The 57671-nt window shown below is 72.4% G+C and carries 39 protein-coding genes and 1 pseudogene (1 of these 40 running past the window's edge); 15 read left to right on the top strand and 25 right to left on the bottom strand.

What is annotated here, in order from left to right; all coding sequences use genetic code 11:
* On the bottom strand, positions 1–709 hold the 5' end (the start) of the coding sequence (locus tag ACFUJY_RS28025) for a serine/threonine-protein kinase (protein WP_383304775.1). The gene continues 884 nt to the left of window position 1, outside the view; the window shows 709 of its 1593 coding nt (coding positions 1–709); the start codon lies at positions 707–709; its stop codon lies beyond the left edge, outside the window.
* Between the two features lie 173 nt (positions 710–882).
* Positions 883–1401 carry an ATP-binding protein gene (locus ACFUJY_RS28020; RefSeq protein ID WP_383304773.1) on the bottom strand — a complete coding sequence of 173 codons (519 nt, stop codon included), beginning with the start codon at positions 1399–1401 and terminating at the stop codon, positions 883–885.
* Between the two features lie 528 nt (positions 1402–1929).
* On the opposite strand from ACFUJY_RS28020, the gene ACFUJY_RS28015 reads away from it, so the two are divergent.
* Complete coding sequence (locus tag ACFUJY_RS28015; protein ID WP_383304922.1) at positions 1930–2808, top strand: helix-turn-helix domain-containing protein; 879 nt, start codon at positions 1930–1932, stop codon at positions 2806–2808.
* Positions 2805–3005: a DUF397 domain-containing protein gene (locus ACFUJY_RS28010; protein WP_383304771.1), complete on the top strand. Its 201-nt coding sequence runs from the start codon at positions 2805–2807 to the stop codon at positions 3003–3005. The genes ACFUJY_RS28015 and ACFUJY_RS28010 overlap by 4 nt, the downstream gene beginning before the upstream one ends.
* 79 nt (positions 3006–3084) lie before the next feature.
* Here ACFUJY_RS28010 and ACFUJY_RS28005 read toward each other — a convergent pair whose 3' ends face one another.
* The 4 genes from ACFUJY_RS28005 to ACFUJY_RS27990 all read right to left on the bottom strand — a co-directional run bounded on the left by ACFUJY_RS28005 (position 3085) and on the right by ACFUJY_RS27990 (position 11870).
* Positions 3085–6264, bottom strand: coding sequence for a type I restriction endonuclease subunit R (locus tag ACFUJY_RS28005; protein WP_383304769.1), 3180 nt, complete (start codon positions 6262–6264; stop codon positions 3085–3087).
* Positions 6261–7499, bottom strand: a complete 1239-nt coding sequence (locus tag ACFUJY_RS28000; RefSeq protein ID WP_383304767.1) for a restriction endonuclease subunit S — start codon at positions 7497–7499, stop codon at positions 6261–6263. Before ACFUJY_RS28000 ends, ACFUJY_RS28005 begins: the two co-directional genes overlap by 4 nt.
* Positions 7496–9613, bottom strand: a complete 2118-nt coding sequence (locus ACFUJY_RS27995) for an N-6 DNA methylase (RefSeq protein WP_383304765.1) — start codon at positions 9611–9613, stop codon at positions 7496–7498. The genes ACFUJY_RS28000 and ACFUJY_RS27995 overlap by 4 nt, the downstream gene beginning before the upstream one ends.
* Positions 9614–9698: 85 nt before the next feature.
* The gene (locus ACFUJY_RS27990) at positions 9699–11870 is read right to left on the bottom strand and encodes an N-6 DNA methylase (RefSeq protein WP_383304763.1); all 2172 of its coding nucleotides are present in this window, start codon (positions 11868–11870) and stop codon (positions 9699–9701) included.
* Between the two features lie 163 nt (positions 11871–12033).
* Between ACFUJY_RS27990 and ACFUJY_RS27985 the strand changes: the two genes are divergently transcribed.
* Positions 12034–13260 carry a DNA sulfur modification protein DndB gene (locus tag ACFUJY_RS27985; RefSeq protein ID WP_383304761.1) on the top strand — a complete coding sequence of 409 codons (1227 nt, stop codon included), beginning with the start codon at positions 12034–12036 and terminating at the stop codon, positions 13258–13260.
* A gap of 54 nt (positions 13261–13314) precedes the next feature.
* The gene (locus tag ACFUJY_RS27980; RefSeq protein ID WP_383304759.1) at positions 13315–13905 is read left to right on the top strand and encodes a hypothetical protein; all 591 of its coding nucleotides are present in this window, start codon (positions 13315–13317) and stop codon (positions 13903–13905) included.
* A gap of 16 nt (positions 13906–13921) precedes the next feature.
* On the opposite strand, the gene ACFUJY_RS27975 is transcribed toward ACFUJY_RS27980, so the two are convergent.
* The 5 genes from ACFUJY_RS27975 to ACFUJY_RS27955 all read right to left on the bottom strand — a co-directional run bounded on the left by ACFUJY_RS27975 (position 13922) and on the right by ACFUJY_RS27955 (position 19568).
* A complete protein-coding gene (locus ACFUJY_RS27975; RefSeq protein ID WP_383304757.1) occupies positions 13922–14518 on the bottom strand; it encodes a class F sortase in 597 nt (198 codons plus the stop codon).
* Positions 14519–14607: 89 nt separating this feature from the next.
* Positions 14608–14988: a sortase-dependent protein gene (locus ACFUJY_RS27970; protein WP_383304920.1), complete on the bottom strand. Its 381-nt coding sequence runs from the start codon at positions 14986–14988 to the stop codon at positions 14608–14610.
* 103 nt (positions 14989–15091) lie between these two features.
* Positions 15092–17152, bottom strand: a complete 2061-nt coding sequence (locus ACFUJY_RS27965; RefSeq protein WP_383304755.1) for a sensor histidine kinase — start codon at positions 17150–17152, stop codon at positions 15092–15094.
* Positions 17136–17864, bottom strand: coding sequence for a response regulator transcription factor (locus tag ACFUJY_RS27960; protein WP_383304753.1), 729 nt, complete (start codon positions 17862–17864; stop codon positions 17136–17138). Before ACFUJY_RS27960 ends, ACFUJY_RS27965 begins: the two co-directional genes overlap by 17 nt.
* 21 nt (positions 17865–17885) lie before the next feature.
* Positions 17886–19568 (bottom strand): AAA family ATPase, encoded by a 1683-nt coding sequence (locus ACFUJY_RS27955; protein WP_383304752.1) that lies wholly within the window; start codon positions 19566–19568, stop codon positions 17886–17888.
* Between the two features lie 251 nt (positions 19569–19819).
* Here ACFUJY_RS27955 and ACFUJY_RS27950 point away from each other — a divergent pair, with 251 nt between their 5' ends.
* On the top strand, positions 19820–22972 hold the full coding sequence (locus ACFUJY_RS27950) for an Eco57I restriction-modification methylase domain-containing protein (RefSeq protein ID WP_383304750.1): 3153 nt from the start codon (positions 19820–19822) through the stop codon (positions 22970–22972).
* Here the strand turns inward: ACFUJY_RS27950 and ACFUJY_RS27945 are convergent.
* A complete protein-coding gene (locus tag ACFUJY_RS27945) occupies positions 22921–24141 on the bottom strand; it encodes a helix-hairpin-helix domain-containing protein (RefSeq protein ID WP_383304748.1) in 1221 nt (406 codons plus the stop codon). The two genes, ACFUJY_RS27950 and ACFUJY_RS27945, sit on opposite strands and share 52 nt — an antisense overlap.
* Positions 24142–24356: 215 nt before the next feature.
* Between ACFUJY_RS27945 and ACFUJY_RS27940 the strand changes: the two genes are divergently transcribed.
* From ACFUJY_RS27940 to ACFUJY_RS27925, 4 genes and pseudogenes are all read left to right on the top strand, one after another.
* A complete protein-coding gene (locus tag ACFUJY_RS27940) occupies positions 24357–26423 on the top strand; it encodes a phosphocholine-specific phospholipase C (protein WP_383304746.1) in 2067 nt (688 codons plus the stop codon).
* 147 nt (positions 26424–26570) lie between these two features.
* Positions 26571–27866: a cytochrome P450 gene (locus tag ACFUJY_RS27935; RefSeq protein WP_383304744.1), complete on the top strand. Its 1296-nt coding sequence runs from the start codon at positions 26571–26573 to the stop codon at positions 27864–27866.
* On the top strand, positions 27863–29116 hold the full coding sequence (locus ACFUJY_RS27930; RefSeq protein WP_383304742.1) for a cytochrome P450: 1254 nt from the start codon (positions 27863–27865) through the stop codon (positions 29114–29116). Before ACFUJY_RS27935 ends, ACFUJY_RS27930 begins: the two co-directional genes overlap by 4 nt.
* Before the next feature lie 190 nt (positions 29117–29306).
* A pseudogene (locus tag ACFUJY_RS27925) lies at positions 29307–30317 on the top strand (LacI family DNA-binding transcriptional regulator); the annotation flags it as partial.
* Between the two features lie 21 nt (positions 30318–30338).
* Here the strand turns inward: ACFUJY_RS27925 and ACFUJY_RS27920 are convergent.
* The 6 genes from ACFUJY_RS27920 to ACFUJY_RS27895 all read right to left on the bottom strand — a co-directional run bounded on the left by ACFUJY_RS27920 (position 30339) and on the right by ACFUJY_RS27895 (position 40570).
* Positions 30339–32567, bottom strand: coding sequence for a glycoside hydrolase N-terminal domain-containing protein (locus ACFUJY_RS27920; RefSeq protein WP_383304740.1), 2229 nt, complete (start codon positions 32565–32567; stop codon positions 30339–30341).
* Positions 32564–34540, bottom strand: coding sequence for a beta-galactosidase (locus ACFUJY_RS27915; RefSeq protein ID WP_383304738.1), 1977 nt, complete (start codon positions 34538–34540; stop codon positions 32564–32566). Before ACFUJY_RS27915 ends, ACFUJY_RS27920 begins: the two co-directional genes overlap by 4 nt.
* Positions 34541–34555: 15 nt before the next feature.
* The gene (locus ACFUJY_RS27910; RefSeq protein ID WP_383304736.1) at positions 34556–36796 is read right to left on the bottom strand and encodes a WD40/YVTN/BNR-like repeat-containing protein; all 2241 of its coding nucleotides are present in this window, start codon (positions 36794–36796) and stop codon (positions 34556–34558) included.
* Between the two features lie 48 nt (positions 36797–36844).
* Positions 36845–37807, bottom strand: coding sequence for a carbohydrate ABC transporter permease (locus ACFUJY_RS27905; protein WP_383304735.1), 963 nt, complete (start codon positions 37805–37807; stop codon positions 36845–36847).
* On the bottom strand, positions 37804–38880 hold the full coding sequence (locus tag ACFUJY_RS27900; RefSeq protein ID WP_383304733.1) for an ABC transporter permease: 1077 nt from the start codon (positions 38878–38880) through the stop codon (positions 37804–37806). Before ACFUJY_RS27900 ends, ACFUJY_RS27905 begins: the two co-directional genes overlap by 4 nt.
* Before the next feature lie 82 nt (positions 38881–38962).
* Positions 38963–40570 carry an extracellular solute-binding protein gene (locus ACFUJY_RS27895; protein ID WP_383304918.1) on the bottom strand — a complete coding sequence of 536 codons (1608 nt, stop codon included), beginning with the start codon at positions 40568–40570 and terminating at the stop codon, positions 38963–38965.
* Between the two features lie 523 nt (positions 40571–41093).
* On the opposite strand from ACFUJY_RS27895, the gene ACFUJY_RS27890 reads away from it, so the two are divergent.
* The 4 genes from ACFUJY_RS27890 to ACFUJY_RS27875 all read left to right on the top strand — a co-directional run bounded on the left by ACFUJY_RS27890 (position 41094) and on the right by ACFUJY_RS27875 (position 48276).
* On the top strand, positions 41094–43958 hold the full coding sequence (locus ACFUJY_RS27890) for a glycoside hydrolase family 3 C-terminal domain-containing protein (RefSeq protein WP_383304731.1): 2865 nt from the start codon (positions 41094–41096) through the stop codon (positions 43956–43958).
* 52 nt (positions 43959–44010) lie between these two features.
* On the top strand, positions 44011–46290 hold the full coding sequence (gene yicI, locus ACFUJY_RS27885) for an alpha-xylosidase (protein WP_383304729.1): 2280 nt from the start codon (positions 44011–44013) through the stop codon (positions 46288–46290).
* 179 nt (positions 46291–46469) lie between these two features.
* Positions 46470–47048 (top strand): TetR/AcrR family transcriptional regulator, encoded by a 579-nt coding sequence (locus tag ACFUJY_RS27880; RefSeq protein ID WP_383304727.1) that lies wholly within the window; start codon positions 46470–46472, stop codon positions 47046–47048.
* A 40-nt stretch (positions 47049–47088) separates the two neighbouring features.
* Positions 47089–48276: an SGNH/GDSL hydrolase family protein gene (locus ACFUJY_RS27875; protein ID WP_383304725.1), complete on the top strand. Its 1188-nt coding sequence runs from the start codon at positions 47089–47091 to the stop codon at positions 48274–48276.
* Between the two features lie 49 nt (positions 48277–48325).
* Here the strand turns inward: ACFUJY_RS27875 and ACFUJY_RS27870 are convergent, their stop codons facing one another.
* The 3 genes from ACFUJY_RS27870 to xylB form a co-directional block, all read right to left on the bottom strand.
* Complete coding sequence (locus tag ACFUJY_RS27870; protein WP_383304724.1) at positions 48326–49159, bottom strand: hypothetical protein; 834 nt, start codon at positions 49157–49159, stop codon at positions 48326–48328.
* Positions 49159–50430: a VWA domain-containing protein gene (locus tag ACFUJY_RS27865; RefSeq protein ID WP_383304722.1), complete on the bottom strand. Its 1272-nt coding sequence runs from the start codon at positions 50428–50430 to the stop codon at positions 49159–49161. Before ACFUJY_RS27865 ends, ACFUJY_RS27870 begins: the two co-directional genes overlap by 1 nt.
* A 92-nt stretch (positions 50431–50522) precedes the next feature.
* On the bottom strand, positions 50523–52013 hold the full coding sequence (xylB, locus tag ACFUJY_RS27860; protein WP_383304720.1) for a xylulokinase: 1491 nt from the start codon (positions 52011–52013) through the stop codon (positions 50523–50525).
* Positions 52014–52242: 229 nt separating this feature from the next.
* On the opposite strand from xylB, the gene xylA reads away from it, so the two are divergent.
* Complete coding sequence (gene xylA / locus ACFUJY_RS27855; protein WP_383304718.1) at positions 52243–53412, top strand: xylose isomerase; 1170 nt, start codon at positions 52243–52245, stop codon at positions 53410–53412.
* 69 nt (positions 53413–53481) lie between these two features.
* On the opposite strand, the gene ACFUJY_RS27850 is transcribed toward xylA, so the two are convergent.
* The 4 genes from ACFUJY_RS27850 to ACFUJY_RS27835 all read right to left on the bottom strand — a co-directional run bounded on the left by ACFUJY_RS27850 (position 53482) and on the right by ACFUJY_RS27835 (position 56655).
* Positions 53482–54723, bottom strand: a complete 1242-nt coding sequence (locus ACFUJY_RS27850; protein WP_383304716.1) for an ROK family protein — start codon at positions 54721–54723, stop codon at positions 53482–53484.
* An 89-nt stretch (positions 54724–54812) separates the two neighbouring features.
* Entirely contained in the window at positions 54813–55463 is a 651-nt protein-coding gene (locus ACFUJY_RS27845) for a DUF305 domain-containing protein (protein WP_383304714.1), read from the bottom strand.
* Entirely contained in the window at positions 55460–56140 is a 681-nt protein-coding gene (locus tag ACFUJY_RS27840) for a DUF3105 domain-containing protein (protein WP_383304712.1), read from the bottom strand. The genes ACFUJY_RS27845 and ACFUJY_RS27840 overlap by 4 nt, the downstream gene beginning before the upstream one ends.
* Before the next feature lie 95 nt (positions 56141–56235).
* Complete coding sequence (locus tag ACFUJY_RS27835) at positions 56236–56655, bottom strand: hypothetical protein (RefSeq protein ID WP_383304711.1); 420 nt, start codon at positions 56653–56655, stop codon at positions 56236–56238.
* 115 nt (positions 56656–56770) lie between these two features.
* Here ACFUJY_RS27835 and ACFUJY_RS27830 point away from each other — a divergent pair, with 115 nt between their 5' ends.
* Positions 56771–57613 (top strand): phospholipid scramblase-related protein, encoded by an 843-nt coding sequence (locus ACFUJY_RS27830; RefSeq protein WP_383304709.1) that lies wholly within the window; start codon positions 56771–56773, stop codon positions 57611–57613.
* Positions 57614–57671: the final 58 nt, after the last annotated feature.

Below are 57671 nucleotides of genomic sequence, written 5' to 3'. Positions count from 1 at the left end.
TGGGCGCCGCGTTCACGTGCTGGTACATCACCATGTACTCGCTGTCCGCGGCGAACAGCACCCGCCCGCTCAGCAGTTCGTGCAGCACGCACCCCAGCGCGTACAGGTCGGTCTGCGGCGAGATCCGCCCGCCGCGCACCTGCTCGGGGGCCATGTACTGGTACGTGCCGATGGGACTGCCGGTCGCGGTCAGCTTGGTAACGTCGGTGCGCAGGATCGCGGCGATCCCGAAGTCGAGGACCTTCACCGTCCCGTCGCGTGCGACCAGGATGTTGCCCGGCTTCAGGTCGCGGTGGATCACCGGCACCTCGTGTGCGTGCGACAGCACCGTGGCGACCTGCGCCGCCACGGCGACCGCCCAGCCGACGGGCAGCATCCGCTCCGGGTGGATGTACGTGGACAGCGGCGCCCCGTCGACGAGTTCCATCACCAGGAACAGCCGCTCGTAGCTGTCGTCGAGCACCGCGTCGTACACCTGCGGCACACCGGGATGCTGGATGCGTGCCGTGATCCGGGCCTCGCGCCGGAACCGCTTGGCGAACTCCTCCGCCAGCTGCGGCGAGTCGGCGACGGCCTGCGGCCTGATCCGCTTCACCGCGACGGGCCGGTCCAGCACGGTGTCGTAGCCGCGCCACACGTCGCCCATGCCGCCGTTGTCGAGCGGTTCGATGAGGTCGTACCGGCCTGCGACCGACTGCTGCTGCGGCACATTGCCCCCGGGTGTGCGTACGTGCGGGTGCGGGGGCGGGACACCTGTGGCGGGTACGGACGGGCCCCGGCTCCGGCGTCGTCGGGGCCAGTCTCTCCGGAAGGGTGATCTCCGGTCCAGCCGCAGCGAGCCCGGCCGTCGCGGAGGGCCACTTTCCGGTCACGCGCGGCGCGCTACCCGGAAGCCACCTCCATCACGGCCCAGACCGTCTTCCCGGGCCCGTCCGCACAGGGGAACCAGCCCCAGCGATCCGCCAGCGCCGCCACCAGGACCAGCCCCCTGCCCCCCTTTCCCGCCACGCCTGCGTCCCGGCCACCGTCTCCACCGAGTCCGGAATCCGGCGGTTCGACGGGCGGCCGGACGGGCAACCGCTCGCCCCGGGTGTCGGTGACCTCGACGCGCAGGGCGGTGCCTTCGGCGGACAGCCGCAGCCGGAAGTCCCGCCCCGGCACGTGCCCGTGGCGCACGGCGTTCGCGCTCAGCTCGGCGACGACCAGCGTCACCGCGTCGTGCGCGTCACCGCCGTACGGGAGGCCCCAGGCGTCGAGCCGTTCCCCGGCGAGGCGCCGGGCGAGCCGGGCACCGCGCGGCGTCGAACTGAACCGCATCTCGAAGTGGTGCCAGGGGAAGCGGCCTTGGGCGTGCGGGGCTGGGTGGACGGTGCGTACAGGGAGGGGCGGGTTGCTGGTCATGACCCCACGCTCCTGCACCGTCGCGCATGGTGACCATGGGTGACGCGCGGTCACGAGGTGGTTGTACGCGGTGGGCCTCCGGCTTGTACGCGTGGGGGCAGGCCGTACGGCGAGGAGGCCGAAAGCGGTGGGCTCTGAGGGGCGCGGTGACGGGCCAATGGGACGGAATGGGGAGCCCGCGACTTCTGACACCCGACAGCCCACGCGTGCCGTTCGATCCAGCCGACAGGACCCGGTCGAGGGCCCCATCTCACGCAGGGAACGCCGACCGGGTCGCGAAGCCCGCAACGCCGAGTTGTCTAGGCAGGCTGTGCCGGGAAGACCACGACCGCCCCGTCCTGGCCGCGTGCGACAGCCCACGGTCGGCGCTCGGCCTGGCGGCACGAACATCGGAAACACCCTTTGGAGGGAACCGACGGCGAACGTCATACGGGCGGATCGGCGAGTGATTACGGTGCCCGGGTGGGGCGGACCAAGGCGGGCGCTGCGGTGCGAGCGCGTACGGACGTGGGACAGGCGGTGGTGGTGATGGCGCTGGACGAGACGGGGACGGAGCCGGATGCTGAGGTGGGTGGGGCGCCGCAGACGGGGAAGCGGTCGGAGAGCAGGCCGGAGAACGGGGTGGCCGTTGCCTTCGGGCGGCAGTTGAAGTTGCTGCGGATCCGGGCGGGCCTGGACCGGCCGGAGTTCGGGAGGCTTGTGGGGTACGCGGCACAGTCCATCGCCTCGTTCGAGCAGGGGCGGCGCATCCCGCAACCGGAGTTCGTGGACAAGGCGGACCGGCTGCTGGACGCGGGCGGACTGTTGCTGGCGCTGAAGGACGAGTTGGCACGGGCGCAGTATCCGGCGTTCTTCCGGGACATGGCGCGATTGGAGGCGGAGGCCGTTGAGCTGTGCGCGTACGACACGCACATCGTCAATGGTTTGGTGCAGACCGAGGAGTACATGCGTGCTGTGCTTGCGATGCGCCGGCCGCTCCTCGATCAGGAGACGATCGAACTGCGGGTGAGTGCGCGTCTTGCGAGGCAGGAAATCTTCAGCCGTTGGCCGGCCCCCCTTCTGAGCTTCGTGATGGAGGAAGGCGCACTGCGCAAGCAGCTCGGCGGCAAGGCTGTGATGCGCGGACAACTTGAGCAGCTTCTTCTCTTCGGTGCCATGCGCAACGTGGAGTTGCAGCTGATGCCGCTCGACCGCGAAGACAACGCAGGAGTGGACGGGCCGTTCACCGTGATCACTAAGCAAGGCGGAGAGCAGTTCGTCTACATGGAAGTCCAAGGGCGCAGCAACTTGCTAACCGATCGGGACGAGACACGATTGGCCGCTGCGCGCTATGGGATCATCCGGAGCCAGGCTCTCACTCCGCGAGAGACGCTGAGATTCATCGAGAAGTTGCTGGGAGATCTATGAACACCACCGACGCTCAAGCCGCGCTGGAGCTGGCTTGGTTCAAGAGCAGCTACAGCGGCGCCGAGGGCGGGCAGTGCCTGGAGATCGCTGCCGCGTCCACCCGTGTGCACATCCGCGACTCGAAGCTGACCGGCGGTCCCGTGTTGACCGTCGGGACCAGCGCGTGGCTGGGCTTCGTGGGGCTCGTCGCGGGCTGAGACGTGCCTACGGCAGGAAAAAGGGCCCCGTCGCGGGCTGTTCGGTGTGCGACGGGGCCCTTCCGGTATGGGGCCGGCCCTACTCGTCCACACCCTCATCGCGGCGGATCATCCGCCACGCCGCCCGGCGGGCGCTGCGGTCCAGGCTGGAGCGGAAGCTCTTGTCGGGACCGAAGTACTGACGCCCTATGCCGGCGGTCGTCTCGATGTGATCGGCCATGTTGTCGGCGAAGGCGCGGTCGAAGACCTTGCCGAAGTTCGCCTCGTCGTTGACGACGGCGGCGGCCCGGACCTTCGGGTCCTCGGTCGTCTTCTTGAACGGCTTACGGACGTCGTCCTCGGTGAACTCCGTACCGAACTTGGCGTTGAACGCCTCGATCAGTTCCGACAGCAGGGACTTCTCCGCCTCCGCCGCACCGCCCGCTCCCTCGCCGAAGCCGGGGAGTTCGGCCGGACCCTCGGGCGAGAGCGACACGTCGTACTCGCCGGTCTTCTCCACCCGCAGGTGACTGAGGTCGATCTCGCCTATGTCGACGCCGCCGTCCGCCCGGCGGGGGAGCCGGTTGAGGAGGTAGCGGCCGTAGAGGTGCAGGCGCTCCAACTCCGGGTCGCGGTACGGGACGATCTGCGCGAGGAACCCGTACTTCCGCACGTAGTCGTTGAGGTTCGCGCGGAAGTTCTCGGCCGTCTCCACGTCGTCGTCCTCCTCGCTCTCCAGGAGGGGAGTGAAGCGGGCGACGGCGGGGGAGAGGAGCCGGTACAACTCGGCGTGCAGCTTCTCCCACTTGGCCTGCGAACCGGCCGCCTTCTCCTTCGCCGCGAAGTACGCGGTGGCGAACTCGTCCATCTCCGACTCGGAGATGATCGGCGCCGACATGACCCGGCTCTGCGCGGTGTAGAGCAGGTTGGGGTCGGAGGGGAGGGTGTTGGCCTCCTCGAAGTACGGACGGAACGCGTCCTGGATGTCCTCGGCGTCGTTCGCGAAGTCCAGCACCGCCAGGTCTGCCTGTGTCTTGCGGTCGGCGGTGCGGTTGAGGCGGGAGAGCGTCTGGACGGCCGAGATACCGGTCAGCTTCTTGTTGACGTACATGGTCGTCAGCAGCGGCTGGTCGAAGCCCGTCTGGTACTTCTCCGCGACTACCAGGATCTTGTACTCCTGATGCCCGCGGCCGCCCGCGCCGACCGCCTTGTCGTCTGCGCGCGTGTACGCGAACGCCTTCGGCAGTGCGCTCTCCGTGATGCCGCCGTTCTCCTTCGTCTCGCTGGTCTCGTGGCCATCGATCGTGAGGGGGCCCGAGAACGCCACCAGCACACCCAGGTCCGGGTACTTGGTGTCGTACTCCCGGTCCGCGATGTAGCTCTTGATCGCCCGTGCCATTTCCACGGCGGACTGGCGCCCGGCCGTGACCACCATGGACTTCGCCCGTCCGCCGAGCCGGCCCCGGGAGTGCGCCAGGAAGTGCTCGACGATCACCTGGGCGTGCTGGGAGACGGTGTACTCGTGGGTGAGTGCGTACCGGGCGAGCAGGGTGTTGGCCTTGGAGGGGTCCACCTCGCGCTCGTCCGGGTTCTCGTTCACCAGCCTCCAGTACGTGTTGTACGTGACGTAGTTCCGCAGCGGGTCGAGGATGAACCCTTCCTCGATGGCCTGGCGCATGGAGTACGTGTGGAAGGGACGGTAGGCCGCCTTCCCGTCCACGGTGTCCGCTGTGCCGAAGAGTTCGAGCGTCTTGGCCTTCGGGGTGGCGGTGAAGGCGAAGTAGGAGAGGTTCGCCGCCTGCGAGCGCTCCGCGGCCTTCTTCTTCAGCTTCTCGTTGAGCGTGACGGCCGTCGCGCCCTGGTCGTCCGAATCGGAGTCCAGGCCGAGGTCACGGAGCGCGGCCCGCACGGCGGTGGCGGCGTCGCCGGACTGGGAGGAGTGCGCCTCGTCCACGATGATCGCGAAGCTGGTGCCGCTGATCTCGGTCGGGTTGCGCTGGATGTAGTCCAGCAGCGCCGGGAACGAGTGCAGCGTGACGGTCACGATCTTGCCCGTGTCGCGGGACAGCGCGCGGGCGAGCTGCTCGCTCTTCGAACCGTGCCTCTCGTCGACCTTCACGACCAGGCCCTCGGTCTGCGAGAAGCTGCCGACCGTTTCGCGGAGTTGGGCGTCGAGGTTGCGCCGGTCCGTGATCACGATGACCTTGTCGAACACGGGGGTGCCGGGCTTGATCCGGCCGGCTGCGAGTGCTTCCGGGTCGATCGTGCGGGGATCGGTGTCGGCGTGCAGGTCGCTGAGCCGGTGGGCGAGCCAGCCGATGGTGTTCGACTTGCCGGAACCGGCCGACGCCATCACGAGGTAGTTGTGGCCCACCCCGAAGGTCGCGGCGTGGGCGGTCAGCTTCTTGACGACGTCCCACTGGTGGAAGCGCGGGAAGATCGTCGACTTGGTGGTCCCGCCGCCGGGGGTCTTCGTCTTCTGCTGGTGCACGTAACGCTGGAGCAGGTCCAGCCAGTTGTCCCGCGCCCAGACCTGCTCCCACAGGTAGGAGGTGGCGTAGGTGCCGTACGCGGTCGGGGCCGGGTTTCCGGCGCCACCGGGCAGGCCGGCGCCGTTGGAGCCGGTGTTGAAGGGCAGGAAGCGGGTGTTCTTGCCCCGGAGCTGGGTGGCGACGAAGACGAGGTCCGGGTCCACGGCGAAGTTCGCGATGACCCGCCGGGTGAAGATCAGCTCGGTGGGGTCCCGGTCGGTGCGGTACTGCTCCTTGGCGTGCTCGACGCCCTGCCGGGTGAGCGGGTTCTTCAGCTCGGCGGTGGCGACGGGGATGCCGTTCAGGAAAAGCGTCAGGTCGAGCTTGTTGCCCCAGTCGGCCTGCTTGGTCGCGTAGACGAGTTCGCGTACGACGGTGAGACGGTTGGCGCGGTAGCCATCGAGAACGGAGTCGTCGGCGACGAGGTTCGGCTTGAAATAGGCCACGCGGAGACGGACGCCCCGGTCCTTGACGCCGTTGCGGAGGACGTTGAGGAGACCGTCCTCGCTGATGGCCTTGTCCAGGCGCTGGGCGAAGCCGCGCTGGGCGGCGTTGGGGTCGTTGCCGTAGACGGCGAGGAGTTCGTCCCACTCGCGGGGCTGGCTCTCGCCGAGGAAGGTGTACAGCTCGTTGGTGTCCAGGCCGAGGTCGGCCTGGTAGTCCTCGGGCCGCGCTTCGCGCCAGCCGCGCTCGGTCATGGCCGCGACGATGGCGTCCCCGAAGGCGGACTCGCTGTGTATGGGGCTCATGTCGTCGGCACTCCGTCCGTTACGTTGCGGCCGCTGGCGGTGGAGACGTCGAACTGGCCGGTTACTGCGGCGGTGATGAGGGCCTGGCGGCGTTCGGCCAGGAGGTCCAGCATCCGGCCTGCGTCCCGCCGCAGTGTGCGCGACTTCGTCACTATGCGGTCGAGTGCCGTGAGGGTAGGGACCTGCCGGTCTCGGCTGATCATGGGGATCAGGAGGTTGCCGTACTTCTCAGCGTTGACGTTCTGGATCGTCGCCTGGAGGGTCCCCTCACTGACTTGCTGCCAATAGTTCCGGGTCTGGCAGAAGTACCAGATGAGGCGTGAGTGCATGAGAGAGCTATCCACCCGGGCCCGGATCAGGTAGCCGGCGTGGGCGGCCGGTCCGAACCGCGCCTCGTAGACGAAGCTCTTTCCGACGGTTGCTCCGCTGCGTACGAACAGGAGGTCTCCGTCGTCCATCATGTACTTACGGGCTGCCTCCGGCGGAAGCGATGCAAAGGTCGACTCACGGAGGCTGCCGTCCTCGGCGATGTCCGTGGTTCGAATGTAGCGCGGCCAGTCGCGCCGGTCGTGCTCCGCCGACTCGTTCGCCCCGTACGACGGAGGGGCCAGCAGCACGTTCTTCAGCCGGACCTGGTGCGAGGACGCCTGGGACAGATGGTGTTCGACCGCCAGGGCCTCTCGTTCCCGCAGCTTCGCCGCGAGGCGACGCTGCGCGGCGGCCAGGCGGTCGATGTGGGCGGTCTCGGCGTTGAGAAAGTCGGCGATGCAGCGCTGCTCCGGCAACGACGGCAGCCGTACGCGAAGATCGCGCAGGAAGCTGTCCGGCACGCGCTGCTGGCCGGCCACGCCGTACATCTCCGAGGCCCCGAGCCTCAAGAACGTGTGCGTGTTCACGGTGTAGAGCAGGAACTGCGGGTCGATGTCCGGTCCGGGGCGTACGACATGCAGCTCGGTTGTCCCCGCGCCCACCCCGCCCAGCAGCCCCTGGATGAGGACCGAGCGGCTGGCCTCGAAGGTCGGCGTAATTTTCGGGACCAGCACATCACCGTCCTGGAACCGGGTGTACCCGGTCGCGACGGCGGATTTCGTGCGACGCCGGGTCAGATCCAGACGGCTATCCGGCCACACGGCCTCCATGGGGACGAACGTCAGTTCGTCGTTGTCCGCCAGGCGGTCGAAGGCAGGCGTGAGCGGATTGATCCGGGCCAGGTGGCGCAGGCGGACGTCGCTCATTCCGTCACCTCGCCCAACAGCGCCTGGATCTCCGCCTCAAGCGCCTTCAGCTCCGCGTCGATCTCCGCCAACGGCCTCGGCGGCTCGTACACGTAGAAGTGGCGCGTGAACGGGATCTCGTACCCCACCTTCGTCTTCGCATGGTCGATCCACGCGTCCGGGACGTGCGGGTGCACCTCCCGCTTCAGGTACTCCTCCACGTCCTCGCCCAGCGGCACGTTCTCGTAGTCCCGCAGCTCCGTATCCGGCTCCGTCGCGCCGCCCTTGAGGAGCTGCACCTCGCCCTCCGCATCGCGGACCCCCACCGCATCCCGCAGCGCCTTCGTGAACGGCGCCCCCGTCGGTCCCGGTACGCCGGCCGCCGCCATCGCGTCGCGCACCGCCACCTGCGCCTCCGACTTGGTCGCCCACTCCGAGCCCAGCAGCGGGCTCAACGCGTCGCCGAGCACCGACACCTCCGCATCGGCCAGCTTCCGGAACCGCGCCTCCTCCTCGTCCGTCAGCTTCCGCCGGGCCTTCGCCTTCGCGGCCAGCTCCGGCTCACGCGGCAGGAAGCGCTCCTCCGCCCACTTCTGCACCGGCTTCGACGCGAGCAGCGCGGCCAGGGTCTCCTCCGTCAGCTCGAACCGCAGCTTCAGCGGGCGTTCCACCGTGATCCGCTGGTAGCCGAACGCCGTGTTGTCGAAGACCTTCACCTTGGCGTGCATCGCGTGCTCCGGATTGGCGGCCGCGGCCACCGCCTCCCCGTACAGGCGGGTGATGTCGCCGATGTGGTTCGGCCTGCCGTTCGTCCCGTCGCTCAGTTCCTTGCGCTTGTCGCCGAGCGACTTCCGCATCTTCGTCCACTGGTCGCGCGCGTCCAGCAGCACGACCTTGCCCTTGTGCTGGGCGTCCTTGCGATTGGTCAGAATCCAGAAGTACGTGGAGATGCCGGTGTTGTAGAAGAGCTGGTCCGGAAGAGCGACGATCGCCTCCAGCCAGTCGTTCTCCAGGATCCAGCGGCGGATCTCCGACTCGCCGGAGCCGGCCGCGCCCGTGAACAGCGGGGAGCCGTTGAAGACGATGGCGATGCGTGAACCGCCCTTGCCCTTCACGTCCACGGGCTTCATCTTCGAGATCATGTGCTGGAGGAAGAGGAGCGAGCCGTCGTTGATGCGGGGGAGGCCCGCGCCGAAGCGGCCGGAGTCGCCGAGGTTCGCGTGCTCGTACTCGACGTCGTCCTTGACCTTCTTCCAGTCCACGCCGAACGGCGGGTTGGCCAGCAGGTAGTCGAACTTCTCCCGCTTGTGGCCGTCGTTCGAGAAGGAGTTGCCGTAGGCGATGTTCTCCGGGTCCTGGTCCTTGATCATCAGGTCGGACCGGCAGATCGCCCAGGACTCCGGGTTGAGCTCCTGGCCGTAGACCTCCACCGTCGCGTCGGGGTTGTACGACTTGATGTGGTCCTCGGCCGCGCTGAGCATCCCGCCGGTGCCGCAGGCCGGGTCCATCACCGTGCGCACGGCGCCCGGCATGGTGAGCGCGTCACCGTCGGGGGCGATCAGCAGGTTGACCATCAGCCTGATGACTTCGCGCGGGGTGAAGTGCTCGCCCGCGGTCTCGTTGGACTGCTCGGAGAAGCGGCGGATCAGCTCCTCGAAGATGTAGCCCATGTTGTGGTTGGGCACGGTCTCCGGGCGCAGGTCCAGGTCCGTGAACCTGCCGATGACCTGGTAGAGCAGGTTCGCGCTGTCGAGCTTGCGGATCTGCTGGGCGAAGTCGTACTTCTCCAGCACCTCCCGGGCGTTCGGCGAGAAGGCGCCCACGTACGCCTGAAGGTTGGCGGCCGCGTTCCCCGGGTCACCGGCGATCGACTTCAGTGTCAGGCTGCTCGTGTTGTAGAACGAGTGGCCCGCGGCACGCGGCAGGAAGTAGTCCGGGTCGAGCTCCTGCTCCTTGCACCGGACGACCGTTTCGGCGACCTTGTCCCGCGTCGGCTCCAGTACGCACTCCAGGCGGCGCAGCACCGTGAACGGAAGGATCACCTTTCCGTAGTCGGACTGCTTGTAGTCACCGCGCAGGAGGTCGGCGACGGACCAGGCGTGGTTCGCCAGCTCCGTGTGCTTGCTGCTGTTCAAGTCGTTCCCCGGTTCCCTGTCGATCCCGCTCTGCCGGAGCGGGTACGGGCAAGTGTGGTGGTTGCGTGACGGGCGTGGTGCTGGTTCAGGCCGATCCGGCGCCCGATGTCCTGTCGTTCCCGGTCGAAGGCGCCGACGGGACCAGGCCGCCGCCCGTGAGGCCGCCCGCCAGCAACCGGGCCGTCTCGTCGGCCAGGTCCATGGCGCGGGCCGCCCCCGCGCGCAGCGTGTGCACGCGGCGGAACGCATCGCCGTACCGTCGCTGCTCCTCCAGCGGCAGCAGTGGCACCCGGAGCCGGCCCGGGCTGACGTGCACGATGGTGCTGCCGGTCGAGGCGGCGGCAATGTTCTCCGCCGAGCCCAGGAATCCGGCCAGGAACCACGCGTCGAGCCTGGCCGGGTCCGGGCGGAACAAGTGGACCTGAGGACCGAGCAGCGCCCCCGCGTCCGTCTCGTCCGCCACGCGGGCCATCGCACCGTCGCCCCCCGCGACTGCCCGGACGAGGACATCACCGGTCGCGATCACCGGTGGCGAGCCTGTCAGGAGGCTGCGCGGCCTGCCGGACGGGGCCGTGCCCCGGGCGATGTCCTGGCCGGTGAGCACCGGCCGCGTGCCCGAGGGAGCCTCGCCCGTGGCGTCCCGCCCCTCCGGGGCCGTACGCAGCAACGTGAGCGCGCCGCCGCGTGCCAGGTCCGCCGCGGTGGCCGTGCGCCACTCGCGAGGGGCCGGGCCGGCCGCGCTCCAGCCGGTGTAACGCGCCGCCCTGCCGAGTGCGGAGGCGCCGGAGACGAGGCGGCGGCGTACCTCCTCCGTCTCCCGGGCCAGCTCCGCCGGGGCGATGTCCGTACGGGAGGCGCGGACATGGCGGGCCGGCGTGAGGTCGACGACGTCGTCCAGGAGGTCGACCACCGGGACCGCGCGCGCCGTCCCCGGCACGTCCGCGAACACGTCCGGGTCCTCCGCGAACGCCGCCCACCGGGTCAGCGCGGTCTCCGACAGCGTGGCCCAGTCCGGGGCGGGCCGGGAGGAGCCGCGTGTCCCGGTCGCGGTCGCCGAGGCCGCCGAGGTGCGGTCACCCGCGCTCCCCGCCTCCGCCGTGTCGACGAACAGGACGGTCTTCCGCTCGGGGCCCGCCGGATCCGGGCGTTGCAGCACCCAGATCTGGAGCCCCACATGGAGGGGCGTCGCCGCGCCCGGCGGCAGCGCGACGACCGCGCGTACGGCTCCGCTGCGTACGAGATCCATTCGTACGCGACGGCCCGAAGCGCGGGACGCGGTCGCGGGAGGAAGAAGCATCACGGCGTGGCCCCCCGGCACGAGATGGGCCAGCGCGTGCTGGGCCCAGGCCAGTTCGGACTCGGCGCGCGGCGGGACTCCGTACGCCCAGCGGGAGTCGTACGCCAGCTCGTCATGGCCCCAGTCGCGGTCACCGTAAGGCGGGTTGCACAGGACGGCGTCGACGGTGAGGTCCGCGAAGGCGTCGGCGCGGAGGCTGTCGCCGACCCGCACCTCGACATCCGCGTTGGGCGCGGCCAGCAGCAGGCTTACCGCGCTGCGCTGCGCCTGCACCGTAACGGCGTCCTGGCCGTACAGCGATCCCGCACCGAGCCGTGCCGCCGCAGCGAGCAGCGATCCGCTTCCGCACGCTGGGTCGAGCACCCGCTCGCACGAACCCGGGACGAGTCGGGCCATGAGGTCCGCGAGGGGAGCCGGCGTTCGGTACGTACCCCCGATCGCACTGTCCTCCAGCTCGCGTTCCGCCAGTACTGCCAGCGCCGCTTCGCCGGTGCCGTCGTCCTGCACGCAGCGCAGTAGCGCCCGGAGCGCACCGATGTCCTCGCCGGCGAATCGCACGGCCTCCGCGCCGGGCACGAGGTCGGCGACATCGGCCGACGCCCCCTCCGCGCGCACGATCAGGCTCGGGTCGGACAGGTCGGCGAGTGCGGTGCGCTCCTCGGGAGTGCACTGGGCCGCGGCCAGAACCAGCGGGAGCAGGCTACTGGTCAAGCCGCCGCCCTGCTGGTGGAGACGCAGCGCGGTACGCAGTTCCTCCGCCGGGTCGGCCGTTTCCGTGTAGCCACGGGCGCCGAGCCAGGAGCGTACGTCGACGAGGTCGTACAGCGGGCTGGAGTCGGTGCCCCCCGAGGGGGCCGGGAAGTCGTCGTGCCTGCGGCGCCAGTTGCTGACCGTGGCGCGTGTGACTCCTGCGATGCGTGAGATCTCGGCGGCGGTCACCTGAGCGGATGGCTGTGGCATGGCGGGAGTCCTGGGCCTCTCGGTAGTGAACAGCACACAAGCTACACCAGTCGTCAAATCGATGGGAGTGATTGACAGCGCTTTCACTGTTCTGCTTCTCTGGGTTTGCTTCCGGGTGAAAGTGCTCGGTAGGCGTTCCGTATCCCATGGGGGAAGCATCGCCATGACCATCACCATGCCGACCGCAGTCATCGAGGGGACCCAGCTCACCGTCATGCCGTTCCGGCCGGACGCGGTGATCGGGACCATGTCCGTCGCCACGCTCGTCCAACTCGTCCCGTCACCCCGTCGCGAAGAGGACACCAAGACACTGAAGGCGGCCTCGGGCGCTGTGCGGCGCCACGCCGAACTGCGGGCGCTCGTGCAGCGGGCGCTGAAGTCGACGCAGAAGGGGAAGAACGTCGGCTCCTACGCGGAGTACATCGCCGACGGGGTCAAGGGGGAACTCGGCTCCGGCTGGTCCACACCGCCGGTGACCTTCTGGCACGCCGGTCCGCTCGCCGCGCTCAGCGACGAACTGCTCCCCGGTACCGGACTGCGCACCCTGACCATCGCACCGGGCACCTCAGTCGTCGCCATTGACGGCGAGACGCAGACGACGGCGTGGCACGAGCTCTACGACGACCCCGAGCGCTATGGGCTGACGTACGGCGAACTCGCCCAGGTGCGCGTGCCGTTCGAGTTGTACGTGGACCTGAGTGTCGCCGATGCCCGTCAGATCTTCTACGACCGCAATGTGCAGGGTGTGGCCGTCGCCAAGAACCTGGCGATGTCCATGGACCAGCGCGACTTCGCCACCCGCCTCGCCCACCGCGTCGCGGAGGCGGTGAAGGTGGACATCGACGGCCGGCTCGTCCCCTTCACCAAGTTCGTCAACGCGACCAAGCGGCAGGTCGGCAAGACCGATCCCGAGGTGGTCACCTTGTCCGCGCTCCGGGCTCTGGTCATCACGGCGGTTTACGGCAAGGGCGGTCTTTCCCGGTCGGCCGAGACCGTGCACGAGGAAGAACTGCCCACGGGGACGACCGCCGAGCAGGTGGAGCAGTACGTGGTGCCGGTGCTGGCCCGCCTGATCGTCGGGCATACGGCCCATCTGCTCTCCCGCAGCGCACTCACCGCACCCGCCGTACTGGCCGGCCTCGGCATTGCCGTACACCACACCGCCCCGTGGGCCGACCCCGCGCACGCGATGAGCGGCGACGCGCTGGACCGGCTTCTCAGCGGTATCCGCTGGGAGCGCGAGGCGCGCTACTGGGACGGCGTGGCTGCGAAGGCCGGGGCTTCCGGGCGCCTCAACTTCAGCGGCGGGGTGAAGGACTCCGGAGGCCGCGTCGCGGACGCGCTGCTCTACCCGGGCACCGAGGCGGGGCGTCGTATCCGGGGGCAGTGACCCCTTCGCTTCTCCGCTCCCTTCCCAACGACCCACCAGCAACCGGAGTACGCCATGAACACACCCGACCAGCAGAGCCACGGCCCGCGCTGGGCTTCCGACCCGCAGCCCGGCGGCTGGTACGGCACAGCTGTTCCGCCTGGCCCGACTTCCCGTAGACCCTCACCCGCCAAGGCGTGGCTGACCCACGGGGCGGCCGCCTTCGTGGCGTTGCTCCTCGGGCTCGGCATCGGCGCGAGCGGCGGATCGGATCCCGGGAAGACCGACGCGAAGGCGGACGGCGCGGCGCATCCGGGACCGACCGTGACCGTGACCGGCGCGGCGAAGGCCCGTCCCGCGCCGACCGTCACCAAGACGGTGACGGCCAAGCCCAAGCCGCCGAAGAAGACCAAGGCCCCCGGGCCGGCCACGAGCTTTAGCGGTGACGGCGAGTACCTGGTCGGCGAGGACATCGCCGCCGGGACGTACAAGACGGCCGGGGCGGACGGCTCGTTCGGCTGCTACTGGCAGCGGGCCAAGGACGCGAGCGGAGAGTTCGATTCCATCATCGCCAACAACAACCTCACCGGCCCCGGCCGGGTGACGCTCAACAAGGGCGAGTACTTCAAGACGAACCGGTGCGCGGAGTGGAAGCTGACCGGCTGAAAGACGACCAGGCCCGTCACTTCCGCTTCGCGTACACGATCAGGTTGTCCACCGGGTGTCCGGCGGCGTCGAACGCGCCGTCGCAGGTGATCAGGCGCAGGGCCCGTTCCGTGGTGCGGCCGTAGACGCGGGCCGTCGGGAAGGCGTTCTTGCGTACCGTCTCGCGGGCGGTCACCTCGAAGCGGACGTCCTTGCCCCGGGCGTCCCGGACCACGATCTCCGCACCCTTGGCGATCTTCCTCAGGTCGTGGAAGACGGCCCGGCCGTATCGGGTGTCGTTGTGGCCGATCAGGACCGCCGCGCCGGGCTCGCCGGGCACGGCGCTCCCGGTGTACCAGCCGGTCATCATGCCCTGGTCGGCCGGCGGCACCTCGACCGTGCGGTCCGGGTTGAGGCCGAGCCGCATGATGTCGCTGTCCACGCCCAGGGACGGGATCGAGACGTGGGCGGGCGGCCGGGCCGTGGCGGTGGCCGTGGGGGCGGGGGCCTTGCGGGCCGCCGCCGACGTGGCGGCCTTCGAGGGCTGCGGGGCGGGGTCGCCGGAGCAGCCGGTCAGCGCCGCGAGCGCGGCGAGGGTCAGGGCGGCGGCGACGGGGAGGGTGGTGCGGCGCATGGGACGGGGCTCCAGGTGTCGTACGTACGGCAGTGGCGCCGCCCGGGACGAGAAGGCGGCGCCACTGCGGTTCATCGGCTGCGGACGGGTCAGCTGTCGCGGCGTGCGGTGCGGCGGCGGACGACGACCGTGCCGACGCCGCCCAGCAGCAGCGCGGCGGCCGCGGAGCCCGCGAGGGCGGTCGTGCCGCCGGCCGGGGAGTCGGCGGGCCGCTCACCGGCCGCGACGCCGCCGCGCGGCGCCTCGGAGGGCACCGCGGTGGGCGGCTCCGTCGCTCCGTCCGACGGCACGACGGTCGGTTCGGCCGACGGCGCCACGGTCGGCTCGGCGGACTGCTCCGCCGGGGGACGGGTCGGCTCGGCCGACGGCTTGGCCGAGGAGTCGGCGAAGGCCGCGGTGGCCGGTACGCAGACCGCGCCGGCCGCGACGGCGGCCAGGAGGGCGGTACGCAGGGTGGTGCGCAGGGGCATGGGCAGGGCTCCGTTCCGGATGGCCTCAGGGGCGGCCGCGGTGCGGATGCGCACCGCGGCGCGAGGCATGCGGACAGGCTCGCGCCACGTTGTGAGGAAGCTGTCAGATCGTTGTGTTCATCGCATCAGGGTCGGGGACGGCGCCGGAGGGCGAGGGCTTCCCGGTCGGAAAGCGGAGCGTGAACACCGAGCCCTCGCCGGGGCTGCTCACCGCCGTGGCCGTACCGCCGTGCGCCTCCGCCAGCTTCCGCACGATCGCCAGGCCGAGACCGCTGCCCCCGGTGCGCCTGGACCGGGACTTCTCGCCGCGCCAGAACCGGTCGAAGACGCGGACCAGGTCGTCGGCCGGGATGCCGCTGCCGGTGTCCGCGACGTCCACGAGCACCGCGTCCCCGTCCTCGGAGCCGTACGCCCGCAGCGTGACCTCCCCGCCCTCGGGGGTGTGACGCACCGCGTTCGACACCAGGTTGCCCACCGCCTGCCGCAGCCGGACCGGGTCGGCCGTCAGCGGCGGCAGCGGGCGCTCCGGCGGCCGGACGCCCAGCGCGACGCCCGCCGCGTCGGCCCGGGCCTGGTGCGCGGCGGCGACCTGCCCCAGCAACTCCGCCACGTCCACCGGTTCGGGGTGCAGCCGCAGCGCACCCGCGTCCGCCTGGGCCAGGTCCTGGAGGTCGTCGATGATGTGCTGGAGCTGGACCGCCTCGGTGTGCAGGAAGGCGATGAACTCCGGGTCCGGGTCCGCCACCCCGTCCTGCGCCGCCTCCAGCCAGCCCCGGATGTTGCTGAGCGGGGTGCGCAGTTCGTGGGCCACGTCGCTGACCATGGCCTTGCGCTGCGCCTCCAGACGGGCGCGGTGGGCGGACATGTCGTTGAACGTGGCGGCGAGCCGCCCGATCTCGTTGTCCGCGGCGACCACCACCGGCGCGGTGGCCTCCCCGTCCCGCATCCGCTGGGCGGCCCCGGTCAGCGCCCGCAGCGGGCGTACGAGACGGGCGCCGACGAGCACCGACGCGCCCACGGTCAGGGCCAGCACCAGGGCCGCCGCGCCCGCGATCCGCGCCGTGTTCGCCGGTGAGAGGTCGAAGCCGGGCACGGTCGCGCCGCCCGGGTCGCCGATGAACAGCAGGGCGGGCGAGGCCACGTACGAACTCAGCTGTTCGCGGCGGGCCGTGCCCACGCAGGAGGCGACGGCCCGGTCGTTCTCGCCGGTGGCGGCCGCCTGCTCGTCGCCCGGGCCCGGCACCGCGCTGGGCACGGCGCTCCGCTCCGCGCGGGGGGCCTCGGTCGGCACCGCGCTGGGCATGACGGTCGGCGGCATCGTGGCCATCGGGGCCGCGGGTACCGGTACCGCCTCCGCCGGAACGGGCTCGGCCGCCTGCCCCCAGGACAGGCCCAGCGTGAGGTGGACGCCGTCGCGGCCCTGGCGCTCCAGACAGGCGTCGGCCAGCTGGTTGAGCGCCTTCAACGCCTTCCGCTCCGTGGCCGTCGGGGTGTCCAGCGCGTCCACGGCGCACCGTGTGCCTCGGATGCGGTCGGGGTCGTTGCCGCCCACCACCTGGATCAGCGGGCGGCCGCTCGCACCGGCCACCACATCGGCGGCGATCCCGAAGTCGCCCAGGCAGGCAACGCCCCGCTCGGCGGTCTTCCGCAGCCGGGTCCGCTCCGCCGCGGGCAGCCGGAACGGCCCCACCGCGCGCGGGTCGACCCGGTCCGTCGTGGTGCCCGTCACCCCGGCGCCCGCCGACAACGCGGTGTCCACGGACAGCGGATCGACCACCGCCGACGCCTGCGCCGGGAGCGCCGCCGCGCCGGGGGTTGCCGAGTCCGCCAGCGGGGCGCGGCCCTGGGTCGTCAGCGCGATGCGCCGCCCGGACTGCTCGGCCAGCTCGCGCACCGTGGCCCCGACGCCGTCCCAGGTCGGATGAGCCGCCGCGTAACCGAGCAGCCGGTGGTAGATTCGGGCGTCGGCGGCCAGGTTCTGGCCCTGCTCCTGGCGGATCGCGCCCGAGGTCGTCTGCACGGCGAGCCAGGCGGTCGCCGCCACCGAACAGGCCGCGACCAGGGCGGAGACGGCCAGCAGCCGGGCGAACAGGCTCTTGCGCAGCGGGACGCGGCGCCGTGTCGCGCCCGCTCCCGGACGCCCCGCGCTACGAAGTCGCCGCACGGGCCGCCGCCTTCGCCGGGTCCGTCAGCTTGTAGCCGACACCGAAGACGGTGAGCAGCCGGACGGGCCGGCGCGGGGCCGGTTCGATCTTCTTGCGCAGGTTCATCACATGCACATCGACGGTCCGGTCGCTGATGTAGCGGTCGAAGCCGTGCAGTTCGCCCAGCAGCTGCTGCCGGGAGAACACCCGGTCCGGCTCGGCGGCGAGCGCGGAGAGGATACGGAACTCGCCGGGGGTGCACTCCACGGCCCGCCCCTCCACCGACACCACGTGCCGGACCGGGTCGATGACCAGCGCCCCCACTCGCAGCACCCCGGCATCCTCCGGTTCGCCGCCCGCACCCCGCCGGCTCCGGCGCAGCAGCGTACGCACCCGGGCCATCAGCTCCCGCGGGCTGTACGGCTTGGTCATGTAGTCGTCGGCGCCCAGATCGAGCCCGAGCAGCAGATCGTCCTCCGTGGTGCGGGCGGTGAGCATCAGCACCGGCAGCTCCCGGTGCTCCGCGCGCAGCACCCGTACGACGTCGAGGCCGTCGGCCCGGGGCATCATCACGTCGAGGACCAGCAGATCGGGTTCCCGGTGCCGGACCGCGTCGAGAGCCGCGAGGCCGTCGGGCGCGACGGTCACCCGATGGCCCTCCCGTTCGAGATAGCGGCGGAGGAGTTCGGCCTGATTCTCGTCGTCTTCGGCAACGATCACATGTGCGCACACGCGATCGATCGTAGACAGGGGCTACGCCTCCTCCGCGCCCCGGTGCGCCTCCATCAGCTCGTCGTGCGCGGCGACGATGTCCCAGGCGAGGACGGTGACCATCTCCTCCCGGGTCGGCGTGGAGCCGGCGTGCGCGGAGTACAGCCGCAGATCGCGCTGCGCGGACGCCTTCGCGCACAGCTCCCGGGCGAACCGCGCGTTGCCCACCAGGTCGGCCTTGCCGCCGTCCACGATCGCCGTGCACAGCGAGTTCAGGACGTCGAGCGCGCCCGCGTCCGGTTCGTCGCCCTGGGACGCCAGCACCGACCGGGCGATCAGGACCAGTTCCTCGGCGGAGTACGAGGGGAAGTCGACGCGGGTGTTGAACCGGGAGACCAGTCCGGGGTTGGTGGCGAGCAGCTCCGACATCTCGTCCCGGTAGCCGGCGAGCACGACGACGAGCCGGTCCCGGTCGTCCTCGGCCCGCTTCAGCAGGGCCTGCATCGCCTCCTTGCCGAAGGCGTCGCCGCCGTGGAGCCCGGTGAGGTTGAGCGAGTACGCCTCGTCGATGAACAGCACCCCGTTCAGGGCCGAGTCGATGACCTTGTTCGTCTTGAGCGCCGTCGACCCCAGGTGCTGTCCGACCAGGTCGGCGCGCTGGGCCTCCACCACATGCCCCGAACTCAGCAGCCCGAGCCCGGCGAAGACCTGGCCGATGATCCGGGCCACGGTCGTCTTGCCGGTGCCGGGCGGCCCCGCGAAGACGAAGTGCCGGGGACGGGCCCCGCCGGGCAGGCCCTGCTCCTCGCGCAGCGCGGACATCCGCAACTGCGCGAGCAGCGTCAGCACCTGGCGCTTCACCGGCTGCAACCCGATCATGGCGTCGAGAGCCCGCTGCGCCTCGTCGAGCACCCGGGCCCGGTCCTCGGCCGACAGCCCGCCGTCGCCCCCGCCGGGGGAACCGGTCCCGGACGGACCGGCACCCGCCGTGGCCGCGACCGGGGCGGCCGGTGCCGGGGCGGGCGGCGCGGGGGCGGGCCTGCTCACCGGGCGGGCCTGGGCGCGCGACTCCACGTCGAGCAGGTCGGGCGCGCACCGGAACGCGTACTGGTACCGCTTCAGCGCCTCCTCCTCGCGGCCCAGCGCCTCCAGCGACCGCCCCATGAAGTACTTCACCTCGGCGTCGAACCTGCTGCCCCGGTCCAGCTTGCCCGGCAGCGCGGACAGCACGTTCAGCGATTCGTGGCAGACCCCCTGGGCGAACAGCGCGCAGCCCACGTACAACTGCGCCTCGTCGCGCAGGAACGCGTCACCGATCCCGGGCGCGAACCTCAGGACGAGCGGCCAGTCCTCCTTCAGGAACGCGTACCGGGTGCAGACGAACCGCGTCTCGTCGCAGTCCAGCAGCGCCGTGGAGAGCCCCTTCCACGCCTCGTCGAGCCGCCGGTCGTCCAGGAACGCCGACATGGCCGCCAGCCACAGGTCGCGGGAGTTCTCCAGCCGGAACGTCACGTAGTGACCGATCTGGAAGGTGGACCGGAACGGCAGCCGGTACTTCGACCGCAACGCCCCGAACTGCGCCGAGGAGCGCAGCAGCCCGTCCATCGCCGCCTTCTGGTCGGTGCCGGTCACATGCAGGCCCAGCCAGGCGTCGGCGGCCGACGGGTCGTGCCGCGTGGCGAGCGCGAACTGCGCGGCGGCCCCCGCGCCGTCCCCCTGCCGCATGAGGATCATCCCTTGGTTCCACGCCTGTTCGGCCTTCCTCGCCGACCCCCGGCTCGCGGCACCCTGCACGTGCATCTCCCCTCGCCCGGCGCACCGTCCGCGCCCGTGGCCCCCCGGCCGCCCGTGATCACATCCGCAACGGTCGTCAGAATAGCCAACACCGGGCGAGCGGCCCCCGCACGCCGGCCGCCTCGGATACGATTTCGGACGCCGTCTCCGCTCCCCACCGTCACCGCCGGGAAGTCCGCCTGATGCCCGCCCCGCCCAGCAGCCGGACCCCGGACCGGCTCCGCGCGGGGGTGCGCGCCGCGCTCACCACCCTCGGCACCGGCTTCCTGCGCCACCCCGCCAACACGGCCCTGCGCGCCCACCCCGACGCCTCCGCCCTGCACCACGCCCTGCTGCGCCTCGTCTTCCGGCTCCTGTTCCTCTTCGTCACCGAGGACCGCGGGGTCCTGCTGTCGCCGGCGGCGACCGCCCGGGCCGGGGCGCGGTACGCGACGCACTTCTCCACGGCCCGCCTGCGCGCCCACGCGCGCGGCGCCGTGGCGCACGGGGACGCGTACGCGGCGCTGCGCACCGTCCTCGACGCCCTCGGCGACCCGGCCGGGGACCCCGGCCTCGGCCTGCCCGGGCTCGGCGGCATCTTCACCGCCACGGAGGCCGACGCCCCGCTGCACGGCCTGGCCCTGTCCGACGAGGACCTGCTCACCGCGGTACGCCACCTGTCCGAGGCCCCGGACCCGGGTACCCGGAGCGCCCGACCGGTCGACTTCGGCCGCCTGGCAGCGGAGGAACTGGGCTCCGCCCACGAAGCGCTCCTCCAGTACGTCCCCCGGATCGACGCGGCGGACCTCGACTTCGCGCTGGTCGGGCTCCCCGGCAACGCCCGTAAGACGTCCGGCTCCTACTACACCCCTGCCGCGCTGGTGGAGTGCCTGCTCGACGCCGCACTCGACCCGGTCCTCGACGCCGCCGTCGCACGCGGCGAGGCATCGGGCGCCGCCGACCCGGGCGAGGCCGCCGCCCGCGAACTGCTCGCCCTCACCGTCTGCGACCCGGCCTGCGGCTCCGGCCACTTCCTGGTGGCGGCGGCCCGCCGCATCGCCCGGCGCGTCGAGTCCGTGCGCGGACGCACGGCGGAGTCGTTCCGCGACGCGCTCCGGGAGGTCGTCGCCCACTGCGTGCACGGCGTGGACCTGGACCCGATGGCCGTCGAACTGGCCAGAATGGCGCTGTGGCTGGAGGCCCCGGAGCCCGGCCGGCCGCTCACCTTCCTCGACGCCCGCGTCAAGCACGGCAACGCCCTGATCGGCGCGGTGCCGGACCTGCTGAGGCGCGGCGTCCCGGACGCGGCGTTCACCCCGCTCGCGGGCGACGACCGCGCGCATACCCGGGCCCTGCGGAAACGGAACCGGGCCGAGCGGAAGGCCGCCCGCGGCCGGGCCGTCGCACCGGGGCGCGATACCGCCGACGCCTGGTGCGCGGCGTTCCTGTGGCGCCGGACGGCCGACGCCCCGCCGGCGGTGACCGACGCGGTCCTCCGCGCGCTGCCGGACGCGCCCCGGGCCACCCGCGAGGAGATCGCACGGCTGCGGGACCGCTACCGGTTCTTCCACTGGCACCTGGAGTTCCCCGAGGTCTTCGGCGCGGACGGCGGCGGGGGCTTCGACTGCGTCCTCGGCAATCCGCCGTGGGAGCGCATCAAGCTCCAGGAGCAGGAGTTCTTCGCCCAGCACGGCGCGGAGATCGCCGCGGCGAAGACGGCCGCCGCCCGCAAGCGCCTGATCGCCGCGCTCAAGGGGGACCCGGACCGCGCCGCGCTGCACTCCGCGTTCGAGGCGGCCAAGCGCACGGCGGAGGGGACGAGCCACTTCCTGCGCGACGGCGGACGGTACCCGCTCACCGGGCGCGGTGACATCAACACGTACGCCGTCTTCGCCGAGGCGGGCCGTGCGCTGACCGGCCCGCGCGGCCGGATGGGCATGATCGTGCCGACGGGCATCGCCACGGACGCGACGACCCGCTTCTACTTCAAGGACCTGGTCGACACGGGCGCGCTCGCCGCCCTGTACGACTTCGAGAACGCCGCGCCCGTCTTTCCCGACGTCCACCGCTCGTTCAAGTTCAGCATCCTGTCCCTGACCGGCCGGGCCCTGCGCGAACCCGCCGCCAGGTTCGCCTTCTTCCTCCGCGACCCGGCCGAGCTCGGCGACCCGGGCCGGGCGTTCGCGTTGACGCCCGAGGAGATCAGGCTCCTCAACCCCAATACGGGCACCTGCCCGGTCTTCCGGACCCGCCGCGACGCCGAGATCACCCTCGGCGTCTACGCGCGCCTGCCCGTCCTGATCGAGGAGGGCGCCCCGGACGGCAATCCGTGGGGCGTCGCCTTCGGCACGATGTTCCACATGGCCAACGACTCGCACCGGTTCCGCACCCGCGAGGAGCTGACGGCCACCGGCTGGCAGGCGGCCGGAAACCACTACGTCAACGGCGACCGGGTCATGCTCCCGCTCTACGAGGCCAAGATGGTCGACGCCTACAACCACCGCGCGGCCGACGTGGTGAAGAGCGCCACCGCCGTCAAGCGCCAGAACCAGCCCGCCTACCTCACGGCCGACGCCTGGGCGTCCGCGTCCCGCCTGGCCGTGCCGGGCAACTGGGTGGACCGCGCCGAGACACCGCCCTGCACCCCGCCCGGCCGTCTCGCCTTCCTCCGGATCAGCAGCCCCACCAACCAGCGCACCATGATCTCCGCGATCCTGCCCCCGGCGGCCATCGGGGACTCCGTCTTCCTGCTGCACACCAGGAGCTCACGCGACAGCGCCGCCCTGGTGGCCCACTTCAACTCCTTCGTCTACGACTACGTCACCCGGCAGAAGGCCGCGGGACTCAACCTCAGCTTCTTCTACATCCGCCAACTCCCGGTCCTGCCGCCGCAGACCGTCCACCGCCACACGGACTTCCTGGTCCCGCGCGTCCTGGAACTCACCTGCACCGCACACGACATGGGCCTCTTCGCGGCGGACCTGGGCGACACACGCGGACCGTTCCGCTGGGACGAGGCCCGCCGCCGCCAGATCCGCGCGGAACTCGACGCGTTCTTCTTCCACCTGTACGGGATCGGCCGTGCCGACACCGCGTACATCCTGGACACCTTCCCCATCGTCCGGCGCAAGGACGTGGCCCGGTACGGCGGTTACCGCACCAAGCACCTCATCCTGGCCGAGTACGACCGGATGGCCGACGCGGGCCTCGTGACGGGCGGCACGTACACCTCACCGCTCGACCCGCCGCCGGGCGAGGGGCCCCGGCACCGTTGCTCCGCGCCGCCGTTGCGGCCGGACGGGGTTCACGCGGAGGCGTGCCCGGCGTCGCGCGTGACCTCCGCCAGCGTGTCGTAGTAGGCCCGGGGCCGCCGCTCGAAGTCCGTCCAGGCGGACAGCGCGTCCAGTTCCCCGGCCGGCGCCCGCAGCAGGTCGACCGAGGTCTGCCCGAAGCGGGCGTCCAGGCCGTCGCGCTCGGCCTCCGCCAGCTGACGGCGCAGCCCCGCCACGGCGGACCGGGCCCGGCGGCGGTCCCCGGGGGCCGCCCGGAGCACGGCACCGCGACTCGACGCGGGGCCGGCGTCCGCCAGCAGCGGCTCCAGGCGGGCGGATAGCGCCTCGGCCGCCTCCGCCGCCTTACGCCCCTCGGGCCCGGCCGCCACCAGCACGTACAGGGCGGTGACCAGGGCGGTCGCCCGGGGGTCGGGGCGGTCGGCGGAGAGGCGGACCACGACGTCCGCGCCGACCGCACCGGCCGTACGCCGGGCGGCGGCGACCGCCTGCTCGGCCGTACGCCGTCCGACGCCCGGCAGTCCGCCCAGCTCCCACACGCCCGCGTCGAGCACGTCGCGCACGGTGTGCACGCCCGCCCTCTCCCACTCCTTCGTCCGGAACCGGCGCCGCTCGTCGTCGCGCAGCCGGGCCACCGGCATCCGGCCCAGTTCCTCGCGCACCCGCTCCTCCCGCAACGGCGCCCACGCCTCGCGCACCGCCTCGACGGCCCGCGTGCGGTCCTCCTCCACCGCGGCCGCCGCGCCGGCCAGCCGCCAGGCGCGGTCCACGAGGCCCGGACGGACGCCGCTCAGCCGGACCGCCGCGCGGACGTTCCCGCCGACGACGCCCACCGTCAGCAGCGGCAGCCCGAACAGGATCAGCCGGTCGGAGAGCGCGATGCGCGCGTCGTACACGTCGTCGTCCTGGCCCAGGACGTAGAGCTCCCCCTTCTCGGAACCCTCCGCGACGACCCAGCCGGAGTCGTAGCCGTATCCGGTCTCGGGGTCGAAGTGCGGCGGCTTCAGGACCGGATCACGGTCGGGATCGCAGGAGGACGTGTCCTCGCGTTCACGGTGGTCGTAGGGGTCCGTCCAGCGCACGGTGCACGCCCCGTCGGGCTTCTCGGTGAGCACGGTCAGACCGACCTGACGGACCTCCGGCATCTCCGGCGCAGCCGCGTACGCGAGCGCCGAGCCCGTGACGAGCAGCAGGCCGAGCGCCAGTACCCACCGGAACAAGGGTCTGTGTCCCACGGGCGTCCCTCGCATCCTGTGTCGGCGTGCCGGCTGCGCGGTACAGCCTCGCGGGGGCCGGGCCGGTCCCGTCAGGCGGGGAGTCGGCAGCTTCGCGGGCGCGTCGCTGCCCGGTCCGGGCAGTTTCCGGGGCGCCCGGGGAATGGACCCGGCCCCGGTGGGTAGGTACGCCGACTGTTCGGCCCGCCGTCCCCCCACCGCGAAGGCTCCCACCCATGGCAGAAATCGACCGTCGCCGGCTCCTGAAGCTCGCCGGGGGCTCCGTCGCGCTCACCGCCCTGTCGAGCAGCATCGCCCGCGCCGCGACCCTTCCCGCGCGGGGGCGGACGGGCACCATCGAGGACGTCGGGCACATCGTGGTCCTGATGCAGGAGAACCGTTCCTTCGACCACTACTTCGGCACGATGAAGGGCGTACGCGGCTACGGCGACCCGCGCCCCGTCACCCTGCCCAGCGGCAAACCGGTCTGGCACCAGGCGGACGCGGCCGGCAACGAGGTGCTGCCGTTCCGGCCGCCGGCCGACGCGCTGGGGATGCGGTTCCTCCAGGACCTGAACCACGACTGGGCGGGCGGGCACCGGGCGTTCAACAAGGGGGCCTACGACCGGTGGGTGCCCGCCAAGACGGCGACCACGATGGCCCACCTCACCCGGGACGACATCCCGTTCCACTACGCGCTCGCCGACGCGTTCACCGTCTGCGACGCCTACCACTGCTCGTTCATCGGCTCGACCGACCCCAACCGCTACTACCTGTGGAGCGGTTACACCGGCAACGACGGCGCCGGGGGCGGGCCCGAGCTGGGCAACGACGAGCGGGGGTACGGCTGGACGACCTACCCGGAGCGCCTGGAGGAGGCCGGGGTCTCGTGGAAGGTGTACCAGGACGTCGGTGACGGTCTGGACGCCGCCGGGTCCTGGGGCTGGATCGGGGACGCGTACCGGGGCACGTACGGCGACAACTCGCTGCTGTACTTCGACTCCTACCGCGAGGCCGGGCCCGGGGACCCCCTGTACGACAAGGCCCGCACCGGCAGCGACCTCGGGAACGGGGGCGGTCTGCTGGACGACCTGAAGGCCGACATCAGGGCCGGCACGCTGCCCTCGGTGTCCTGGATCGTGGCGCCCGAGGCGTACAGCGAGCACCCCAACTGGCCCGCCAACTACGGCGCCTGGTACATCGCGCAGGTCCTGGACGCGCTGACCTCGGACCCGGAGGTCTGGGGCCGCACCGCCCTCTTCATCACCTACGACGAGAACGACGGGTTCTTCGACCACGTGGTCCCGCCGTACGTCCCGTCCGGGCCCGCGCAGGGGCTGTCCACCGTGGAGACCGCCGCCGACTACTTCCCGGGCGACCTGCGGTACGCGGCGGGGCCCTACGGGCTCGGCCAGCGGGTGCCGATGACCGTGGTGTCACCGTGGAGCACCGGCGGCTACGCCTGCTCGGAGGTCTTCGACCACACCTCCGTCATCCGGTTCATGGAGCGGCGCTTCGGGGTCCGCGAACCGAACATCTCGCCCTGGCGGCGGGCCGTCTGCGGCGATCTCACCTCCGCGTTCGACTTCCGGCGTACGGACCCCTCCGCGCCCGAGCTGCCGTCCACCGCCGCCTACGAGCCCCCGGACGGCGACCGGCACCCGGACTACGTGCCCGCACCGCCCGCCGCCGGTGCGGTGCCGAAGCAGGAGCCCGGCGCGCGTCCCACCCGCCCGCTGCCCTACGCACCCCTGGTGGACGGCGCGGCCGACCCGGACGCCGGCACCTTCCGGCTCACCTTCGGCGGCGGACCGGCGGCCGGCGCGCAGTTCCTCGTCACCTCCGGCAACCGCACGGACGGGCCCTGGACCTACACCACGCACGCGGGCGCCTCGGTCGCGGACACCTGGAACACCGCGTACTCGCAGGGCGTCACCGACCTCACCGTCCACGGCCCGAACGGCTTCCTGCGCACCTTCCGCGGCCCCGGCGGGACCGCGGGGCCCGAGGTGACGGCCCGGCACGACGCGGCGACCGGCAACCTCCGACTCACGCTCACCCACACCGGCACCGGCTCCGTCCGGCTGACCCTGCGCAGCGCCGCCGCGTACGGGGGAGAGGTGCGGACGTTCGCCGTACGCGCGGGCCGGTCCGTGGCGCACACGCTCGACCTGCGCCGCAGCCGGCGCTGGTACGACGTCACCGTCACGAGCGACGCGGACGCCACCTTCGTGCGGCGTTTCGCCGGGCACGTCGAGACGGGAGCGCCCGGGGTGAGCGACCCGGGGCTGCTGACCGGGTGAGGGGGCGCCCGGACCGGGCGTACGACCGTCCACGGTTCGGGATTGATCGCGAATGACCGTCCTGACGCACATAAAATCCTTATAGTGAGCGAGAGTTGACCGCGTGATCTTGGCGCGTGCAGTCGTTCGCCACAGGAGTCAGGATTTATGACGCGCCCCTCCCCGGCCGAGTCCGCGCCGGCGTCCCCGAACGCCCCGTCCGGCTGCCCCGCGCACGCCGGCGCCGTGCCGCTCTGGGGACCCGGCTTCCAGGCCGAGCCCCAGAGCGTCTACCGCGCGATGCGCCGGGAGCACGGGCCGGTCGTCCCGGTCGAGCTGCTGGGCGGCTTCCCGGCCTGGCTGGTCATCGGATACCGGGAGCTCCACCGGGTCACCAGTGACGGCGGGCTGTTCCCGCGCGACGTCGGCCTGTGGAACCAGTGGCCGAACGTCCCCGACGACTGGCCGCTGCTGCCGATGGTCGGGCGGCCCCTGCCGTCCATCTACTTCAGCGCGGGCCAGGAGCACCTGCGGCACGCCCGCATGGTCACCCCCGCCCTCGAAGGCGCCGATCCGTTCCGCATCCGGGAACACTGCGAGCAGCTGGCCGACCGGCTGATCGACGCGGTGTGCGCCCGGGGCACCGCCGATCTCGTCGCGGAGTTCTGCGAACCCCTCCCCGTGCTCGTCCTCGCCCGGCTCATCGGATTCCCCGACGAGGAGGGCGCCGCCATCGCGCGCGTGCTGAAGGACCTCGCGGACGGGGGGCCGGAGGCGCAGAGCGCCCACCAGCGGTTCGGGGAGCACATGGCCCGGCTGCTCGCCGCGAAGCGGGCCGAGCCGGGGGACGACGTGACCTCCCGGATGCTGGACTTCCCGGACGTGTTCACCGACGAGGAGTACACGCTCGACCTGATGGCCGTCACGGCCGCCGGGCACCTCCCGACCGCCGACTGGATCAGCAACTCGGTCCGGCTCATGCTCACCGAGGACGAGTTCGCCGACTCCATGGCCGGCGGCCGGCGCAGCATCGGCGAGGCCATGAACGAGGTGCTGTGGGAGGACACCCCCACCCAGATCCTGGCCGGCCGCTGGGCCGCGCGCGACACCCAGCTGGGCGGGCAGCGCATCCGGGCCGGCGACATGCTCCTGCTCGGGCTCGGCGCCGCCAACACCGACCCGCTGATCCGCCAGGGCGTCTCCGGCGGCGCGGGCCCCGCCCAGGGCGGCAACGGCGCACACCTCGCCTTCAGCCACGGCGAGTACCGGTGCCCCTTCCCGGCCCAGGAGATCGCCGAGATCATCGCCAGGACGGGCATCGAGGTGCTGCTCGACCGGCTGCCCGACCTCCGGCTCGACGTCGCCGTCGAGGACCTGGTCCGTCGGCCTTCCCCCTTCCTGCGCGGCAACACCACGCTCCCCGTCCGGTTCACCCCCGTACGCACGACAGGAGACTCCTCGTGAACTGCCCCCATGCCGCCCGGGCCGCGGCCCAGCAGGGTGCCGCCGTCGTCATCGACCCCATGGTGCGGGACCTCGACGGCGAGACCGCGCGGCTGCGCGAAGCCGGCCCGCTGGCCCGGATCGAGCTCCTCGGCGTGTCGGCGTGGACCCTCACCCGGCACGCGGACGCCCGGCGGCTCCTGGTCGACCCGCGCCTGGTCAAGGACATCGACGCCTGGGAGCTGTGGCAGACCGGTGAGGTGACGCGCGCCTGGCCGCTCATCGGCATGATCGACGCCGGGCGGTCCATGTTCACCGTGGACGGCGCGGAGCACCGCAGGCTGCGGACCAAGACCTCCCAGGCGCTCACGCCCCGCCGCCTGGAGGCGATACGCCCCGACATCGAGAAGTTCACCGCCGAACTGCTGGACGCCCTGGAGGAGGGCGGCCGGGACGGGGCCGTGGTCGACCTCAAGTCGGTCTTCGCCCAGCCGCTGCCGATGCGGGTGGTCGGCATGCTGATGGGCGTCGACCCGGCGGAGAACGCCATGCTGACCCGTCAGTACAAGGCATTCTTCTCGATGCTGACCCCGCAGGACGAGCGGCTCGCGCTCCTCGCCGACCTGGACGTCTTCTACGCCGGTCTGGTGCGGGAGAAGACCGCGCACCCCACCGACGACCTGACGTCGGCGCTGATCCTGGCCGAGGAGGGCGGCGAGCCGCTGACCGAGGAGGAGGTCATCGGCAATCTCAAGGCGATGGTCGCCGCCGGGCACGAGACGACGATCGGGCTCATCCTCAACGCCGTACGCGCCCTGCTCGCCCACCCCGACCAGCTCCGGATGGTCCTCGACGGCGAGGTGTCCTGGGACACCGTCATCGAGGAGACCCTGCGCTGGGACACCCCGACCACCCATCTGCTCATGCGGTTCGCCACCGAGGACATCGAGGTCGGCGACGCCGTCATCGCCAAGGGCGAGGGCGTGGTCATCTCGTACCGGGTGATCGGCCGCGACCCGGAGCAGCACGGCCCCGACGCCGACGCCTTCGACATCACGCGCCCCACCCCGATCCGGCACATGACCTTCGGGCACGGCCCGCACATCTGCCCCGGCGCCGCGCTCTCCCGGGTCGAGGCGGGCATCGCCCTGCCGGCGCTCTTCGCGCGCTTCCCGGACCTGCGGCTCGCGATCCCCGACGCCGAGCTGCGCAACCTCCCGGTGATGACGCAGAACGACATGGAGTCCTTCCCCGTCCTGCTCGGCGGCTGAGCCGGGGTGACGGGTAAGGGCGCGGCGGGCATATCGTGGCGGTAGCCGGCGCGCACAGGGGTGTCGAAGCGCTTCGACAGTGGTCTGGACATGCCGTCACGGCAGGGCTAGGCTCGCGCTGTCTCTCCACGTCACGGGTGGAGAGAGCGGAGTTGAAGCGCTTCGCCACATCCGACCGGTGAGGAAGAACCGCATGGTCACCCTGGCCGAGGTCGCGCAGCACGCCGGAGTCTCCGCGAGCACGGTGAGCTACGTCCTCAGCGGGAAGCGCTCCATCTCCGTCGCCACCCGCGAGCGCGTCGAGCGGAGCATCCAGCAGCTCGGCTACCACCCCAACGCCGGGGCCCGGGCGCTCGCCAGCAGCCGGTCGAACATCATCGCGCTGATGGTGCCGCTGCGCACCGACATGTACGTGCCCGTGATGATGGAGATCGCCATCGCGGTCGCCACCACCGCCCGCACCCACGGCTACGACGTCCTGCTCCTCACCGGCGAGGAGGGGCCCGCGGCGGTGCGGCGGATCGCCGGCAGCTCGCTGGCCGACGCGATGATCCTGATGGACGTCGAACTGCACGACGAGCGGCTGCCCCTGCTGCGCGAGACCGACCGGGCCGCCGTGCTCATCGGTCTGCCCGCCGACACCGCCGGACTCACCTGCGTGGACCTCGACTTCGAGGCGACCGGGGCCCTCTGCGTGGAGCACCTGGCCGGCCTCGGGCACCGCGAGATCGCCGTCATCGGCGAGGCCGCCGCGGTCTACGAGCGCCACACCGGATTCGCCGAGCGGACCGTCGACGGCGTACGGGCCAAGGCCCAGGAGACCGGCGTGCGCATCCTGCACCGGCCCTGCGAGGGCGGGTACGCGGCGATGGCCCAGACCCTGTCCCGGATATTCGACGAGCGCCCCGGCACCACCGGCTTCATCGTGCAGAACGAGGCGGCCGTGGAGCCCCTGCTCAACCTGCTGCGCCAGCAGGGCCGGGCCGTCCCCGAGGACGTCTCGGTGGTGGCGATCTGCCCCGAGCAGGTGGCCACGCAGGCATCGGTGCGGCTGACCTCCGTCGCCATACCGGCCCAGGAGATGGGCCGCCGCTCCGTCGAACACGTCGTCGCCAAGCTGTCCGGCCGGGGCACGGACGAAGTCGAGCTGCTGGCCCCGGAACTGACGGTGCGGGAGAGCACCGGGCCGGCCCCCGTGTGACACGTGAGCCGACCCCCGCGCCTACCGGGGCCCGAGCTCCACGACGTGGTCCACGCCCGCCGTCAGCTCCAGCGGAGCCGCCGAGACGGTACCGGCGAGCACGTGCCCGCCGCCCGTACGGACATCGAGGCGGGCATCCCGCTCCGGGCGCAGCACCGCCGTCGCGGTGCCGTCCGCCCGCCAGCGCAGGTCCACGGTCGCCCCGAACCGCGTACGCACCCCGCGCAGTTCACCGGCCGGGCAGCCCGCGAGCGGTGCGGGCAGCAGGACCAGGCGGTGCGGGGCCGACTGGACCAGTGACTCGATCACGGCCGCGGGCAGGGCGTGCGCCGCGTCCGCGTTGTACACGTTGCGGGCCGGGTAGTGGGCGCTCATCAGCGAGTCGTGGAAGAAGTCGCCCGCCAGCACCGAGCGGACCGCCGCCGAGGCCCGGACCCCGTCCCGCAGCCGGGCCGCGATCAGCGCGTGGTGCAGATGGCCGTGGGCCGAGTCGTTCTCCGCGCCCCGCAGTTCGAGCGCCCGGTGCGCGGCTGCGGCCAGGCCGGGCGTGTCGTACGGGTTGATCGCGTCCAGCGGCCACACCGGGTACAGGTGGCTGAGGTGGCGGTGGTCGTACGTCTCCGCCAGGCCCGGCCACGCCCACTCGGCGAGCGCGCCGTCCTCGTTGACCCGGTAGTCGGCGAGCCGGTCCGCCAGCGCCCGGCGGCGCTCGGCCGTCGCACCGTCGGCGCAGCGGGCGGCCGACGCGGTGAGCGCGTGGCGGGCCGCCGCAAGGTCCATCGTCGCGTCGATCGTGCCCCAGCTCGCGTTGGCCGGACGGTTCTCCGGCGAGTACGACGGCACGACGGCCACCCGCCCGTCCGGGCCGGTCCGGGTGAGGAAGTCCTCGTAGAACAGCGCCGTCTCGTGCAGCGCGGCGGTCAGCCGGGGGTCCTCGGACCCCGTCGTCTCCGCGTGCTCGATCAGCGGCTCCAGCAGCCAGTCCGCGCCGGCCGTCCACAGGTGCAGCGGGTAGGCGCGCTGGTAGTGGCGGGTGTGCCCGGACTCGCCGTCCGTGTGCGACGGGGCCACGATGCCCCGCGCCCCGAAGATCGCCCGGGCGTTGTCCCGCCAGTCCGCGAGCTGCCCGTACACCAGCGCCGCATGGGCCTCGGACACCTCGGGCAGCGCCGCCGCCGCGGCCGAGGCGATCTGGAGGTTCAGATTGGCGTTCGTCGTGAAGGCCCCCGACCAGGCGGTGTCCCAGTCGCCCGTCCAGAGCCCGGTCAGCCGGGGCGGCAGGGCCCCGGACGCGGACAGCAGGTGGTAGCGGCCCGCCGCGCACAGCCGCTCCAGCAGCGCCGGGCTGTCCGGCCGCCGCACCAGCTCGGAGCCGGGCAGCGCCCGTTCGGCCGGGTCCGCGTCCAGGGTGAGCGCCGCCCGTTCGAAGGCCGGCCGGTGCAGCGCCACATGCCGGGCGAGCAGCGCGTCGTACCCGTCACCGGGCAGCGCGGCGCACTCCGCCGCCAGGTCCAGGTGGCCCGCGTGCCGGTGCACCCGGGTCAGCAGCAACAGGCTCCTCGCCCCCTCGACCCGGACGCCCTCGCCCGCCACCGAAACCCGCCCGCCCTCCGTGCGGAGCACCGTCGCGCCGGTGTACGCGAGGTCGCTGTCGGGGTAGCCCGCGCGCAGCGTGAGCCGGGCTCCGTCCGGGGTGAGCACGGTGCTCCGGCCGACGGCCAGCCGGGGCGGGGCACCCGGCAGGGCGTGGTCGAGCGTCACGTCCACGGCCAGCCCCGGCCCCGTGACGTACTGGACGATCACGTCGTCGGCGCGCGAGACGAAGACCCGGCTGCGCCACGACTCGCAGCCGGCGCCGATCTCACCGGTGGCGAAGTCGACCGACCTGCGGTAGGCCGCCGCCGGGTCGGCGGCGTTCCCGGGGACCGGCCGGACGCGGGTCTGGAAGGCCGGGTGGAACGGTTGCACCCAGACCAGCGGCCGGCCCGCGCCGAAGTGCTCCGCGGCCCGGGCGTCCCCGGCGAGCAGCGCGCTCTGGAGCCGGCCCAGCCGCTCCGCGAGCTCCGGCGGCCGGACGTGCCGACTGCCGTTGGGCCGGACCAGCGTGTGGTGGTTGACGATCACGCGGTCGTCGGCGGGGTCGCCGTACACCATGGCACCGTGCCGGCCGTTGCCGCCGAGGAACGCGTCCTCCCAGCGGGCGGCGGGGCGCGGCTCCCAGGTGGAGTCGATGTCCGCGCGCCCGGTCACGGCGCGGATCTCCGCAGCACCGCGACGCCGTAGCGGCCGAGCGCGATCCGGTCCGTCACCGCCCGCCCGGTGAGCAGGTCCACGTACGTGCCGGGCACGGCGACGGTGACCATCTCGCGGCGGTGGTGCAGCAGGAATAGCAGCTCGCCCCGGCGCACCGCCTCCACCCCCTCGGGCAGCCCGGCGAGGACCGGCTCGACGCCCGCCTCCCGGACCACGTCGGCCAGCAGGGCCCGCAGCGCCGGGGGCTCGGGGAGCGTGGACACGTACACCGCGCCGCCCCGGCGCAGCACGGCGGGCAGCCCGGCGAGCTCGCCGTCGCGGTAGGCGGCCACCACCTCGGTGCCCTCGGCCGCCTCCAGTTCCTCCGACCAGAGGGTGCCCCGGAATCCGTCGCACTCCACGGCCTCGTCCGCGTCCAGCGGCCACCACTCGTGCAGGGTGGCGATCCCGAACAGCTCGCGCAGGCGGGCGTCCATGCCGCCCGGCCGGATGCGGTCGTCCACGTCCGTGATGCCGCTGAAGAACCCGCACACCAGGCGCCCGCCGCCCCGCGCGTACGCCACGAGGTTGTCGACCGCCGCGTCGTCGAGCAGGTAGAGGTGCGGGACGAGGACCGCCTTGTACCGGCCGAGGTCGGCGTCGGGACGGGCGAAGTCCGTGGGCGTGCCGTTCTCCCACAGGGCGCGGTGCCAGCGCCGGATCACCTCCGCGTAGTCGAGGAGTGCGGACGGGCCGCCTTCCTGGGCGCCCGCCCACCAGGCGTCCCAGTCGTGCAGGACGGCGACCTCGGCGGTCACGCCCGTACCGGACACGGCGGAGCCGATCGCGGCGAGCTCGCCGCCCAGCTGCCGGGTCTCACGGAAGGCGCGGCCCCGCTCACCGGCGTGGCCGAGCATCCCCGAGTGGAACTTCTCGGAGCCCTGCCGGGACTGCCGCCACTGGAAGTAGCAGATCGCGTCGGCGCCGCGCGCCACCGACTGGAGTGACCAGAGCCGGTTCAGCCCCTCCGGCTTGGGGTGGTTGACGCCCCGCCAGTTCACCGCGCCGGCCGCCTGCTCCATCAGCATCCACGGACCGGCGGCCTGGGAGCGGGTCATGTCGGCGAGCATGGCGTTGTACTGCCCGCCCCACGGGTCGCGCGGGTCCGGGTAGACGTCGACCGAGACGATGTCCTCCTGGGCCGACCAGGCCCAGGCGTCCTGCCCGGACCACAGCGGCATGAAGTTCGTCGTCACCGGGATGTGCGGGGTGTGCCGGGCGACGATGTCCCGCTCGGCGGTGAAGCACTCCATGAGCGCGTCGGACGTGAAGCGTTTGAAGTCCAGCACCTGGGTGGGGTTCCTCATGTACTGCGCCTTGCGCGGCGGCAGGATCTCCGTCCACGCGTCGTAGCGCTGGCTCCAGAAGGCCGTGCCCCACGCCTCGTTGAGCGCGTCGAGCGTCCCGTACCGGTCGCGCAGCCAGCGGCGGAAGTGGCCCGCCGTCTCGTCGCACCAGCAGTGCGTGCAGTACTCGTTGTTGATGTGCCACACGGTGAGCGCCGGGTGCTCCGCGTACCGCGCGGCCAGGTCCTCGGTGAGCGCGGCGGCGTAACGGCGGTAGACCGGCGAGCTGGCGCAGAACTGCTGGCGCGAGCCGTACCAGACGATGGACCCGTCCTCCGCGCGCGGCAGGGTCTCCGGGTGGCGCGCCCCCATCCAGGGCGGCGGGGAGGCGGTCGGCGTCGCGAGCACGACGCCGATGCCGTGCGCGTGCATCAGGTCCATCAGCCGGTCCAGCCAGCCGAACTCGCGGGCGCCGGGGCGGGGTTCGATCTTCGCCCAGGAGAAGACGCCGAGGGTGACGGAGTTGACCCCGGCCTCCTTCATCAGCCGGACGTCGTCCTCCCACACCTCCTCGGGCCACTGCTCGGGGTTGTAGTCGCCTCCGAAGAGGATGCGGCCACGGGCCGCGTCGCGCAGGGACGGCATGGCGTCTCCGGTTTCCTACTCAGGTTCTGCGTACTGGATGCCGCGGCCGTTGGTGCCCAGGTAGACACGGCCGTGGACGCGGGGGTCGCCGGTGATCACTTCGCCGGTCCAGCCCCACTGGTGGGAGTCGTCGTTGATCCGCACCCACGACCGGCCCGCGTCGTCGGAGCGCAGCACCGCGACACCGTCGTACGTGTCCGCGACCCTGCCCGTCTGGAAGACGGCCGGATAGCCGGCCCCCGGCCGCCTGCGGCCCCGCACCGGCGCGGCCTTGCCGAAGCCCAGCGCATGGGACGCCTGGCAGCCGGGCACGGCGGCGAAGGTCCGCCCGCCGTCCGTGGAGCGGAACAGGCCGTTGTCCTTCGCGGACAGCCACAGGTCGCCGCTGCGCCCGGGCGCCGCCGCCATCCTGAACTGCGCGTCCCCCGAGGGGAGACCGGTCGCGCCCCTGGTGAAGGTCACCCCGGCGTCCAGGGAGAAGAGGACGGTGCCCGTGTCGGTGTCGTACACGTAGAAGCGCCGGGGGTCGAGCGGGTCAGCGACCGGGGCGCCGCCCTTGGGGAAGGTCGCCACCTCGGCCCAGCTCGCACCGCCGTCGGAGGACCGGTGGGCGGGGTACTTGGTGCCGTCCCAGTGGATGAACGACCAGAGCAGCGTCGAGCCGTCCGCCGAGACCGCGACGGGTCCGGGCGCGGAGGGCGCGATCGCGGGCTGGGCGGCGAACGGCTGCCAGCTCCGCCCCCCGTCGCGGGAGAAGGCGCCGGCCGCGTCGGAGCCGGACGGCCAGCCGGTGCGCACCACGTACGAGGGCTTCAGCGCGGCGACCGCGAGGCCGGTGGCCGTGCCGAAGACCGGGTTCGCGGCCATGCCCCGGGACGGGGACGCGGTCAGCGAGTCGTGGTACATCACCCCGATGTCGCCGAGACCGCTCAGGAGCCGGGCGCCCTTGCCGGGCGGTGCGACGAGGAAGCGTACCGACGACTCCTCCAGGCCCCGGATCTCCGGTGCCCAGTGGACGAGGTCGCGCGTCCCGAAGACGGTCGCGCCGGTCCCGAACACGATGTGGTGCGAGTCGAAGGGGTCGACGGCGACCGCCTGCGTCCACCAGCCGAACTTGGGCTCCGCGCCCCAGCGGAGGTACGGCGTCTCCGAGACGTCCAGCACGGCGGTGTCCTTCAGCGAGGTCCAGCTCCGGCCGCCGTCCGTGGAGCGGAACACCGTGTCGATCAGGGCCCACCGGTTGTTGGTGGTGACGACGAGGGTGCCGGCCCGGCGCGCGTCGACCGCGACCCCGCCGTACCCGAAGCCGTCCCCGGCGGCGGCGTCGGGCCGGACCGGCGTCACCTCGCTCCAGGCACCCGTCACCGTGTCGAGCCGGTGGACCGAGCCGTCGGACTGCCCGTTGGGCCCCGGGGCGTCCGCGTAGGTCACGTACAGCGCCCGCCCCCGGGCGTCGTACGCGGCCCGCACCGGGACCCTCACCGCCGCGCTCCCGGACGGCTGCCCGGGGACCGCCTCCCAGCCGCCCCTGCCGTCCGTACGGTAGAGCGCGTCGCCGCCGTCGCCCCAGCCCGCGTAGACCGTCCGGCCCGCCGCGACGAGGAACGTCACGCCCTGGCCGGTCTCCGACGGGGTCGCGGGGAAGGCGGCCGGCGCCCAGGTGGCCCCCCGGTCCGAGGAGTGCAGCAGCCCGTCGTGCCGGGTGCCCAGCCACAGCGCCCCGCTGTCGCGCGGGTCGACGAGCAGCCGTTCGCCCGTGCCGCGCCCGTCCTCGTTCGCGCCGAGCCGCACGGTCAGGTCGGCCCGCTCCCAGGTCGCGCCGCGGTCGTCGGACCGCAGCACCGCGCCGGGGGAGGCCCAGGACTGCGCGTACGTGCCGCAGGCCAGGTAGAGGCGGTCCGGGTGGGCCGGGTCGACGGCCATGGCCTCGATGCCGAGGAGGTTCCAGTCGTCCCAGCCGATGTGATCGGTGAGCGGGGTCCAGCGGGCCCGCACCGCGTCCCAGCGGTAGGCGCCGCCGATGTCGGTCCGGGCGTAGGCCAGGCCCTTCACCGAGGGGTGGAACAGCAGCCCGGTGACGAACCCGGTGCCGCCGATCGCCGCGGTCCGCCACCGGTGGGGCTGGTGCCGGCGGCCGTGACGGCGCTCTCCGGCCGACGCGGGGCCGGCGACGGGGAGCGCGGTGGCGGCGGCGACGACGGCGGTCGCGGCGAGCACGGTTCTGCGGCGGGGCGTGGGCACGGACGAAGCGTGCATGGCGGACACCTTCCGGAGAGCGGGGGAGGGGAGGAGCGGGGCGGCCGGTCAGCCCTTCACGGCACCGGTGAGCATGCCCTTCTGGAAGTGCTTCTGGACGAACGGGGACAGCACCGCGACCGGGATCAGCGCGAGGATCATCACCGCCATCTGCACGGCGAGGCTGTTGATCTGCCCGTTGCTCACCGCCGCGCCCATCGCGCCCGGCGGCACCTGGTGCTGGAGGACCAGCTGACGCAGGATCATCTGCAACGGGTACTTGTCGCTGTCCTGGATGTAGAGCATCGCGTTGAACCACTGGCTCCAGTAGCCGACCGCGTAGAACAGCGAGATCACGGCGATCACCGCACGCGACAGCGGCATGATGATCTGGAGCAGGATGCGCCACTCGCCGGCCCCGTCGATGCGGGCCGCGTCGATGAGTTCGGGCGCGGTGTCCATGAAGAAGCCGCGCAGCACCAGCACGTTGAACACGCTGATCGCGCTGGGCAGGATCATCGACCAGTAGCTGTTGCTCAGCCCGATCCCGGTGACCAGCAGATACGTCGGGATGAGCCCGGCGCCGAAGAACATGGTCGCCATCAGCGTCATCAGCAGCGGGCGGTGCGCGTACGAGTCGCGGCGGCTGAGCCCGTACGCGCAGAGGATCGAGACGACCATGCTGACGGCCGTACCGACGACGGTCAGACCGACGCTGACGGCGGCGGCCCGGGTCACCGCGCCTCCGCTCAGCAGCTCCTTGTACGCGACGAAGGTGATGTGCTTCGGCCAGACGACCAGGCCGCCGGCTTCGTTGATGGTCCGGGTGTCGGAGAGGCTGGTCACCAGGACCACCCAGATCGGGATGATGATGACCGCGCAGATCGCGACGAGCCCGAAGCCCTTGAAGGCGAGGCCGGCCTTCGTCGGCTCCTCCTCCCACACGGGGCGCGGTTCGATGCGCAGGGCGCGCTGGAGGCGTGTCTCGGTGCGGGGCGCCGGGTCCGCCCGCTGGTCCAGGAGAGTCGTCATTTCTTGGAGTACACCCCCTGCTCGCCCAGCATGTGGGCGACCTTGTTGGCACCCAGCACCATGGCGACGCTGAACAGCCCCTTGAAGATGCCGGCGGCGGCGGCATAGCCGAAGTCGCCGGTCTTGATGCCCGTCCACCAGATGTAGGTGTCCAGGATTTCCGAGGCCCCCGCGCCCACCTGGTCGCGCTGGAGCAGGATCTGCTCGAAGTCGAGGTTGAGCGCGCTGCCCACCCGCAGGACGAGCAGCAGGGCGATGACCGGGCGCAGCGCGGGCAGCGTGACGTGCCACATGCGGCGCCAGCGGCCGGCCCCGTCCACGGCGGCGGCCTCGTACAGATCGGTGTTGACGGCGGCGAGCGCGGCCAGGAAGACGATGACGCCCCAGCCGGCGTCCTTCCACACGGCCTGCGCGCTGACCAGGAACTTGAAGAAGCCCGGGTCGGTCATCAGGTCGAAGCCCTCGTGCCCGTGCTCGCGCAGCCACTGGGCGACCAGTCCGGCACCGCCGAACATCTGCTGGAAGACGGTGACGACGAGCACCCAGGAGAAGAAGTGCGGAAGGTAGACGACGGCCTGCACCCAGGCCCGGACCCGCGCGCTCATGATCGTGTTGAGCAGGAGCGCGATGGCGATCGGGATCGGGAAGAACAGGACCAGCTGGGTCACGAAGATGACCAGCGTGTTCACGAGGACTTCCCAGAAGCGGTAGTCCTCGAAGATGCGGGTGAAGTTGTCGAACCCGACGAACGGGCTGCCCGTGATGCCCAGGTCGTACACGTCGTAGTCCTGGAAGGCCACGATGTTCCCGAGCAGCGGGATGTAGTTGAAGATCAGCAGCAGCGCGATGGCCGGCATCGTCATCAGGATCAGCGCGCGGTCCCGCCGCAGCCGCTGCCGCCAGGTGATGCCGCCCATCTCCCGCCGGGGCCGGGAGCCGCCCCCGGCCCGCGGCCTTCCCGCGCTCCTCGTCTCCTCGCCGTCACCGTCCCCGGTGCCGCTCCCGTCGGCCGGGGCGCTCGCCCCGCCGGCGGTGCCGCCCGGGTCGGCCGCGACCGTGGCCCGTGCCTTCACCCTGTGCTCCCCATGTCGTGCTCCTGACCACGGCCGCCGGGCTGCGTGTGCCCGGCGGCCCCTTCCTCTTCGTCCGTGCGCGTCAGTTGCCGGAGCCGTTCTTGTCGAGAATGTCCTGGTACCAGTCGCGCAGCTTGTCGCCGCCGCTCTTCTTCCAGGTGTTCACGGCGTCCTCGACGTCGGCGACCTTCTTGCGCCCGCGGCGGATGTCCTTCTGGAGGTCGTCGAACGGGGTGTACAGCGAGGCGTAGCGCTGCGGCTCGACCACCTGCATGCCGAAGAAGAGGGGCTTCTTGATGTGCGGTGCCTGGCGCGCCATCCAGCCGGCGTAGTCCTTGGCCAGCTGCGGCTGGTCCGGGTAGGCGATGGAGGTGGGAGGCGAGGCCACGAACAGGAACGTGGAGGGCTGGGCCTCCTCGACCCCCTGCGGGGTGTACGTGGGGGTCCCGTCCTTGATGGTGTAGTGGGTGCCCTTCACGCCGTAGTTGGTGAGCATGAACTCCTCGGTGCCGAACGGCGCCGCCGCGTAGTCGGCGATCGCGAGGAACTCCTCGATCTTCTCCTTGGGCAGCTTCTTGCTGAGGAAGGTGAAGATGCCGGCCGGGTCGTCCTGCCACAGGGTCGGCTTGCCGCCGTCGGGGCCGAAGAAGTCCAGCGCCTGCATGTCGAACTTCGGGTTGGCGGAGGCCTGTTCGGTGACCATGCCCTTCCAGCCGCCGGTGCCGTCGTTGTACATGATGACGTGTCCGCTGGTGAAGCGGATCTTGGAGTCGGCGTCCTTGCCGGCCTCGGCGTCCGGGTGGACGTACCCGCCGTCGTGGAGCTTGCGGGCGAAGGCCAGCGCCTCCCGGTACGCCTGCGTCTCGATCTTGTGGACCAGCTTGCCGTTCTCCAGCTGCCAGTAGTGCGGCGCGTCCGGGAGCAGCCCGAAGATCTTCTGGATGCAGACCCACAGATCGTCGAAGGCCCACACCTTCTTCTTGGGGGAGGTGTACTCCTTGCCGAACGCCAGCAGGTCGTCCGTGCTCGCCGGGACGGCCCCGGAGCCGGTCAGGTCCTTGCGGTAGAAGATCGCGTTGCCGATGATCGGCGTCGGCATGGGCAGGCCGCGCAGCTTGCCGCCGAAGACCGAGTACTGCCAGGCACCGGTCGGGATGTTGGCCAGGTTGGGGTACTTCTTGACGGCGTCACCGGCGAGATACGGGGAGAGGTCGGCGAACTTCGCGGTGATGGCGTTGCGGATCTGCCCCTGCATGTTCCAGCCGGGGATCGTCATGACATCCGGGACGTCCGAACCGGCGAGGACCGCGCCGATCTTGTCCTGGTACGTGTTGCCGTCCTGCGGGTCGAAGTTCAGCGTCGCCCCGACCGCCTTGTTCACGGCCGTGTAGTACGGGTTGTCCTTCTTGGGGACCGTGCCCCACAGCGGGGTCATCACCCGGAACTCCGAACCCTTGCCCGGCACCGACTTGACCGAGACCACCAGCGGGTCGGGGAGCTTGGTGAAGCCGGGGCTCGAACCGTTGACGCCGGGGACGTCGGGCTGGACCAGGTTCAGCGGCACATAGCTCGGCACGACCTTCTTGAGGGCCTTGCCCGTGGTCGTGCCCTCCTTGCTCCCGGCTCCGGAGCCGGAACCGCCGCACGCGGCGAGCAGCGGCACCCCGCCGGCCACGGCGACGGCCGCCACCGCGCCCGTGGCGAGGAAGCTTCTCCGGCTCGGGGACGAGGCGGAGGGGGAGGAATTCGGCGTCATTGCGTCAACCCTTCGAGGCGCACCAGGACGACACGCGGCGGGGCGACCGCCGTTCGGTTCCTGTGTCTGAGGTGGAGCGTTGCTGGCTGAGCCGGTGTCACCGGCCCCAGGTGAAGCGGTTCAACTGGGCGGCGGTCGAGCGAGTCGCCGTCCCGGGAAATCCAGGGCGCCGGGCGCCCCATCGAAGCAATGTCGAAGCGCTTCGATGTTGCAGCGAGGTTAAGTGAAGGGTCTGTGTCGCACAAGACTTCGTTGCCGGAATCCTCCGATGCGTTTCTGAACCGTTTCCCGAGGCGGGGAGCGCGAACCGGAAGCGGCGGTCCCGCACCGGCCCTTGACATGCGCGGGGTTGGCCGTCGAGCATCGAAGCGCTTCGAAAGATCGTCCGAGGCTGCTCAGTGGCCCGCACGACGCGCCGGCACCGCCATACCTCCCACCTTTGACGAAGGACCCGCACGTGACGGAACAACCGCAGCCCTTCCGCGACCCGCGACTGCCCTTCGCGGAGCGCGTCGACGACCTGCTCCGGCGGCTGACCCCCGACGAGCGCGTCGCGATGCTGCACCAGTTCGCCCCGGCGGTCGACCGGCTCGGGCTCGCCGCCTTCCGCACCGGCCAGGAGGCCCTGCACGGCGTCGCCTGGATGGGGCAGGCCACGGTCTTCCCGCAGGCCGTCGGTCTCGGCGCCACCTGGAACGACGACCTGGTCCGCCGCGTCGGCGAGGCCGTCGGCGACGAGGTCCGCACCAAACGCGCCCACGACGACCGGGTCGGGCTCAACGTCTGGGCCCCCACCGTCAACCTGCTGCGCCACCCGCTGTGGGGGCGCGGCGAGGAGGGGTACAGCGAGGACGCCGGGCTCACCTCCGCCATCGCGGTCGCGTACACCCGGGGCCTGCGCGGCGACCACCCGCACTACTGGCGCACCGCCCCCGTCCTCAAGCACTGGCTCGCCCACAACAACGAGACCGACCGCGACACCTCGTCCTCCTCGGTCCGCCCGCGGGTGCTGCACGAATACGACCTCAGGGCCTTCCGCGACGCCGTCCGGGCGGGCGCGGTGGCCGGGGTGATGCCCGCGTACAACCTGGTCAACGGACGCCCCAACCATGTGTCGCCGCTGCTCTCCCGGCACCTGCGCACCTGGACCGAACAGCCCCTGGCCGTCTGCTCCGACGCCGGAGCGCCGAGCAACCTGGTCGACTCCGAGCACTACTACGACACCCACGAGGAGGCCACCGCGGCCGCCCTGCGCGCCGGCGTCGACAGCTTCACCGACCACGGCCAGGACTCCTCCGTCATGACCGCCCGCATCCAGGGCGCCCTGAAGCGCGGCCTCATCGACGAGCACGACGTCGACACCGCCGTCCGCCGCCTGCTCCACATGCGCTTCGCCCTCGGCGAGTTCGACCCCGCCCTCGACCCCTACGCCGGGACCGACGCCCTCGACACCGAGGAGCACCGGGCGCTCGCCGTGGAAGCCGCCGAGCAGGCGGTCGTGCTCCTGAAGAACGACGGGCTGCTGCCGCTCGACCCGGACGCCGGCCGGACCGTCGCCGTCGTCGGGCTCCTCGCGGACGCCTGCAAACTCGACTGGTACAGCGGCACGCTCATCCACCGCTCGACCCCGCTCGACGGACTCCGCGAGCGCTTCGGCGCCGACCGGGTGATCCACGCCGAGGGCGCCGACCTGATCCGCGTCAGGTGCGCGGACGGCTGGCTGCACATCCCCGAGGCGGACCCGGCCGGGGACGCGGCGCGCGGCGCGGAGGGCGCCCTCGACCCGGCGCTGCTCGCGGGCCGCACCGATCTGCCCCCGCTGATCTGCGCCGACACCCCGTCCGAGCTGGCGCTCGTGGACTGGGGCGGCGGTGTGATCACGCTGCGGGAGCCGGAAGGACGCTACCTCTCGGTCGCCGAGGACGGATATGTGCGTGCCTCCGCGGACGAGCCGGGCGGCTGGATCGTCCAGGAGACCTTCCGGTGGGAGGCGGTGGAAGGTCATGCCGGCGGTCACCGCCTTCTGCACATCGGAACGGGTGGGTATGTCTCAGTCGCCGCCGACGGCCTAAAGGTTGCCGTCCCGGACGAGGAGAATTCCGCCGCCCGGGGCACCGTCTTCGAGACGGAGGTGACCGAGCGCGGCGAGGACGCCGTCGCCCGCGCGGCAGCCGCCGCCGACACCGTGATCGTGGTGGTCGGCAACGACCCCCACATCAACGGCCGCGAGACCGAGGACCGCGCCACCCTCGGCCTGCCCGCCCAGCAGGAACGCCTCTGGCGCGCCGCCCACGCCGCCAACCCGCGCACCGTCCTGGCGGTCACCTCCGCCTACCCGTACGCCCTGACCGACGCCGCCGCCACACTGCCCGCGCTGCTGTGGACCGCGCACGGCGGCCAGGCGGCGGGCACCGCGCTCGCCCGCGTCCTCGCCGGCGACGTCTCCCCGGCCGGGCGGCTCCCGCAGACCTGGTACGCCTCCGACGCGGAGCTGCCGGACCTCCTGGACTACGACATCATCGGCTCACGGCAGACCTACCTCTACTACGAGGGCACCCCGCTCTACCCCTTCGGCCACGGGCTCACCTACAGCGACTTCACCTACAGCGACCTGACCGCCGAGGTCGAGGGCGACCTGCTGCGCGTCTCCCTGAACGTCACCAACACCGGCACCGTCGCCTCCGACGAGGTCGCCCAGCTGTACGTACGGGCCGTGGCCCCGTCCGTGCCCCGGCCGCTGCGCCAACTCGCCGGGCACCGCAGGCTGCACCTGGCTCCGGGTGCTGCGGAGCGCGTCGCGTTCACCGTGCCGGTCGAGGAACTGGGCCACTGGGACGTGGCGCACGGCCGCTGGACCGTCGAGCCCGGCGCGTACGAGATCCAGGCCGGCGCCTCCAGCACGGACATCCGGAGCGTCACGGTGGTCACCGTCGACGGCGAACCGGCCGGGCCGCGCCCGGTCCTGGCCCGTGGCCTGGAGGCGGCCGACTACGACGAGCAGCTCGGCACCGCGATCGTGGACCGGGCCAAGACGGACGGGGACGCGGTCACCGCCACCGCCGAGGCCAACGAACTCCTCTACCGCCGCTGCGACTTCGGTGCCGGTACCAGCGGGGTCGAGGTGCTCGCCTCGGGCGAGGGGGCCGTCCTCATCACCGTCGACGGCTCCACCGTCACCGTCCCGGTGCCCGCCACCGACGGGCCGTACGACCACCGCACCCTGCACACCGGGCTGACCGCCTCCGGCGTCGGCGACCTGCGCATCGCGCTGCGCGGCACGGTCCGGCTGGCCCGGCTCGGCTTCACCGGGACCGGCGCGTGAAGCGCCGCAGCCTCCCCGTTCCCCCGCCCATTGCCCCCGGCAAGGAGTCCGCATGAAGTTCACCGACGGCTTCTGGCTCATGCGTGAGGGCGTACGCGCCTCCTACGCGACCGAGATCCGCGATCTGCGCGTCGGCGCCGACCGGTTCACCGCCTACGCGGCGGTGAAACCGGTGGCCGCGCGCGGCGACACCCTCAACACCCCGCTCATCACCGTCGACTGCTTCTCCCCGGCCGAGGGGATCATCGGCGTCCGCACCACGCACCACGCCGGGAAGGCCCGTCGCGGCCCGGACTTCGCCTTCCCCGGGCTCGACCCGGCCGGCTCCGGCGCCCGCACCCGGCAGGACGGCGGCGTCACCGAACTCACCAGCGGTCCGCTGACGTTGCGCATGGACGCCGACGGGCCCTTCGGTCTCACCTTCTCCGACGCCGAAGGGCGCCGCCTGACCGGTGCCGACGCCAAGGGCACCGCCTTCGCCACCACCCCCGACGGCGCCCACCACATGATCGCCCAGCTCGCCCTGGACGTCGGCGAGAACGTCTACGGGCTCGGCGAGCGCTTCACCCCGTACGTCAAGAACGGCCAGAGCGTCGACATCTGGCAGGCGGACGGCGGCACCAGCAGCGAACTGGCCTACAAAAACATCCCGTTCTACCTCTCCTCGCGCGGTTACGGCGTCTTCGTCAACCACCCCGGCAAGGTCTCCTTCGAGGTCGGCTCGGAGTCGGTGGGGCAGGTGCAGTTCAGCGTCGAGGACCAGTCGCTGGAGTACTACATCGTCGCCGGGCCCACCCCCAAGGAGGTGCTGGCCCGCTACACCGCGCTGACCGGCCGCCCGGCGCTCCCGCCGGCCTGGTCGTTCGGCCTGTGGCTGACGACGTCCTTCTGCACCGCGTACGACGAGGAGACCGTCACCTCGTTCGTGGACGGCATGGCGGAACGCGACATCCCGCTCTCCGTCTTCCACTTCGACTGCTTCTGGATGCGCGAGTACCAGTGGTCGGACTTCCTCTGGGACCCGGACGTCTTCCCCGACCCGGAGGGCATGCTCGCCCGGCTCAAGGAGCGCGGGCTGCGGATCAGCATGTGGATCAACCCGTACATCGCCCAGAAGTCGGCGCTGTTCGCGGAGGGCGCCGAACTCGGCCACCTGGTCCGGCGTCCCAACGGCGACGTCTGGCAGTGGGACCTGTGGCAGCCCGGCATGGCCCTGGTCGACTTCACCAGCCCCGCCGCGCGCGAGTGGTACACCGGCAAGCTGCGGCTGCTGCTCGACCAGGGCGTCGACTGCTTCAAAACGGACTTCGGCGAGCGCGTCCCGACCGACGTCGTCTGGCACGACGGCTCGGACCCCGAGCGGATGCACAACTACTACGCGCAGGTCTACAACCAGACGGTCTTCGAGCTCCTGGAGAAGGAGCGCGGCCACGGCGAGGCGGTCCTCTTCGCCCGCTCCGCCACGGCCGGCGGCCAGCAGTTCCCGGTGCACTGGGGCGGCGACTGCTTCGCCTCGTTCACGGCGATGGCCGAGTCCCTGCGCGGCGGTCTGTCCCTCTCGCTCTCCGGGTTCGGCTTCTGGAGCCATGACATCGGCGGCTTCGAGGGCACTCCCGACCCGGCGGTCTTCAAGCGCTGGCTCGCCTTCGGCCTGCTCTCCTCGCACAGCCGGCTGCACGGCAACGTGTCCTACCGGGTGCCGTGGGAGTTCGGCGAGGAGGCGGTGGAGGTCGCCCGGAAGTTCACCCTCCTCAAGCACCGGCTCATGCCGTACCTGTACGGTGCCGCCGCCACCGCCCACCGCACGGGCGTCCCGGTGATGCGGCCCATGCTCCTCGAATTCCCGGACGACCCGGCCACCCGCACCCTGGACCGGCAGTACATGCTCGGCCCCGACCTGCTGGTCGCCCCGGTCTTCACGGAGAACGGCCAGGTCGAGTACTACGTCCCCGAGGGCACCTGGACCCATCTGCTCACCGGCGAGACCGTCACCGGTCCCGTCTGGCGCCACGAGACCCACGGCTTCGACAGCCTGCCGGTCCTCGTCCGCCCCGGCGCGGTCCTGCCCTGGGGCGGCGACGACCAGCGCCCGGACGGCGACTGGCTGGACGGGCTCACGCTGCGCGTCTTCGGGGGCGGCGCGGAGGGGGCCGGTACGACGGTGACGGTGCCGGACCACGCGGGCGCCACCGCCGCCGCCTTCCGGGTGGCCCGCGACGGGGACACCGTCACGGTCACCTCCGAGCGCATCGACCGCCCGTACCGCGTGGTGGCCGAGGCGACGGGGGCGGCGGCGGAGGGAACGGGCACGGTGTCGGTGCCGGCCGGCTGACCCCCGCAGACCGGCGGGGCGGCGGGGGCGGGGGGCCCCCCCCCCCCCCCCCCCCGCGGGGGGGGGGGGGGGGCGGGGCCCCCCCCCCCCCCCCGCCACACCTCTTCCTTGCACCCTTTCCCATTTGCCTAAAGCCCTTAGGCAGCGCATGATGGCCGTTCCCGGACGAGGAGGCGACCATGGTGCGCGCGGGTCTGACCGCCGAACGCCTGACCAGGGCGGGCGCCGAGCTGGCGGACGAGGTCGGCTTCGACGGGGTGACCGTCTCGGCGCTCGCCCGGCGGTTCGACGTCAAGGTCGCGAGCCTCTACTCGCATGTGAAGAACTCCCAGGACCTGCGGACCAGAATCGCCCTGCTCGCCCTGGAGGAGATGGCCGACCGGGGGGCCACCGCCCTCGCGGGACGGGCCGGCAAGGACGCGCTGAGCGCCTTCGGCGACGTGTACCGGGACTACGCCCGCGAGCACCCCGGCCGTTACGCGGCGGCCCAGATGAAGCTGGACCCCGAGGCCGCCGCTGCCAGTGCCGGCGGCCGGCACGCGCGGATGACCCGGGCCGTCCTGCGCGGCTACGACCTGACCGAGCCGGACCAGACGCATGCCGTACGGCTCCTCGGCAGCGTCTTCCACGGGTTCGTCAGCCTGGAGGCCCAGGGCGGCTTCAGCCACAGCGCCCCCGATTCGCAGGAGTCCTGGGCCCGCACCCTGGACGCGCTGGACGCCCTCCTGCGCAACTGGCCCCCGCCGGGGCAGGCGTGACACCACCCGACCGCATCCCGCGACCCCAGCAGGTGGAGCCATGAGCACCGATACGCCCGCACCCCTCCCGTTCACGACCCCCGTCACCGCCGCCCTGCTGCGCGGCGCGCTCGACGTGGAGCGCACCGAGGCGGGGCTGCTCCCGCACCGCCTCCCCGCCGCCGCCCGCGCCCAGGCCCCGGACGGCCAGATCGCCCTGGCGGAGGCCCAGCCCTCCGGCGTACGGCTGGCCTTCCGGACCCGGGCCACCGTGGTCGAACTGGCGGCGCGGCGCACCCGCACCGTCTACCAGGGCGTCCCGCCGAGGACCGGAGGGCTGTACGACCTGCTGGTGGACGGCGTCCTCGCGGCGCAGGGCCAGGCGAGCGGCGGCAACGTCCTCGATGTCGACATGACGACCGGCGCGACGCACTTCCGCACCGGGCCGGCCGGGTCCGTACGGTTCGACGGGCTCGCGGACCGCGACAAGCACGTCGAAATCTGGCTGCCCTACAACGAGCGCACCGAGGTCGCCGCCCTGCACACCGACGCGCCCGTCACGGCCGCCCCGGCCTCCGGCCGCAAGGTGTGGCTGCACCACGGCAGTTCGATCAGCCACGGCTCCGACGCCGCGAGCCCCACCACCACCTGGCCCGCGCGTGCGGCGCTGCTCGGTGGCGTCGAACTGGTCAACCTGGGCCTCGGCGGCGGCGCCCTGCTCGACCCGTTCACGGCCCGCGCGATGCGGGACACCCCCGCGGACCTGATCAGCGTCAAGATCGGCATCAACCTCGTCAACGCCGACGTGATGCGGGTGCGCGCCTTCGCCCCGGCGATGCACGGCTTCCTCGACACCGTCCGCGAGGGCCACCCGGACACCCCGCTCCTGGTGGTCTCACCCGTGCTGTGCCCCATCCACGAGGACACGCCGGGCCCCAGCGTCCCCGACTTCAGCGGGCTCGGCGAGGGCCGGGTCCGCTTCGCGGCGATGGGCGACCCCGAGGACCGGGCGACCGGCAAGCTGACGCTCCGGATCATCCGCGACGAATTGGCCCGCCTGGTGGCGCAGCGGTCCGCCGACGACCCGCACCTGCGTCACCTGGACGGCCGTGCACTGTACGGCGAGGCGGACGCGGCAGAGCTGCCCCTTCCCGACGCCCTCCACCCGGACGCCGCCACCCACCTCCGCATGGGCGACCGCTTCGCCGCGCTGGCCTTCGGGGCGGAGGGGGCGTTCGCTCCCTCGTGAACGCGCCGGGGCCGGGCGGGTCCGTGCCCGCCCGGCCCCGGCACTTCCGTCAGACGCCCGGCGGCACGTGGGCCGGGCGACCGCGGCCACGGGTCACGGTGTAGCCGAAGACGCCCGCCAGGGCGGCGAGCAGGCCGCCGCCGGCCGTCCACAGCCAGCGGCTGGTCCACCAGCCGGAGGACCAGCCGTCCTCGGGCTCACCGGCGAGCGCGACCGGCTCGGCGGAGGCGTCCGCGCCCTCGTCCGAAGCCCGCTCGGCCGAGGAGATTCCCGGGACCAGCGGCTTCGACAGGCTGCCGTCCACGTCGGCGGACCCGCCCTGGTCCTTCGAGTTCACCTCGACCTCGGTGCGCACCGGCAGGCCGAGGTCGGCCTGGGCCAGGTCCACGACCGTGAGGCGCACGTAATAGCTGCCCGGCAGCGGGTCGTTGGCCCACGGCTCGGCGGCGGCCCGGACGGTACGCAGCACACAGGTCAGCTCCACCGTGGCGGCGTCGGCCGCGGCGGTGCCGGTCTGCTTGCCGTACATGCACGCCTGGCGGCGGCGCAGCCCGTCGTACACGTCGACCTGCCAGGTCTGCGCCCCGTGCCGGGTGGCGCTCTCGGGCAGCGTGACCTTCGCCGTCACCGTGGCGCGCTGCCCGGCGTCGGCCGGGAAGACCCAGTACAGGTAGTCGCCGGTGGACGCCCCGGCGGTGGCGGTCTCGCCCTGCTGGATCGCCGTGGCGGTACGGAAGGTGGTGCCGGCCTCCGTGGGACCGGAGCCGTCGGCGGAAGCGCTCGGGCTCGGCGACGCGTCGTCGGCCGCGGCGGCCGACGCCCCGGTCAGCAGGGTCAGGCCGGTCAGCAGCGCGCCCGCGAGCACACGTCTCGTACGGGACATCAGCGGGTCCTCCAGACAGCGATGCGCCAGCGCGAGATCCAGCCGAAGAGCAGACCCACGATCAGGCCGGTCAGGGTGAGCAGGGCCAGCAGCCACCAGCCGTGGCCCAGGCCGAACGCGGCGACGTCCGCCGCCTCGTCGGGGGCGTCCACCACGTCGACGGTCAGTTCCAGCGGCATGCCGGGGGTGGTCTTCACCGAGGCCGGGGCCGAGAACGAGTTGCTGACCTGGAGGCACACGGTCTCCGCGGCCGGCTTGGCGTCGTCGTCGTCCTGCTCGGGCTTCGGGTAGCGCAGCCCGGACGAGATGGCGTCGGTGCGCCCGGTCCCGGACTCGGAGCCCCGGACGATCTCGCGGCCGTGCGTGGTCACCGCGCGCAGCAGCATCCCGTAGTCGTTGTTGACGGCGCGGTCGGCGAACACGCTGACCGAGGCGCGCAGTTCCTGGCCCGGCAGCAGCTGGACCCGGTACCAGCGGTGCTCGGCGAACTTCTCGCGGTCGGTGTAGAGGCCCGGCTTCAGCTCGGGCGCGTCCGTGCAGCTGTCGGTGCCCTTCGTGGCGACCGGGGTGACCACGGGCTCCGCCGCGCGGTCCACCAACTGCTTCACGCGGCCGGACAGTTCGTCGGTGTGCTGGACGGCCGTGTACGTCCCGCCGGTGGCCTCGGCGATGCAGGTCAGCTGCTGGCGGATCTTCGCGTTGGGCACCAGGCCCAGCGTGTCGATGACCAGGTGGATGCCGCGCGCCGCGATGTCGCGGGCGACCTCGCACGGGTCGAGCGGGCCGCAGGTGTCCTCGCCGTCGCTGATCAGCACGATCCGGCGGGTGGAGTCGCCGCCCTCCAGGTCGTCGGCGGCGCCCAGCAGCGCGGGGCCGATCGGGGTCCAGCCGGTGGGGGCGAGCGTGGCGACCGCGGTCTTCGCCTCGGTGCGGTCCAGCGGGCCGACCGGGTACAGCTGCTTGGTGTCCTTGCAGCCCACCTTGCGGTCGTCGCCCGGATAGTCGGCGCCGAGGGTGCGGATGCCGAGCTGCACCTGCTCCGGCACCGCGTCCAGGACCTCGTTGAACGCCTGCTTCGCCGCGCTCATCCGGGACTGCCCGTCGATGTCACGGGTCCGCATGGAGCCGCTGACGTCGAGGACCAGTTCGACCTTGGGGGAGGCTTTCGTGGGGGTTTCGTCGGCCGATGCGGGCAGCGCCGAGCCGAGCCCGGCGGTCAGGGTGGCGAGCAGGATGCCCACCCCGACCGTCAGCCTTCTTCTTATGATCATCGCCGGATACTAGTGAACATCAGTTCGCTATCCAAAACGGCTGGTTGCCGCTGTACGCGCCCCTCGCGCGTACAGCGGCTCCGGACGGTGCGTCAGCCGTCGCGGTCCCCGCCGAGCAGCGGCCCCGCCGCCCGTTCCAGCACCGAACCGACCCGCTGCCACGCCGTCAGATCCCGCTCCACCGCCTCCAGGAGCACGTCCTCGCCGGTCTCCCAGCCGGCGGCGACCGCGACCGGGTCCGCCCCCGTGGCCGCCGAAGCCGCGAGCGCCGCGGCCCCGAGCGCCACCAGCTCGCCGGCGCCCGGCACGATCACCGGCCGCCCGGACAGCCGCCGTACGGTCTCCACCCACACCCGCCCCTGCGCGCCCCCGCCGATCAGGCGCAGCGGCCGGCCCGCCACCTCGGGTTCCGCCGGGTCGAGCCCGCAGGCCCGCGACAGCTCGTCGAGCGCCCGCAGCACGGTCACCACCGCGCCCTCGTAGGCGGCGCCGAGCAGTTGCTGCGGGGTCGTGTCGTGCCGCAGTCCGGTCAGGAGGCCGGCCGCCGTGGGCAGGTCCGGGGTGCGCTCGCCGTCCAGGTAGGGCAGCAGGACCGCCTCCCCGCCGGGCACCGCGTCGTTGCGGTCCAGGCCGAGCAGCGCGGCCACCTTGTCCACGGCGAGCGTGCAGTTGAGGGTGCAGGCCAGCGGCAGGTATGTGCCGTCCGCCGCCGCGAACCCGGAGAGCGCGGCCGAGGCGGGCCTGGTCCGGGACGCCGCGAAGACCGTGCCCGAGGTGCCCAGGCTCAGCACCGGGTGGTCCAGCAGCCCGCCGCCGCCCAGGCCGAGCCCGACGGCGGCGCTCATGTTGTCCCCGGTGCCCGCCGCGACGGCGATCCCGGCGGGCAGGCCCAGCGCCTCGGCGGCCGCGTCCGTCAGCGAACCGGCCCGGGCCCCGCCGCTCGGTGCCACCTCGGGCAGCAGCGCCGGGTCGAGGCCGATGAGGGCGAGGAGTTCGGGGTCGTACGCACCGGTCGCGGTTGAGTACCAGCAGGTGCCCGAGGCGTCACCCGGGTCGGTGACGGCCCGGCCGGACAGCCGCTCGGTCAGGAAGTCGTGGGGGAGGCGCACCGCGGCGGCCGCCGCGGCGGTCTCCGGCTCGTTCTCCCGCAGCCACTGCCACTTCGACGCGGTCATCGCGGCCACCGGGACCGAACCGGTGCGGGCGGTCCAGGCGTCCGGTCCGCCGAGCGCGGCGGTGAGCGCCGCGGCCTGCGGGGCGGATCGGGTGTCGTTCCACAGCAGGGCCGGGCGCAGCGGGCGGCCCTCGGCGTCCAGGACGACCAGGCCGTGCTGCTGGCCGGCGACCGCGATGCCCACCACGTCCGCCGGGGCGATCCCGGACTCCTTCAGCCCGGCGGCGACCGCGTCGCGCAGGGCCTGCCACCAGACCTCGGGGTCGCTCTCGCGCGCCCCGCCCTCGCCGGTGACCACGTGCGGGGCGCGGCCGACGGCGAGCAGCCGGCCGGTGGCGGTGTCGGTGAACGCCGCCTTGGTGGACTGGGTGGAGCTGTCCACACCGATGACGACGGTATGCGGCGGCATGGCTGACCTCATTCGCTGATGTATTTGATCGTACGCAAAACAAATTACGTGATCGAACCCGTCCGGAACAGGCCCCGTCACGGGTTCGCGGCAGCCGCTCGCAGACGTCTCCGCTCCAGGGGCTTTACGTCGCACGGGCTGCCCGTGCATGATTAGTCATGACAGTGAACAAATTGAGGTTCGGCCGCCCGACCGGCTGCGGACCCACGGCCCCGAAGGCGGCACCACCATGACGGAACGCTTCGTACCGACCCCCGAGGACAAGTTCACCTTCGGTCTGTGGACCGTGGGCTGGCAGGGCCGGGACCCCTTCGGTGACGCGACGCGCACCGCGATCGACCCGGTCGACTCCGTCCAGCGCCTCGCCGAGCTGGGCGCGTACGGCGTGACCTTCCACGACGACGACCTGGTCCCGTTCGGCTCCTCGGACACCGAGCGCGAGGGCATCGTCAAGCGCTTCCGCCAGGCGCTCGACGCGGCCGGCCTCGTCGTCCCGATGGCCACGACGAACCTCTTCACCCACCCCGTCTTCAAGGACGGCGCCTTCACCGCCAACGACCGGGACGTCCGGCGCTACGCGCTGCGCAAGACCATGCGCAACATCGACCTGGCCGTCGAGCTGGGCGCCACCACCTACGTCGCCTGGGGCGGCCGGGAGGGCTCCGAGTCCGGCGCCGCCAAGGACATCCGCGTCGCGCTCGACCGGATGAAGGAGGCCTTCGACCTCCTGGGCGACTACGTCACCGAGCAGGGCTACGACCTCAAGTTCGCCATCGAGCCCAAGCCGAACGAGCCGCGCGGCGACATCCTCCTCCCCACCATCGGCCACGCCCTCGCCTTCATCGAGCGCCTGGAGCGCCCCGAGATGGTCGGCGTCAACCCGGAGGTCGGACACGAGCAGATGGCCGGGCTGAACTTCCCGCACGGCATCGCCCAGGCCCTGTGGGCGGGCAAGCTCTTCCACATCGACCTCAACGGCCAGTCCGGCATCAAGTACGACCAGGACCTCCGCTTCGGCGCCGGCGACCTGCGCCAGGCGTTCTGGCTCGTCGACCTCCTGGAGAACTCCGACTATGCCGGCCCGCGCCACTTCGACTTCAAGCCGCCGCGCACCGAGGACTACGACGGCGTCTGGGCCTCCGCCGCCGGCTGCATGCGCAACTACCTCATCCTGAAGGAGCGCGCCGCCGCCTTCCGCGCCGACCCGGCCGTCCAGGACGCCCTGCGCGCCTCCCGCCTGGACGAGCTGGCCCAGCGCACCGCCGAGGACGGCGTGGCCGGCCTGCTCGCCGACCGCTCCGCGTTCGAGGAGTTCGACGTGGACGCGGCGGCCGAGCGCGGCATGGCCTTCGAGGCCCTGGACCAGCTGGCGATGGACCACCTGCTCGGCGTCCGCTGACACCACGGGACACCACGGGAACAGCAAGGGGGGCGGACGCGCGAAGCGTCCGCCCCCTTTCCGTACGTCTCAGGCCATCGCCGGGCGCGCGTACGCCACCGGGTCGGCCAGCACATCGGTCATCACCAGCGCCGCCGCGCCCCGCGCCGCGTCCCCCGCGACCGACGAGGCGCGCAGCCGGCCCCCGCGGGGCGCCCAGAGCCCGGACACCACCCGGCCGGTCAGCTCCTCGTCGGCCGGTGCGGCCAGCCACGGCATCAGGTTCCGGTAGATCCCGCCGAGCACCACCGCGTCCGGGTCCAGCAGATTGACCGCCCCCGACAGCACCCGCCCCAGCATCCGCCCGGCCTCGGCGACCGCGCCGACCGCCCGCTCGTCGCCCGCCCGCACCCGCTTCTCCAGCTCCGCGACCCCGAGCCCGCCGCTCCCGTCGACCCCGGCCGCCCGCAGCAGCGCCGCCTGTCCCGCGTACTGCTCCAGACAGCCGCGCGAACCGCACCGGCACTGCGGACCGCTCGGGTCCACCACGACATGGCCGATCTCCCCGGCGAAGCCGTGCGCCCCGCGCAGCAGCTCCCCGTCGATCACCAGGGCACCGCCCACGCCGATCTCACCGGTCAGATAGAGGAAGCTGCGGATGCGTTCCAGGCCGCCGAACCACAGCTCGGCCAGGGCCGCCAGATTCGCCTCGTTCTCCGAGCGGACCGGGAGCTCCTGGTGGCCCGGGTGCTCCGCGGTGAGCGCGGCGGCGAACAGCTCCTCGGCCGGGACCTGGTTCCAGCCCAGGTTCGGGGCCTGGCGGACCGCGCCGCCCGAGACCAGGCCCGGCAGCGCCAGGGCCACGCCGACCGGGTACAGCTCCTGCTCCCGCGCCGAGTCCAGGGTGCGCGCGGCGATCCGGGCCGCCCGTGCCAGCACCTCGGCGGGCGGGGTGCCCCGGTTGTCCAGATGCTCGGTGAGGCGGACCCGGCCGGTGCCGGCCAGGTCGACCACGCACACCGACACGTAATCGATGTTGACCTCGACGCCGAGCCCGGCCGGTCCCGTGCGGGCCGTCTTCAGGGCGGTCCCGGGGCGGCCGGCCTGCCCGCTGAACGTCTTGCCGGACTCGGTCAGGAACCCGGTTTCGAGCAACTGTTCGACCAGTGAGGACACGGCGGCCCGGGTCAGTCCCACGCGCGCGGCGACACCGGCCCGGGTCGCCTCGCCCTCGCCCTCGTCGCGGACGGCCCGCAGGACGAGGCTCAGATTGCTGCGCCGGACGGTGTCCTTGTCGGCCTTGGGCCCCAACGGCGTGAGGTTGCTCTTCATATCGGTCCTGAGCCTATGCGATTCCGTACGTCAGTACGGTCGCGATCCGGACGAACCGGGCCCCGCGCGGTGGCGGAGCCCGGCTCGTCTCAGGAGGTGGACGCCCCCCGCTCCTCGAGCATGTCGGCCATGAGCGCGATCTCCGACTTCTGGGCCAGCGCCATGCCGGACGCCAGGTTCCTGATCTCCTCGGTCCCCGCCGCCGAGGCCGCCGCCCGGGCCATGTCGGCGCCGGCCTCGTGGTGCGCGGTCATCAGCTTCAGGAACAGGATCTCGGCGTCCTTGCCCTTGGCCGCCCGCAGCTCGTCCAGTTCGGCGTCGGTGGCCATACCGGGCATCAGCGCGCCGTCACCGCTCGGGGTGAAGGTGTGCCCCATCCACGCCATGGGCGGCCCGGGGGAGCTCTTCGCCCGGCCCCACATCTCCAGCCAGCCCAGGAGCATGCCGCGCTGATTGGCCTGGGTGTTGATGATGTCGAACGCCAGTCGGCGCACCGCCTCGTCCGAGGTGCGGTCCCGGACGATGAACGACATCTCGACCGCCTGCTGGTGGTGGACCGCCATGTCCCGGGCGAATCCCACGTCGGCCGAGGACTCGGCCGGCGCGGACGCGGACGCCGCCGCGGCGGGCGCCGACGTCGACGGGCGCACGAAGGTCAGCGCGATCAGGGCGAGCGCCAGCAGCAGCACCGCCCCGCCGGCCAGCACCAGGGGCCGCGAGGTGCGCGGGGCGGCCGTCACTCGGCGATCCCGCCGGTGCAGGCGGCGCCCGGCTCAGGGGTCTGCGCGCCCTGCACGTACTTCGTGAAGAACTGTGCGACCCGGGCGTCGGTGGCGCTCTTCACCGTGAGCTGCTTCCCCCAGGCGCTGAGCATCAGCGGCGCCTCCTGGTCCTCGACCGGACTCATCAGCGAGTACGGCGTGGACTCCACCCGCTCGTTCAGCTTCTTGATGTCGGCGGGCTTCGCCTTGCTGGTGTACGTGACCCACACCGCGCCGTGCTCCAGCGAGTGGACGGCGTTCTCCTTCGGTATGGCGTCGGTGTAGACGTCGCCGTCGCAGTTCATCCACACCGGGTTGTGGTCGCCGCCGACCGGCGGGTTCATCGGGTAGTCGACCGTCTTGTCGACATGGTTCTGGGTCAGCTTGTCCCAGCTCTTCTCACCGGTGACGGGCGAGACCTTGGCCTCGGCCTCGGCCTTGTCCTGCTCATCGGCCGCGTTCATCAGATAACCGCCACCGGCGACGAGGCCGGCGACCACCAGCACGCCGACGGCGAGCGTGATGACGCGCGAGCGGCGCTCACGGGCCCGCTCCCGACGGCGGGCCTCCTCCAGCTTGGCGCGGCGGGCGGCGGCGGGGCTGTTCTGCTTCCCGGTGTTCTGCTTGCCGGTGTTCTGCTTGTCGGCGGAAGCCATGACGGGTCCTTCGGTTCATAGGATCGTGAGACGGACTGCGTACGGCAGGGGGAGCCGCCGCACCCGGGAACGGGTACGGGGCATCCCCGGCCGTCCTAGGTCCGCTGAACCTGAAGGCGCACGGGGTCGACCTCGCCGACCGCGTCGTTGGAGGGGCCCCGGATCGACTCGCCGCCGGTCAGGGGGCGGTGCGGGAGAAGCGCCACGGCCGTCGAGGGAACCGCCGCCGGGCCCGGCGGGGCGGACAGCACGACGGGCACCGAGTGTTCCGAGGCGTCGTGGCAGGAATCACCCACGCCCCGGTCGCCGGGGGCGTCGGCCACCACGACCCGGACCACCGTGAGGTCGGTCAGCGTCGCGAGGGCCGAGGCGGGGGCGAATGCGGGGGAGGAGTGCGAGCGCACGGACTGCGGCGCGCAGCACGAGACGAGCGCGACCAGGACGAACAGCCAGGCGAGCACGACCGGCGCACCGGTGCCGCGCAGCCGCTCCGCCCCCTTGCTCACCCTGTTCATCCCGCACATCGTACGCGGCGCGTTGAACTTTCAAGCAGTGCGCGGAAGAAGCGGTGCACCTGTGGATTCGCGGGCGACCGGTCCGATTCCGGCCATGGCGGGATAGTGTGCCCCGGTGACCACGCACTCGAACGTATCTGCGGGCTGGTATCCCGATCCGCACGGCGACCCTCAGCTGCTGCGTTACTGGGACGGTTCCCGGTGGACGGAGCACACCCACCCGGCGGGTGACGGGGCCCAGGCCCCCGCGCAGCCGCAGCACCAGGCCCAGGTGCCGCAGCGCCAGGCGGCGCCGCAGCAGCCCGCGGCCGTCCCGCAGCAGGGTGCGCCGCAGCACCCGCAGGGCGGCGCCCCCGGTGGCTCGCTCTTCGATCAGCAGGTCCTGGTCGTGAACCAGAAGGCCAAGCTGATCGAGCTGACGAACGAGTACAGCGTCTTCGACCAGCACGGCAACACCATCGGCTCGGTCGTCCAGGTCGGCCAGGGCGCCATGCGCAAGGTGCTGCGGTTCCTGACCAGCATCGACCAGTACCTGACCCACCGGCTGGAGATCCGCGACGCGCACGGCCGGCCGCAACTGCTGCTGACCCGCCCCGCGAAGTTCATCAAGTCCCGGGTCGTCGTGGAGCGCCCCGACGGGCAGCCGGTCGGCGAGATCGTCCAGCAGAACGCCATCGGCAAGATCAACTTCGCGATCATGGCCAACGGTCAGCAGATCGGCGCCATCAAGGCCGAGAACTGGCGCGCCTGGAACTTCGCGATCGTCGACCACAACGACGCCGAGGTCGCCCGGATCACCAAGACCTGGGAAGGGCTCGCGAAGACGCTGTTCACGACGGCGGACAACTACGTCCTCCAGATCCACTACCAGCTGCCCGAGCCGCTGCTGAGCCTCGTGGTGGCGACGGCCCTGACCGTGGACACCGCCCTCAAGCAGGATGCCCGCGGCCTCGGCTGAGCCCGGCCCCGTACCCCCGACCGCCCGCGTCCCTCCTCCGAGGGGCGCGGGCGGTCGG

This window comes from Streptomyces sp. NPDC057249, from assembly GCF_042669245.1.
Classification (GTDB): domain Bacteria; phylum Actinomycetota; class Actinomycetes; order Streptomycetales; family Streptomycetaceae; genus Streptomyces.
The sequence above is the reverse complement of the archived record's forward strand: the minus strand, read 5'-3'. Positions and strand labels throughout refer to the sequence as shown.

What these genes read in the sequence shown, in the direction of transcription:
- ACFUJY_RS28020 (WP_383304773.1), bottom strand. Translation starts at nt 1,401, where the DNA reads ATGACCAGCAACCCGCCCCTCCCTGTACGCACCGTCCACCCAGCCCCG.
- ACFUJY_RS28015 (WP_383304922.1), top strand. Translation starts at nt 1,930, where the DNA reads ATGGCGCTGGACGAGACGGGGACGGAGCCGGATGCTGAGGTGGGTGGG.
- ACFUJY_RS28010 (WP_383304771.1), top strand. Translation starts at nt 2,805, where the DNA reads ATGAACACCACCGACGCTCAAGCCGCGCTGGAGCTGGCTTGGTTCAAG.
- ACFUJY_RS28005 (WP_383304769.1), bottom strand. Translation starts at nt 6,264, where the DNA reads ATGAGCCCCATACACAGCGAGTCCGCCTTCGGGGACGCCATCGTCGCG.
- ACFUJY_RS28000 (WP_383304767.1), bottom strand. Translation starts at nt 7,499, where the DNA reads ATGAGCGACGTCCGCCTGCGCCACCTGGCCCGGATCAATCCGCTCACG.
- ACFUJY_RS27990 (WP_383304763.1), bottom strand. Translation starts at nt 11,870, where the DNA reads ATGCCACAGCCATCCGCTCAGGTGACCGCCGCCGAGATCTCACGCATC.
- ACFUJY_RS27985 (WP_383304761.1), top strand. Translation starts at nt 12,034, where the DNA reads ATGACCATCACCATGCCGACCGCAGTCATCGAGGGGACCCAGCTCACC.
- ACFUJY_RS27980 (WP_383304759.1), top strand. Translation starts at nt 13,315, where the DNA reads ATGAACACACCCGACCAGCAGAGCCACGGCCCGCGCTGGGCTTCCGAC.
- ACFUJY_RS27975 (WP_383304757.1), bottom strand. Translation starts at nt 14,518, where the DNA reads ATGCGCCGCACCACCCTCCCCGTCGCCGCCGCCCTGACCCTCGCCGCG.
- ACFUJY_RS27970 (WP_383304920.1), bottom strand. Translation starts at nt 14,988, where the DNA reads ATGCCCCTGCGCACCACCCTGCGTACCGCCCTCCTGGCCGCCGTCGCG.
- ACFUJY_RS27955 (WP_383304752.1), bottom strand. Translation starts at nt 19,568, where the DNA reads ATGCGGCAGGGGGACGGCGCGGGGGCCGCCGCGCAGTTCGCGCTCGCC.
- ACFUJY_RS27950 (WP_383304750.1), top strand. Translation starts at nt 19,820, where the DNA reads ATGCCCGCCCCGCCCAGCAGCCGGACCCCGGACCGGCTCCGCGCGGGG.
- ACFUJY_RS27940 (WP_383304746.1), top strand. Translation starts at nt 24,357, where the DNA reads ATGGCAGAAATCGACCGTCGCCGGCTCCTGAAGCTCGCCGGGGGCTCC.
- ACFUJY_RS27935 (WP_383304744.1), top strand. Translation starts at nt 26,571, where the DNA reads ATGACGCGCCCCTCCCCGGCCGAGTCCGCGCCGGCGTCCCCGAACGCC.
- ACFUJY_RS27915 (WP_383304738.1), bottom strand. Translation starts at nt 34,540, where the DNA reads ATGCCGTCCCTGCGCGACGCGGCCCGTGGCCGCATCCTCTTCGGAGGC.
- ACFUJY_RS27910 (WP_383304736.1), bottom strand. Translation starts at nt 36,796, where the DNA reads ATGCACGCTTCGTCCGTGCCCACGCCCCGCCGCAGAACCGTGCTCGCC.
- ACFUJY_RS27905 (WP_383304735.1), bottom strand. Translation starts at nt 37,807, where the DNA reads ATGACGACTCTCCTGGACCAGCGGGCGGACCCGGCGCCCCGCACCGAG.
- yicI (WP_383304729.1), top strand. Translation starts at nt 44,011, where the DNA reads ATGAAGTTCACCGACGGCTTCTGGCTCATGCGTGAGGGCGTACGCGCC.
- ACFUJY_RS27880 (WP_383304727.1), top strand. Translation starts at nt 46,470, where the DNA reads ATGGTGCGCGCGGGTCTGACCGCCGAACGCCTGACCAGGGCGGGCGCC.
- ACFUJY_RS27875 (WP_383304725.1), top strand. Translation starts at nt 47,089, where the DNA reads ATGAGCACCGATACGCCCGCACCCCTCCCGTTCACGACCCCCGTCACC.
- ACFUJY_RS27870 (WP_383304724.1), bottom strand. Translation starts at nt 49,159, where the DNA reads ATGTCCCGTACGAGACGTGTGCTCGCGGGCGCGCTGCTGACCGGCCTG.
- ACFUJY_RS27865 (WP_383304722.1), bottom strand. Translation starts at nt 50,430, where the DNA reads ATGATCATAAGAAGAAGGCTGACGGTCGGGGTGGGCATCCTGCTCGCC.
- xylB (WP_383304720.1), bottom strand. Translation starts at nt 52,013, where the DNA reads ATGCCGCCGCATACCGTCGTCATCGGTGTGGACAGCTCCACCCAGTCC.
- xylA (WP_383304718.1), top strand. Translation starts at nt 52,243, where the DNA reads ATGACGGAACGCTTCGTACCGACCCCCGAGGACAAGTTCACCTTCGGT.
- ACFUJY_RS27850 (WP_383304716.1), bottom strand. Translation starts at nt 54,723, where the DNA reads ATGAAGAGCAACCTCACGCCGTTGGGGCCCAAGGCCGACAAGGACACC.
- ACFUJY_RS27840 (WP_383304712.1), bottom strand. Translation starts at nt 56,140, where the DNA reads ATGGCTTCCGCCGACAAGCAGAACACCGGCAAGCAGAACACCGGGAAG.
- ACFUJY_RS27835 (WP_383304711.1), bottom strand. Translation starts at nt 56,655, where the DNA reads ATGAACAGGGTGAGCAAGGGGGCGGAGCGGCTGCGCGGCACCGGTGCG.